Raw genomic sequence first — 57,671 nt, forward strand, 5'->3', positions numbered from 1 at the left:
GCCGCCGAGCTCGCACGCCTCGCCGCGCTCTCGTGAGCTGCTGGTGGCCCCCGGCGAGCGTCGACGGGTGACGACCACGCTCACGCCCTCCCGGCGTGGTGACGCGCGCTCCGCCGGAGTGACGGTGCGCAGCGTCGGCCCCTTGGGCGTGGCCGGGCGGCAGCGGACACTCCAGGCCCCCTGGACGGTGCGGACGCTCCCGCCCTTCCACAGCCGCAGGCACCTGCCGGGCAAACTGTCCCGGCTGCGCGAGCTGGAGGGCCGCCACACCGCGATGGTGCGGGGCCAGGGCAGCGAGTTCGACTCGTTGCGCGACTACGTGCCCGGCGACGACGTGCGTTCGATCGACTGGCGCGCCACCGCCCGGGACGACGGGGTGGTGGTGCGGACCTGGCGCCCCGAACGGGATCGGCGCGTCCTCATCGTGCTGGACACCGGCCGGACCTCGGCGGGGCGGGTCGGAGACACCCCGCGCCTGGACCACTCCATGGACGCCGCGCTGCTGCTGACCGCGCTGGCCGGCAAGGCGGGCGACCGGGTCGACTTCATGGCCTACGACCGTGCCGTCCGGGCCCGGGTGAAGGCCTCGGGCAAGGGCAGTCAGGTGCACCGTGTCGTGGAGGCCATGGCGCCGTTGGAGGCCGCCCTGGTGGAGTCCGATCCGGCCGGGATGGTCGGCTCCGTGATGACCCAGGGCCGCAGCCGTCGACTGGTGGTGCTGCTGACCGACCTCAACGCGGCCGCCTTGGAGGAGGGGCTGTTGCCGAGGCTTCCCCTGTTGTCCTCGCGCCACCTGCTCCTGGTGGCGGCGGTACGGGACCCGAAGGTGGCGGAGATGGCCGCCGAACGCGGGGACGCCGACGCCCTCTACCGGGCGGCCTCGGCCGAACGCACCCTGAGCGAGCGGCACCGGATCACCGCGGAGTTGCGCCGGGCGGGGGCCGAGGTGGTCGACGCCGACCCCGAGCGGATCGCTCCGGCGCTGGCCGACGCCTACATCGACCTCAAGGCCCAGGGCCGCCTGTAGGCGCTCTCCCGAGGGGCGCTCTTCCGACGGGGAGGGCGCCCCTCGTGCATCATGGGCGTATGGCCTCTCCCCCCGAAGCCCACAACACCGCGCACGGCGACCTGTACGGGGCGCTGGTCCAGGCACGTGACATCCACGGCGGGGTGACCGTGCACCTGCCTCGCGACACCTCGCCGATCGTGGACGTGTCCCTGGACCCGCCCCGCCTCGCGACCTCCGTCCGCGGACGCTCCGACCTGCTGTCGAGGCTCTGTCAGGCGATGGAACGGGGGTCCTCGATCCCGCACGTGCTGACCGGACCCGGCGGGTTCGGAAAGACCACCGTGGCCGCGGCCCTGGCCGAGCACGCCCGTGCGCGGGGGCGGGCCGTGTTCTGGGTACGCGCGGACGCGATCACGCCGAGCATGCTGGAGATCGCCGTGGAGTTGGCCGCCGCCCCCGAGGAGATCGACCGTCTCAAGGCGGCTCCGAAGGCGGCGACACGCTGGGTGTGGCGGCACCTCGACCGGTCCCCCACCCCTTGGCTGCTGGTGGTCGACGACGCCGACCGACCGGAGGAACCGGACCCCGACCATCGCCCGGGCGAGCGGCTCGGTTGGATGCGTTCGAGCCCGAAGGGGTTCGTCCTGGTCACCAGCAGGCTGGACGACGCCGGCCTGTGGGCGCCCGCCGAGATGCTCCGGGTCGGCCCGCTGACCGGCGAGGACGCGAGCGCCGCCCTGACCGAGCACGCGAGGGTCCCGGAGCTGTCGGGGGCCGACGCGCTGGCCGAGCGGCTCGGCGGGGTCCCACTGGCCCTCGCCCTCGCGGGGCGCGTCCTGGCCACCCACGGTGTGCTCTTCCCCGACGCTCGTTCCCTGCTGGAGCACCTGGACGAGAACATCGCCGGCATCGACGAACTGGCCGGGCCCCTCTCCCCCGGACCGGTCGACGAACGCCGGCTGCTCTCGGGTGTCTGGGAGCTGTCCCTGCGTCTGGTCGGCGAGCGCCACCCCCGGGCGGTCCCGCTCCTGCGCGCGTTGTCGTTGCTCGGGGCCCGGGGGCGGGCCGTGCCCCTGTGGCGGGTCCCGAGGTGCGGGATGTCCGACGCCTCCTTCGCCCGCGCCGTCGACGCGCTCGTGGTCCACGGGCTGGTCGGGGTCGAACGCACGGACGAGCGGACCTCACTGCTCCTGCACCCCCTGATCTCGGAGACGGTGCGCGCGGGCCTGGGCGAGAACGACGCCCCCTTGGTGTCGGAGGTGGAGCGGCTCTTGGAGGAGCAGGGCGAACGGGACCCGTGGTTCGAGCTGGACGCCCTCACCTCGCTGGCGTCCCTGGCCGGCCGAGCGCCGGCGCTCGGCTCCGGCTTCCGGGTCCGGGTGGGGCTGGGGGCCGCCCGCGCACGTCTGCGCCTAGGACGTTTCGAGGACGCCGAACGGACCGCGACGGCCGCTCTGCGCACCGCCGAGGGGGCGTTCGGCGCCGACCATCCGCTCACCCTCCATTCCCGGCACCTGCTCGCCGAGAGTCTGCTCTTCCAGGACCGTGTCGAGGAGGCCGAGCGGGGCTACCTGGCGCTGCTCGCGGACCGGGAGCGGGTGCTCGGCGCGGACCATCCGCGCACGCTGGACACGCGTCACCAGATCGCCCTGGTGGCGGGGGCGCGCGGGGAGTGGAGGAAGGCGCTCGCCCTGCACGAGAGGGTGTTGGAGGCGCGGCTGCGTGAGCAGGGGGCCGAGGCCGACGAGACCCTGGCCTCGATGGACGCCCTCGGGTACGCGGCGCTGCGGCTGGACGACCTGGACACGGCGGAGCGCCTGTTCGACCGGGTCCACGAGGTCCGTCTACGGCTTCTCGGGGACGAGGAGCTCCTCACCCTGAACGCGGACTACAAACGCGGCCTGGTGGCGTTGCGACGCGAGCACCGTCCTCGGGCGAGGGAGATCTTCCACCGGGTCATGGAGGGGCGGGCACGGATCCTGGGCCCCGACCATCCTCAGACCCGGCTGGCCCGCGACCGGATGAGCGAGTCCTTCGTCGACCCCGGAAGGGAGTTCCGCGGATCGGGGGCCTCCGGCTAGGCCACGGGGACGGCGGCGGGGGCGTCGGCGATGTCGCCGGTCTCACCCTCCTCGTAGGCCTTCCGACCGACGGTGAACACATAGAGGAAGAACAGCACCTCGGCGACCACGCCGATACCGATGGCGGCCCAGGTGTTGGTGATCCAGCCGGTCACCAGGCCCTCGATGAGCCCGGAGATGAACAGGACCACCACCAGGCCCAGGGCCACCGCGATCGCGGCCCGGGCCTCCTCGCCCAGGGCGCGCATACGGGTCCGATCCCCCGGGGAGATGATGGACCAGCCGATCCTCAACCCCACGCCTCCGGCCACGAACACCGCCGTGAGCTCCAGCAGACCGTGCGGGAGGATCAGCGCGAAGAACACGTCGCCGCGCCCCAGCGCGAACATCATGCCCCCGGCCGATCCGATGCCGATCGCGTTGACCAGCAGCACCCAGAGGGTCGGCAGGCCGAGGAACACCCCGAAGATGATCGCCTGCGCGGACACCCAGGCGTTGTTGGTCCACACCTGGGCGGCGAACGAAGCGGGCGGTGTCTCGACGTAGTAGTTGGCGAACTCGTACTCGACGTACCGGGCGATGTCCTCGGGGGTACCGAGCGCGGCGAGGGCCTCGGGGTCGTTCGCGATCCACACACCGACGGCGGTGGCGACCAGCACCGTGCCCGCGCTGACGCCCAGCCACCACCAGCGCAGACGGTAGAGGATGCCTGGGAAGACCCGGGTGAAGAAGGAGCCGACGTCGGCCCATCCGGAGGAGTGCGAACCGGTCACCGCCGAACGGGCACGGGCCACCGAAGAGGACAGTCGCCCGGCCAGTACCGGGTCCTGTCCCGAGCTGCGCACGACCGACAGGTGCGTGGAGACCCGCTGGTAGAGCTCGACGAGTTCGTCGATCTCCTCACCTGAGAGCGAACGGCGCCCGCGCACCAGTTCGTCCAGCCGTTGCCACTCTCGCGCGTGAGCCGCCGCGAACACGTCGATATCCACGTATCGGACACTACTGGATCGTCATCGGAGCTTCGCGGGCGATGCGAACACGGCCCGCCGACGCCGGGTAATGTCGGGGGGAACGTGACAGAACACCCGGCGAGGGAGTGTGTACTGGTGTCCTACCCCGGCGGCGGCGCGACCGGAGACGACGTGTACGGCACGACGCCGTTGGTCACCGGGGACGCGGTCGTCCTGGAGCTGCGTCCGGCCGGGTTCGTCACCCGTATCGCGGCCATGGCCATCGACGGCATCCTCCAGATCGTCATGATCATCATGGTGATGGTCGTGATGATGTGGGTCGGTACGTCCCTGGACACGGCGGCGACCGCCGCCCTCGGTCTGGCGCTGCCCGTCCTCATCATCGTCGGTTATCCGACCGCGTTCGAGACGATCTCGCGTGGCCGGACCCTGGGCAAGATGGCGTTGGGACTGCGTGTGGTCGGCACCGACGGTTCGCCCGTGCGCTTCCGGCAGGCCCTGGGCCGCGCCCTCTCCGCCTCCGTGGAGATCTGGGCGTCCTCCGGTCTGATCGCCCTGCTCACCTCGATGATCAACCCGAACGGCCGTCGGGTCGGCGACTTCGTGGCCGGGACGATGGTGGTGGAGGAGCGCACCGGAAGCCGCCGGGACGTGGAGATCCCCATGCCGCCGCAGATGGCGGCCTGGGCCGCGGCGGCGGAACTGTCGCGTCTGGCCCCGGAGACCGCCAACGCCGCCCGCCAGTACGTGATGCGCTATGGGGAGCTCGCCGAGCACACCCGCCACGAGATGGGTTCCCGGTTGGCCGACTCGGTCGCCTCTCAGGTGAGTCCGCCGCCGCCTCCCGGAACCACGCCTCCGGTCTTCCTGGCCGCCGTGCTGGCGGAGCGGCGTCGGCGCAGTCTGGAGTCGTTGCGCGGCGCCTCGGTCCCGCGTTCCCCGTGGGAGGGCGCCCCGCATGCCCCGGGCCCGTGGTCGGCGTACCAGGGCGGGCCTCAGGGCCCCGGCGGCCCCACCCCGCCCCCGCCGCCCTACGGCCGATGATCCCCCGAGGTCAGGGGCGCCAGGAGTTCAGGTAGGACTCCTGCTCCGGGGTGAGCGTGTCGATGCCGACCCCCAGAGCGGCCAGTTCCAGGCGGGCGACCTCGTGGTCGATCTCCTCGGGCACCTCGACGACGCCCGGTGAAAGGTCGGTGTGCGTCCGGGCCAGCCACTCGGTGGTCAAGGCCTGGACCGCGAAGGACAGGTCCATGACGGCGGCGGGGTGTCCCTCCGCGGCGCCCAGGTTGACCAGACGCCCTTCGGACAGCAGGAGGATGCGACGGCCGTCGGCGAACACGTACTCGTCGGCCTGTTCGCGCACCCCCCGGTCGACCGAGACCGCGAGGGAGTCGAGGGCGTTGAGGTCGATCTCCAGGTCGAAGTGGCCGGAGTTGGCGAGGATCGCCCCATCGCGCATCGACTCCAGGTGCTCTCGACGGACCACGTCGCGATTCCCGGTGGCGGTGACGAACACGTCGCCGAGGTGGGCCGCGACGTCCATGGTGGTGACCGTGTACCCCTGCATGACGGCGTCCAGGGCCTTGACCGGATCGACCTCGGTGACGAACACGTTCGCGCCCATGCCGCGGAAGCGTTCGGCCAGGCCTCGGCCGCAGTAGCCGTAACCGGCCACCACCACCGTGCGTCCGGCCAGCAGCGTGTTGGTGGCGCGCAGCACCCCGTCCACCGTGGACTGCCCTGTGCCGTAGCGGTTGTCGAACATCCGCTTGGTACGGGTGTCGTTGACCGCGACCATCGGAAGTCGCAGCTCCCCCTCGGCGCTCATCCGGCGCAGCCTGATCACACCGGTGGTGGTCTGTTCACAACCGCCCAGGACGCCCTCCAACAGGTCGGGCCGGTGGCTGTGCGCCGTGTTGACCAGATCGCAGCCGTCGTCCAGGAGCAGATGGGGGCGGGACTCCAGGACGGTGACCAGGTTGCGGTCATAGGCGGCGGTGTCCATACCGGCCCAGGCGTGCACCGCCACACCGTACTCGGCGACCAGGGCGGCCGCCGTGTCGTCCTGGGTGGACAACGGGTTGGAGGCGGCCAGCCAGACCTCGGCGCCCCCGGCGCGCAGGACGCGGAGCAGGTTCGCCGTCTCGGCGGTCACGTGCAGGCAGGCCGCCAGGCGCAGACCGGCCAGGGGGCGTTCGGCCGCGAAACGTTCACGGACGCTGCGCAGCGCCGGCATGGAGCGTTCGGCCCAGGCCACACGGCGGACCCCGGCCCCGCTGAGGCCGAGGTCCGCCACCTCGTGTGAGGGGAGTGTCATCTCCGGAGGAACTCGCCTCTCAGTAGCGGTAGTGGTCCGGCTTGTAGGGACCGCTCACGTCCACGCCGATGTAGGCGGCCTGCTCCTTGGTGAGGCGGGTCAGCTTGACGCCGAGCGCGTCCAGGTGCAGACGGGCGACCTTCTCGTCGAGGAGCTTGGGCAGCGTGTAGACGCCGGTCGGGTACGCGTCGGTCTTGGTGAACAGCTCGATCTGCGCGATGACCTGGTTGGTGAAGCTGTTGGACATCACGAAGCTCGGGTGACCGGTGGCGTTGCCCAGGTTGAGCAGACGGCCCTCGGAGAGCACCAGGACGGACTTGCCGTCCTCGAAGGTCCACTCGTGGACCTGCGGCTTGATCTCCTTCTTGGAGATACCGGGGATCTTCGCCAGGCCGGCCATGTCGATCTCGTTGTCGAAGTGACCGACGTTGCCGACGATCGCCTGGTGCTTCATGCGCGCGATCTGGTCGGCCATGATCACGTTGAAGTTGCCGGTGGTGGTGATGAAGATGTCACCGGTCTCCAGCACGTCCTCCAGGGTGGCGACCTGGAAGCCGTCCATGGCCGCCTGGAGGGCGTTGATCGGGTCGATCTCGGTGACGATGACGCGGGCGCCCTGGCCGCGCAGCGCCTCGGCCGAGCCCTTGCCGACGTCGCCGTAACCGCAGACCACGGCGACCTTGCCGCCGATGAGGACGTCGGTGGCGCGCATGATGCCGTCCGGCAGCGAGTGGCGGATGCCGTACTTGTTGTCGAACTTGCTCTTGGTGACGGAGTCGTTGACGTTGATCGCGGGGAAGGACAGGACGCCGTCACGCTGCATCTCGTACAGACGGAGCACACCGGTGGTGGTCTCCTCGGTGACGCCCATGATGCCCTCGGCGATGGTCGTCCACTTGCGGGCGTCCTTCTTCAGGCTCTCCTGGAGAAGCGTGAGGACGACCGAGAACTCCTCGCTGTCGGCGGTCGCGGGGTCCGGGACCACGCCGGCCTTCTCGTACTCGGCGCCCTTGTGGACGAGCATCGTGGCGTCGCCGCCGTCGTCCAGGATCATGTTGGGACCCTCGGCACCCGGCCAGGTCAGCGCCTGCTCGGTGCACCACCAGTACTCCTCCAGCGTCTCGCCCTTCCAGGCGAAGACCGGGACGCCCTTGGGGTCGTCCACGGTGCCGTCGGGGCCGACGACGACGGCGGCGGCCGCGTGGTCCTGGGTGGAGAAGATGTTGCAGCTCACCCAGCGGACCTCGGCGCCCAGGGCGACGAGGGTCTCGATGAGGACGGCGGTCTGCACGGTCATGTGCAGCGAGCCCATGATGCGGGCGCCCTTGAGGGGCTTGCTGTCCCCGTACTCGGCGCGGGTGGCCATGAGACCGGGCATCTCGTGCTCGGCGAGGCGGATCTCGTCGCGGCCGAACTCGGCCAGGGAGAGATCGGCGACCTTGAAGTCGAATGCCATGCGTTCCTCACTCGTCAAGTCGTGGTGGCGACCTTGATTCTAGGCCCGTGCCCCGGCGCCGGTCACAAACTTGACAACAGGGCGTCAGATTGATCCCGTGCGACCGTCCGGGTGGGTTACAGTCACACGCATGGCCGCCCGCGACGACGTCTTCACCGCTTCCGGCACCGAATCCGCCCCGGTGCCGATCTCGGCGGCCGCCGAACGGGTCGGCGGAACGGCCCGGATGCTCCGTTATCGGGAGGCTCTCGGTCTGCTCCCCCGTACCCAGGACCCGCCGACCGGGCGCGGCCATCGGCACCGCCGTTTCACCGAGGAGGATCTGCGGACCATAGAGGTCGGGCTGGAGCTGGAGCGCGAGTTCGACATCCCTCCGGCCGCCCTCTCCTTCGCTCTGCGCGTTCTGGCCGAACCCGAGGTGCTGGCACGGGTACGCGCGCACGGGGAACGTCTGGGCCGTCTCACCGCCGCTCCCACCCGGGCTCTGGACTTCGAGAAGGAGAAGGCGATGCGCCTCCTCCGCACCAGGCGTCCCGTACCGCCGAGCGCTTCGAACGTCCCGAAAACCCCATAGGTCACGTACGCATCAGCAGTCTCGAAAAACCCGTTGGCCCCCTGGGAATACCTCCTTCACAGAGGCCCCAGACCAACCGTTCGGCATGTTTTGGCAAACCGTCGACGGGCTACGTGAACACACGTGAACAGCCGACTCGTCGCCCCTGTCCCGGAGGCCCTCCCGGACCGCGTGCGCGCAGAACTCACGGACGTCGACCGCCTCAGGGAGATCTGGGCCAGACGTCTCCAGCGCAACCCCCTGACGGAGCGCACCGCCGCCAGACGCGCCCTCACCCACGACCGGGTCCAGGAATGGGGCGGCGGCCCCGAGCTCGCGGAACTGCTGCTGGCCGCCCCGGCGGGGGCCGAACCGCCTCTGACCGGCCCTTACGTGGCGACCCTGGCAGGACGGGCCGCGGGACTCCCGCCCTCTCCGCGCACGTCCGGCGCCCCCTTGACCAGCGAACACACCCTGGCCCTCGCCGAGGCCGCGGGGATCACCGCCCACCCGGTGGTCCGCGCCGCCCACGCCTACGCCGAATGTGTCCGGCTCATGAACGAACTCGACGGATCCGAGAGCGAGGGCGAGGCTCTCCACGCGCTGCCGTGGGCCCTGGCCTCCCGGGTCCTTCAGCGCGCCGACCACCCGCCCCTACTGCTGGATCCGCGCACTCCCCCACCGGTGTTCCGTAAAGGAGAGGATCCGGAGGAGCACTTCGCCGCGCTGGTCGCGCACTTCGCCCGTCTGGTGATCGAGGCACTGCGTCGGGAGATCGGTTGGAGCCCGGGGAACCTCCCCGTGACGGGTGGCCGCGTGCCGCCCTTGGCCGTCGCGACCCGCCGACGTGTCATGGAACACGTCCGTTCCCGGAGCGCCCCGGTCGAACTCCTCCTGCGCGCGCTGGACCCCGCCGCCCGGGCCGCCGTCTCCTCCGAGGACGGTGAGAAGGACACGGATCGCGACGCCGTCCCCCCGCCCCGCAGACCGCTCACCCACGGGGCCGCCCAGTGGTGGACCCGCATGGAACTGGTGACGGAAGGGGCGATCCTGAACCTCTACGTGATCGTGCAGGAGGTGGGGGACCCGCCCTCGGGTGTGCTGGCGGTGACCGCCGACACGCACCTGACCATGCCCGACGGTACCCGGCGGGCATGGGAGACCTCCGGCGGCGACAGTGTCACCGTGTTGCCGAGCGATTCCGCAGACGACAGGTGGCCCCGGATCCGCGAGTTGGTGGACGAGGCGATCTCCCGCGCGGTGGACGAGCTCACACGGGTCTGACCACCGGACGCGTGGACGCCCCGATCAGCCGCTGAGAGCCAGGATGAGCAGGAGCAGCATGAGGATGACGATGGTCATGAGCACGAGCGGGATCACCCAGCTCTGCTGGAGCACCGAGTCCTTCCCCCTCTGCTGCGGATAGCCGCCCTGGAAGGTCTGGTCGGGGCGCACGGCCCCGGTCGTCATCGGGTTCCCGCCGTGCTGCGGCATCTGCGGACGGTGTCGGTAGGCGGGCATCCCGGGGCGCGGATCGGACATGCCCGGGTGCCCCGCGTACCCGCCCTGACGGGGATCCGAGCTCATGGGGTGCCCCATCTGCCCGGGGCGCGGGTCCGACATGCCCGGGGCGCCCAGGCCCGGGGTCGGGTTGGAGATCGCGGGGTTCTGGCCCGCCCTCGGGTCGGAGACCCCCGGCGGATAGCCCATACCGGGGTGTCCACCGGTCTGCGGATACTGGACCTGCGGCAACCGCGCGCCGTTCAACAGACCGGTCTGGGCGACCTGTTCACCCTGCCGGAAGGCGTCCGCGGTGTCGGCGTCCTCGGAGTCGTGGCCGAGCAGCCGCATGAGCAGCCGCTGGGCGTTCGGACGCCGGGCCGGGTCCTTGTCCAGGCAGGACTCGACGATGGGGCGCAGGGCCTCGTCGATGCCCTCCAGGTCCGGCGGAGCGCTGACCACGCGGTGCACCACGGCCGGAACGGTGTCGGATCCGAACGGCGCCCGCCCCGTGGAGGCGAACGCGATCACACAGCCCCACGCGAAGATGTCGCACTTGTCGGTGATCCCACGCCCCTCGATCTGCTCGGGGGCCATGTAGGAGGGCGTACCGACGATCGAATTGGTCATGGTGGCGGTGCCGTCGTCGACCCGGGCGATACCGAAGTCGATGACCCGGGGCCCGTCCGGACCGAGCAGCACGTTGCCGGGCTTGAAGTCACGGTGGACGATGCCGGCCTTGTGGATCGCCACGAGCGCGGTCGCCGTGGACACGGCCAACCGCTGGAGCGCCGCCCCGCGCACCTGCTTGCCCTTGGCGACGGCCTCCTGTAGGTCCTTGCCCGGCACGAACTCGCTGACCACGTAGGGCGGATCACCGTCGAGCCGGGCGTCGATGATCGCCGCCGTGCAGAAGGAGGCGACCCGCTGGGCGGCCCGGACCTCCTTCTCGAACCTCTTGCGCAGATCGGAGTCCTGCGACCACTGGTCGTTGAGGACCTTGACCGCGTACTCCTCCCCATCGGCGTCCTCGGCGAGGTAGACGACGCCCTGGCCGCCCTTCCCCAGACGTCCGGTCACGCTGTATTCACCGAACGATGAGGGGTCGCTCGGCAGTAGCGATTCGGGACCGGGCATCGGTGTCCTCCTGGGAGGTCGTCACGGGCTGGGGGCAAGACCAGAGTACGGGCAGGCAACGTCGATCACGCCACGCGCGGGCGACCGGAGCCCACTGAGGGCTCCGCCCGCGCCGACGTACCCCCTATGACTGTCGGAACCGAAGGAACGTTCCATTCCGGACCCGACCTTTTCGGTCCCGACCCGTCGCCCTCTAGGAGATCTTGCGCGCCTCGTCGACGAGCAGGACCGGAATACCGTCCCGAATCGGGTAGGCCAGGCCGCTCTCGTCGCAGACCAGCTCGTCCGTCTCGGGGTCGTGACGCAGCGGGGCCTGGCTCTGCGGGCAGGCCAGGATCTCCAGCAGCCAGCCGTCGATCTTCGTGCTCATGGTTCTCGTTCCTCGTGTGATGGCCTCGTGTGAGGCGGGGTCAGGCGCGGACGATGTCCAGGACCTCGTCGCGAAGGCGCGCCACCTCGTCGTCGTCGGCGGCCTCCACGTTGAGCCTCAACAGCGGCTCGGTGTTGGAGGCTCGCAGGTTGAACCAGGCCCCGCCGGGCAGGGTGACGCTGAGGCCGTCGAGTTCGTCGACGGTGACACCGTCACGTTCGGCGAACGCCGAGCGTACCGCCGCCATACGGCCGGGGGCGTCGGCGACCTTGGAGTTGATCTCGCCCGAGGCCGCGTAGCGGGAGTACTCCTCCGTGATCCGCGAGAGCGGGCGGTCGCCCGCCCCCAGGACACGCAGGACGTGCATCGCCGCGAGCATACCCGTGTCGGCCCGCCAGAAGTCCCGGAAGTAGTAGTGGGCGGAGTGCTCACCACCGAAGATCGCACCGGTCTCGGCCATGGTCGCCTTGATGTAGGAGTGACCGACGCGAGTGCGGACGGGCCGGCCGCCGCGCTCGGCGACGATCTCGGGCACCGCCGCCGAGGTGATGAGGTTGTGGATGATGATGGAGCCCGGCTCGCGCTTCAGCTCCTCGGAGGCCACCAGAGCGGTGACCGCCGAGGGCGAGACCGGTTCGCCGCGCTCGTCGATGACGAAGCAGCGGTCGGCGTCCCCGTCGAAGGCCAGGCCGACGTCGGCACCGGTCTCGCGGACCTTCGCCTGGAGGTCGACCAGGTTGTCCGGGTCCAGGGGGTTGGCCGGGTGGTTGGGGAAGGTGCCGTCGAGTTCGAAGTAGAGGGGCACGATCTCCAGCGGCAGCCCCTGTTCCAGAACGGCCGGGACGGTGTACCCGCCCATGCCGTTACCGGCGTCCACCACGACCTTCAGCGGACGGGAACCGGACAGGTCGACCAGGCCGCGCAGGTAGTCGGCGTAGTCGGACAGCAGGTCCTTCTCCGTCACCGTGCCCCGGGGGCCGTCGTACTCGGGCACACCCTGCTCGGCGAGGCGGCGGATCTCGTCCAGACCGGTCTCCGCGCTGATCGGCGCCGCGCCGGCCCGGCACATCTTGATGCCGTTGTACTCGGCGGGGTTGTGGCTGGCGGTGAACATCGCGCCCGGAAGGTCGAGGGCGCCCGAGCCGTAGTAGAGCAGGTCGGTGGAGCCGAGCCCGGCGAACACCACGTCGACGCCCTGGGAGGTGACCCCGTCGGCGAAGGCGTGGGAGAGGTCGGGAGAGGAGGGTCGCATGTCGTGGGCGACCACCACGGCGGGGCCTTCGACCACGCGGGCGAAGGCCGCTCCGATCGCTCGCGCGATATTGACGTCGAGAGTGTCCGGAATCACACCTCGCACGTCGTATGCCTTGAAGATGCTTCCGAGGTCAGCCACGTCTGCTCCGGCCAGGTCGGTTCTGCCACGAGTTCGGTCCAGCACCCGAAGGTTCCGGGCGCCGTACAAAACTAGCAAGGGAAGACCGGCCGGCCCCACGGGCATCGCCCGGAGAGGTTCGTGCCGCGCGACGTTCGAGGCCGTGCCGCTCAGGGCAGGCGCGGATCGCGGTGATCGTCTCGTTCGGACCTGACCACACGCAGATGGCCGCGGCGCATGGTCTCCCGACCTTCTCCCACGGGCTCCCCCGGGGACGACTCCGGACGCGCCGGCGGCCGCGCCGCCTCACGTACGGCGTCGGCGAGGGCCTCCAGGTCATCGCTGCCGGGACCACCGCCCGACGTCTCGACCGGAAGCCGGACCACCTCCCAACCGCGCGGCGCGGTCAGCCGCTCGGCGTGCATGGCGCACAGATCGTAACAGTGCGGTTCCACATAGGCGGCGAGCGGGCCGAGAACGGCCGTGGAGTCGGCGTAGACGTACGTGAGCGTGAATACGGCGGGCTGCCTGCACGCGGTGCGGGAACAGCGTCGAACATGGCTCACAGCGTTCGACTGTATGCCTTTACCGAAGGACACGCCAGCATCGTCCCATGAGCCGTATGTTTTCGGATGCCCGTTCTTTACCCGGAAGTGGTCGAAGAGCCGTCCCGCGGCTTCGACACCGCCCGAGGTCCCTCCAATAACGGGGCTACGCGTCCGGCCTCCGATGGCTTAGTCTCGAAGTGTGCGACGAGTGCGCCTTTCCAGTGGCCAACCAGACCGAGTGCGGCGCCGGGACCGCCGCGGCCGAGGCATCCGCGGTCCTCTCGTGCCCTCTGACCTGCCGGTGTTCCGCAGCCGAGCCCAGGCCTTCGACGACCTTGTCCTGGACGCCGTCGAACGCCTGGAACGCCTGTGGGCACGCGAGCTGGCGAACGTGGACTTCCTCGTCGAGGACGTCCCCCCGTTGCCGCTCCATCGTGATCCCTCCGAAACGATCCCCTTCTCCCGTTTGGAGACCAACCCCACAGGGCGGGCGAGGATCGTCGTCTATCGACGCCCGGTGGAGATCCGCACCAAGGACCCCGACGAGATGGCCCTCCTCGTCCACGAGGCGGTGGTCGAGGAGGTGGCCAACCTGCTCGGAGTGGAACCGGAGTCCGTCGACCCCGAGTAGAGGTGGTGTTCGCTTCGGGCCTCCGCCGGCGCTTCGGGTGATGTCCGGGGTGAGATGAGAGATCACCTGCCGGTCACCACAGGGGGTCGAGGTAGGGAATCGCGTGACCGTCACGTTCCCGGGACCAGGCCGGTCATGCTGTCGCGGACGATGGGCAGCCGCACCTCGATGGGGGCGGGCGGGACGGGCATGACGCTGACGCCGGGGTCGGATCGCAGGACACGGGCCGCGTACACCGGACCGGAACCCTCCAGGAGCTCCAGCCGGATCGTGTAGCCGTCGTCGGGGTCGATGCCCGTGGGCGGGCCCCAGCCCTCGGTCTCGGTGTCGAAGACGTGGGTGGTCCCGGCCGTCACCTCGGCGCGTACGGCGTCGCCCATGCTGCCGTCGGCTGCGATGGGGGTGGCCACGATCCGGGCGTCGCTCTCGGGGGCGCCCAACATCAGTTCCACGTCGAGACCCTCGGGCATCTCGGGGATCACGGCCGTGACGTCGAGCGGCCACGAGAGCGGTTCGACCGCGGACGTGTAGGCGGTGTCCACGACGTCCTTGTCGTCGCCGTCCACCTCGGTCTCCTCCACGATCACACCGGCGACGATCGGAGCGTCGGCCTCCAGCACGACCGTCCCCGGGAGTCCTCCCAGGGCGCTCTCCAGACTGGCCCAGGCGGAGGCGGCGGGCGGGACGTTCAGGACGATCGGCTCCTCTTCGGAGGCCCCGTCCCCCTCTTCCTCGTCCCCGATATCGGGGATCACGCGCGCACGGACCTCGACGGGTGCGTCTCCGGGGGCGGCGACGATGAGCCGACGGGTCCCGTCCCCACCGGGGACTCCCGGGACGACGTGCTCGGTGTCGGGCGCCCGGGTGGGCGGAACCCAGTCGGTGTGGCCTTCGGCGTGCTCGGCGAGCAGGGAGGCGGCGACCCGTCCGGTACTGGTCCGCACGTGGACACCGACGGAACCGGTGCTCTGGACCAACTCGGTGACGTCGAGGGTGGTCGACTCCCCCGCGCCCAGGTCGATCCCCCGGCTCTCCGGCGAGTACGAGGGCCCCTCCGCGGTGTAGAGGTCGACGCTGACGGTGGCCCTGAACTCCTCGGGATTGGTCAGGTGCACGGTGAGGGTGTCGAGTTCGACCTCGTCGATCCCACCGGCCCCGGGCACGGCGAACCAGGTGCCGATGGCCGGTTCGACGCAGCGGACCTCGGTGACGGCGTCGTCGGTGAGGGTGATCTGGGCGGCGTCGAGGCCGGAGGCGAGCGCCCCCTCGGCACGCAGGGCGGTGGGCAGGACCGCGTCGCCGACGTCGGCCCGCCAGATCCTCCCGGGTTCGGTGAGCTCGTCGGCGAGGAGGTCCCTGCGTTCCTCGGAACCGCCGTCGTCGGTCTCGTCCTCCCGGTCGGAGCCGCTCGCGTCCTCGTCGTCCTCGTCCCGTTCGGGGGCCCGGTTGACGGGGACGGCCCACAGTTCCCCCTCGTCGTCGCGGCCGACCCTGGGGGCGAAGGCCGCCACCGAGCTCTCCGCGTCGCCCGAGGTCTCGTGGGGCGCGGGACACACGCGTGAGGCCAGTTCGGGGCGCAGGGTGCCCGCCTCCCTCACCCCCAGCGAGGGGGTGAGGGGCCGCAGCCCGAACGCGAGCCCGAACAGGGCCAGCAACGCCAACGCGACCAGCCCGAACAGGGCGAATCGGTTCTCGACGATGAGCCGCACGGCCTACCCCTCCCTCGTGTCGTCGTTCTCCGGCCGCTCCGGTTCGCGCGGGGAACCGGCGCGGCGTCGGCCCGTCGCCCTGCGCCTACCGGCCTTCCGGCCCCCTCGTTCGGCGCGACGTCGGCCGCGTACCGCGGGGATGGAACCGGTGGTGGTCGGCTCGTCCGCCGACCGTTCCGCGGCGGGTCGGGCGCTCCCTTCGTCCGCTCCACGGTCCTTCGTCCCGGTGTCCTCGTCCCCCGGTACGGAGTCGTTCTCCGGCACGGGCTCCTCCGGCGCCGCGACGCCGCCCGTGGAGGGGGCCTCGGTCGAGGACCGTGCGCCTCCGCCACGCCCCCGACGTCCTCGGCGCTGTGCGGGCCCCGCCCTGCGAGGGCGGCGGGGGCGGGGCATCGGTGTGGCCTCGATGAGCCGGCGTTCCTCCTCGGTGCGCACTCCCGGAGCGGCGAGCACGGACACGACGAGGAGAAGGAGACCCTGGGTGATCACCCAGGCGGTGTGCACCGGATCGGAGTGCCTGATCAACAGCTCTCCGCCGTCGACCGGCAGCTCCCAGGCCTGGGTGCCGTTACCGGTGTCGACCGGGGACAGCGCGACCCCGTCGAGGGTGGCCCGCCAATCGGCTCCGGCGGGTTCGGCCAGGGCCAGGAGCCGACCGGTGTGCCCCGGCTCCAGCGTGGCGGTGAACTCGTCGGCGCTCCCGTCGACCACGAGGGCCTCGGCCGTGGTCCCGTCCTCGGAGACCACGCGCAGTTCCCCGGTGGGCTCCGCGATCCGCCAGAGGCCGTAGTGGTCCGACAGCGACTGTCGTCCCAGACCGGGGGTCCCATCGAGGGTGTCGACCATGGTGGCGTCGGAGGGCGCACCCAGTTCGGGGCGGGGGTAGAGCACGTACTGGACGCCGTGGTCGAGAAGGGTCACCAGCGGGTCCCCGCCCCGACCGGCGGCCAGTTCGGAGACGGCCCGGTCCATGGCGACGCGGGTATCGGGCGGCGGCATGACGCGCTCCTCGCCCAGACGCGGCTCGCGTCCGCGCACCACCACGTAGTCGACGCTCCCGTCCTCTCGCGGGGTGACGACGAGCGTGCGCGGACGTGTCCCGTCGGAGCTGACGCTCTCCAGAGCGCCCGGGACGGTGGGCGCGGCGTTCGCGGTGAGCGGGCCGTCGACGCCCTCCCACATCCACATTCCGGCGGCGGAGAGGGGCGTGGCCAGGGCCAAGGTCGCCACGCCCACGGCGAAGCAACGTTCGAGCCCCCGCCTCCACCGCCCTCCGGTGGTCGTCTCGCGCGCGCTCCCCCACTTGATCATGTCGCCGAAGGCGCGGGCCGCCGTGGCGGCGGTCAGGAGTACGGCGGTGGCGGAGAAGGCCAGCGCGACCCCGGGCCAGACCTGGGCGGGCGGTCCCCCGTAGTAGGGCTCGATCACGATCCGGCTGGTCACGATGGCGATGAGCAGCCCGAACAGGGCCAGAGACCATCCCGCCGCGACGAGCATCCGGTTGCGGAGCAGCAGCAGGGAGCACAGGGCGGCGGCGATGAAGCCGGACGTCACCCAGAAGGGCGGGGTGCCGGGACCGCCCGGGGAGAGCAGGAGCAGTTCGCCCGGGGTGGCCCCCGGATCGGACAGTTCGGGCCGGTGCAGCCCGGCCTCCAACAGCCATAGTCCGGGGTGCAGCAGCAGTTCCAGGGTCCACGGCATGAGCAGCACGATCGGCACGGCCAGGGCGATCGCGATACTGACGTAGACGCGACGTCCCAGGTGGCCGAAGGCGGCCGCGACCAGAACCCCGGTGACCAGGCACAACAGCCACACGAGCGGCACGAAGGCGGTGGCCACCGTCAGGACCAGCCCCAGCCCCCAGGCGGCTCTTCGCGAACTCTTGGGCGGCATCGACAACAGCCGGACCAGGAGCAGGCCGAGCACCGGCAGCAGGGCGTGGACGAGCGCGGTGCCCAGGCGTCCCTGGGCGACGGCCCCGGTGGCCATGGGCATCAGCGCGTAGGCGCCGGCCATCCACAGTCGGGCCGGGCGATAGCGCAGGACCTCGCGGGCGAGCAGGTAGGCGGTCGACCCGGCCAGGGGGACACAGCCCAGCAGGATCACCATCACCGCGAGCCACGGTTGGCCCAGGGTCAGGGTGGACAGCAGAGCGATCAGACCCACGTAGGGCGGCACCGGACCATCGGCTCCCACCCCGCTGTCGGGATGGGCGGACAGGTACAGGTGCCACAGGTCGAACGCGTTGCCCGCGACCGGTGGAAGCGCGCCCCCGGCGAGCAGGGTGCCGAAGAACAGAGAGCGCTCGGCGATGATCGTGACCACGGTCAGACCGATGACCAGCAGCACCCCGGGGCGGAGGATCACGCGCCGGAAGAACGAGGTGGAGTCGTCGACCACTCCGTCGTCCTCGCTCGGGGCCACGGTGACCGCCTGGTGTCGGCCGGCGGTGTCTCCGACGGGCTCCCCGGTGAGCAGCCCCGTGACGGCGTCGGCGAACTGCCGCATGGCCACGCCCCGGGCCAGGAAGGGGCGGATCGCGCTGTAGGTGCGTCTGCGGTCGCGGCGACGCCGGAACCGGGCCCGGGCCAACCGGAAGGGCCTCCCGTAGACCAGGGTGATCGCGGCCGCCTCGTCCAGGGCGTTGGCCGGCTGCTTGATCAGCAGGTACATGATCACGCGCAGCAGGGACCCCACCGAGTTGCGCAACAGGGCGAACACCATGCCGCCCACCGGCAGGTTGGCGAGCAGGACGAACACCGCGTGCCGGCGGTCCACCCGACGCGGGTGGTTACGGGTGGCGGTGATCCTGCGCCGACGGCGGGCCGAGGCCTCCGCGTGGTAGGCGACGGCCTCGGTGACCAGGCGGACCCGGAGACCGGCACCGCCCACGCGCCAGCAGAAGTCGATGTCGTCGCGGAAGAGGGGCAGCGCCGGGTCGAACCCCCCGAGGCGTTCCCACACGTCGCGACGGATCAGCATGCCCGCGCTGGAGACGGCCAGCACCTGGCGGGTGCCGTCGTGCTGACCATGGTCGAACTCACGCTGTTCCAGACCGGTCTCGCGGCGACCGGCCCCGTCGATGGTGACGCCGGCCTCCACCAGGAGACGACGGTCGAACCAGTCGCGGAGCTTGGGCCCCAGCACGGCGGAGCGCGGGTCCTGGTCGGCCGCTTCCAGCAGCCGTTCGAGGGTGTCCTGTTCCGGGGTCAGGTCGTCGTGGATCAGCCAGATCCACTCGGTGGCGTCGTCGTCGAAGCCCCGAACCTCGGTGCTGGAGCGGGGGAGTTCGAGGGCCGCGCGGATCGCGTCGCCGTAGCCGGTATCGGCGGGCAGGTCGATGATCGCGTCGGCGGGCAGGTACTCCGCCAAGAGGTCGGGGCTGCCATCGGCGCTTCCGGTGTCCGCGGCCACGACGCGTTGGACGGGGTGGGACTGGGAGCGCAGCGCGGACAGGGTCTCCGGCAGCCAACGTGCGCCGTCGTGGGACACGATGACCGCGGTGACGACGTGGCGGGCGGAATCCAGGTCAAGCACGGCGGTGGCGGGTTCTCTCCGGGAGAAGGGGCCGGCCCTCGTCTACGGGGCCGGGGTGCGGCGCGGCCGGGGGGAACGACCGGTGAGAGCGTATGCGCGCCGGACACGGTTCGCGAGCGCGAACGCGGGACCTCACGATACGCCACCCGCGCCATTGCGGGGCTATTCGGGCCGGGGGGACCGAGCCGACCATATCGGAGCATTCACCGCTCCGGGGGTGGAGTGACCAATCCCTCCGAAGTCACGTGATCGCCGCCGAACATGAAAAAGCGCGCCCGGGCTCATCACCCGGACGCGCATCGCGACACTCGCCCCTAGAGCATGTCCGCCAGGAAATCGAAATCTCCCCCGGCGGCTTTCTTCAGCCTTCGGCGCTCGCGTTCGGAGAGTCCCCCCCAGATACCGAAGCGTTCGTCATGCTCCAGCGCGTATTCCAGGCACTCCGCCCGTACCTCGCACGACTGACAGACCTTCTTGGCCTCCCGGGTCGAGCCGCCCTTCTCGGGGAAGAACGCCTCCGGGTCCGTCTGCGCGCACAGGGCACGTTCCTGCCAGCCCAGATCTTCATCCGAGCCGTGCGCCAGCGGGATGACCTCGCTCATGCGCACCTCCTGTAGCCCCCCAATAGATGTCCCCGACCCTTTTCATCCCCCAGGTCAGGTGGAAATCCCACATTGGAATTACACGCGGGCGCATCACCAAGAGTCAAGCGCCCTACGTGGTAATCCACTGAATATCATGTAACGAACCGCCAACGGCAGGCCCGCGATGTCCGTTCTGTGGATTACCACGCAATTCACGTACCTTCCAAGGCGCGCGAGTGCGGGGCGAACCGAGGCGGGTCAGCGTCGGCCGTCGTTGCCGTACCAGTTCTGCTGATTGTCGGACCCGCCCTGTCCCTGCTGGTCAGAGCCGTAGCCGGCGCCGGAACCGTACTGGCTTCCGTACGTCCCACCACTCTGGTCCGACGTCTGCCCACCAGTGTTCTCATTGGAGTTAAAGAATGGTTCAACTCCTGGGGCGGCGGGGTTCTCCTGACCGGCCTGCTGCTGCGACTGGTCCTGGTACCACCCGTTCTGGATGGCTTCCTGCGCCTGCTGGTCCGCGCCGCCCTGAGCGTCGTAGGGCTGCTGCGGGGCGTACTGGGAGGGGTCGTAGGCCTGACCGTACTCGTTCTGCTGAGCGGCCCCCTGGCCGTACTGCTGACCATAGGCCTGCTGGGAGGCATCGGCCGTGTACTGCTGACCGTAGGCGTCGGCGCCGTAGGCCTGCTGCTGAGCGGAGTCCTGACCGTAGGCGGCCTGCTGGGCACCGGTGCCGTACTGCTGACCATAGGCCTGCTGAGCCCCGGTACCGTACGCCTGCTGCTGAGCCGCGGCGTCCTGACCATAGGCCTGCTGAGCGCCCGTACCGTACTGCTGCTGAGCGGCCTCCTGGCCGTACTGCTGACCGTAGCCCTGCTGGGCGTCGGTACCGTACGCCTGCTGGGCGCCGCTTCCGTAGCTCTGCTGGGCTCCGGTGCCGTAGGCCTGCTGCTGAGCCGCGGCGTCCTGACCATAGGCCTGCTGAGCGCCCGTACCGTACTGCTGCTGAGCGGCCTCCTGGCCGTACTGCTGACCGTAGCCCTGCTGGGCGTCGGTACCGTACGCCTGCTGCTGAGCCGCGGCGTCCTGACCGTAGGCCGCCTCCTGGCCGTAGGCCTGCTGCTGGGCGTCGGTCCCGTACGCCTGCTGAGCGGCGTCCTGGCCATAGGCCTGCTGCTGAGCGGCGGCGTCCTGGCCGTACACGGACTCCTGGCCGTAGACGGCCTGCTGGGCGTCCTGTCCGTACTGCTGACCGTAGACCTGCTGGGAGGCGTCTGCCTGGGCCGGGTAGCCGGGCTGGGCGAACGGCTGCTGCGTGCCCGTCGGGGACGGGAACTGCTGCCCGTACTGCGCCTGCTGCGGCTGCGCCCGCGGAACCACGGTCGGGTCGTTGAAGATCTTGATCAGGTAGAACCCGAAGAAGCCGAGCACCGCGCCCTGAGCCGCCCTGGACAGGAAGCCGGCGAAGGCGAGACCGCCGTTGTCGACCTCGATGAACCCGCTGATCAGCCCGATCAGGCAGAAGAGCAGACCGACACCGGCCAGGATCATCGTGGTCAGGACCACGGGGAAGGCGGACTGACGGGCCCGCTCACTGGTGAAGACCAGGACCACCGCGGCTACCAGAAGCAGCGTGACCGTGAGACCATAGAAGGAGTCTCCGGCCCAGTTCATGGACCGGGCGAAGCTTCCGCCGATCTCGCTCGCCTCGATGATGAGCCTGATGAGGCCCGAGAGCATCGTGACGCCCGCCGCTCCCAGCAGGACCCAGGCCCCGGGGAGGCGTAGGCGTTCCAGTGTTTCGTTGTTCAAGAGAGGTTCCCCTCTGCTGCTTCGCCGTCGCGTCGGAGGAAGCTTGGCATATCGTCGGACTGTCGGGTGAATCGGCTCGGCCGGGCACGGGCGGACACTGGGGACACCGAACGCGGAGCCGATGGGGTGGGATGGCGGCCGAGGCCCGAAGGTTCACCGACCTTCGGTACCGGATCGGACACGAAGGATCGCGCCCACCACGGGGCAGACGACCCATACACGACACCAGCCTGCCAGACTTGGGCGCATGCGGATAGTCGTACCGGCCGGCGGTATCGGCGGCGCGCGTTTCCTCCGCGGCCTCAAGGCCGCACTCGGAACGGACGCGTCGACCGGCCCCGGCCAGGCCACAGACCACCAGATCACCGTCATCGGCAACACCGGTGACGACATCACCCTCTTCGGTCTCCGGATCTGCCCCGACCTGGACACCGTGATGTACACCCTGGGGGGTGGGATCAACGAGGAGCAGGGCTGGGGCAGGGCCGACGAGACCTTCACGGTCAAGGAGGAGCTCGCCGCCTACGGGATGAAACCCACCTGGTTCGGTCTGGGCGATCGGGACACCGCCACGCATATCGTACGTGCCCAGATGATCGCCGCGGGCTACCCCCTCTCCGCGATCACCGAGGCGCTGTGCGACCGCTGGCGCCCCGGCGTGCGCCTCCTCCCGATGACCGACGACCAGGTCGAGACGCACGTGGTCATCGAGGACGAGCGGGGACGACGGGCCGTCCACTTCCAGGAATGGTGGATCGAGCACCGCGCCGCTCTGCCCGCCGAGCGGATCATCAGCGTGGGCGCGGAGGACTCCCGCCCCGCCCCCGGCGTGATCAAGGCCGTGAAGGAGGCCGACCTCGTCCTCCTCCCCCCGTCCAACCCGGTGGTGAGCGTGGGCTCCATCCTCAACGTTCCCGGGATCCGCGACGCCCTGGTCGACAAGACCGTGGTGGGCGTCTCTCCCATCATCGGCGGCGCGCCCGTCCGCGGGATGGCCGACGCCTGCCTGACCGCGATCGGTGTGGAGACCTCCGCGGGCGCCGTCGCCGCACACCTGGGCTCGGATCTACTGGACGGTTGGCTGGTCGACGAGGCGGACGCCGGCACCGAGGTCGAGGGCATCGAGGTCCGTTCCCGTCCGCTGTACATGAGCGACCCCGAATCCACCGAGGCGATCGCCCGTGCCGCTCTGGACCTGGCGCTGGAGCTGCGCGGGGACGGGGGCCGATGAGCGTCGAACTGCGGATACGCGGTCTTCTCGGCATCCCGGAGGTCCGTTCGGGCGACGATCTCGCGGAACTGGTGGCCGAGGCCGTGGCCGGTTCCGGCCGGCCCCTCGTCGACGGGGACGTGCTCGTCGTCACCTCCAAGATCGTCTCCAAGGCCGAGGGACGTTCGGTCCGGATGGACCGCGAGGAGGCCATCGACGCCGAGACCGAGCGGGTCGTCGCCCGCATGGGGCGCACACGGATCGTGCAGACCCGGCAGGGGTTGGTGATGGCGGCGGCGGGAGTGGACGCCTCCAACGTCGAGCCGGGCACCGTTCTGCTGTTGCCCGAGGACTCCGACGTCTCCGCGCGGACCCTGCGGGCCGGAATCCTCGACCGTCTGGGCGTGCGCGTGGGCGTGGTGATCTCCGACACCTTCGGACGCCCCTGGCGAGAGGGGCAGACGGACGTGGCCATCGGGGCGGCCGGGCTGCGCGCGCTCCAGGACCTGCGCGGCACGACCGACGCCCACGGCAACCTCATGGAGGCGACGATCAACGCGATCGCCGACGAGGTGGCGGGCGCCGGTGAGCTGGTCAAGGGCAAGACCTCCGCGATACCGGTGGCCGTGATATCCGGCCTGGGCGATCTGGTGACCGAGGAGGACGGCCCCGGGGCGGCCGAGCTCGTGCGGCCCGCCGACGAGGACATGTTCCGTTACGGGTCGCGTGACGTGGTCCCGGCCCGACGGACCGTGCGCTCCTTCTCCGACCGTCCGGTCGACCCGGCCCTGGTACGTCGCGCGGTCGCCTCGGCGATCACCGCGCCGGCCCCGCATCACACCACTCCGTGGCGGTTCGTCCTGGTGGAGTCGCCCGAGACCCGCGAACGTCTGTTGGACGCGATGCTCCGGGCCTGGGTGGAGGACCTGCGCGGGGACGGTTTCACCGAGGAACAGATCGCACGACGGACCCGGAGGGGCGACGTCCTGCGTCGGGCCCCCTATCTGGTGGTGCCCTTCCTGGTCGCCGACGGGGCCCACCCGTATCCGGACGAGCGTCGTGCCGACGCCGAGCGGTCCATGTTCCTGGTCGCCATGGGCGCCGGGGTACAGAACCTGCTGGTGGGCCTGGCCATGGAGGGTCTCGGGTCGGCCTGGATCTCCTCCACGATGTTCTGCGCGGACGTGGTCCGCGAGGTGCTGGAGGTCCCGGAGGAGTGGCGTCCGATGGGGGCCGTGGCCGTGGGGTACGCGGCCGAACCGCCCAAGGACCGTCCGCCCCGTGATCCGGAGGACTTCGTCGTGGTGCGCTGAGGCTCCCACCCCGTGTGAACACGGACGACGCGCCGTACCGGCCCACCGGGCACGGGCGGCGCGTCCTCACGTCGAGTGGTCCCGCCGAGCGGCATGCTGGTGCGGTCGACCGACGGGAGGGGCCGGGTGAACGTCGAGGAGTATGTGATCGCCGCGCTGGTCGTGGTGATCGCGGTCATCGTGGGGCAGTTGATCTCCGGACGTATCCGCGTGCCCGGATCGGTGGTCCTGGTGATGGTGGGGATGCTCCTCGGAGTGATCCCGTGGATGCACTCCCTGTCGGTCAGCCCGGAGATCATCCTTCTGGTCTTCCTGCCCCCGCTGATCTACAACGCGGCGTTCTTCTCCTCTCCCAAGGACATGCGCGACCTGATGCGCCCCATCATCGTGATGTCGGTGGGGGTCACCCTGCTCACCGCCCTGGGGCTGGCGTCCGTCATCCACCTGTTGCTCCCCGACGCCGGGTGGCCGGCCGCCATCGCCCTGGGCGCGGCCATCGCCCCGACCGACGCCGTCGCCGCCTCGGCGATCCTCAAACGCGCCGGCACCCCGCGCCGCGTGCTCACCATCCTGGAGGGCGAGTCCCTCATCAACGACGGCGTGGCCCTGACCCTGTTCAGCCTGGCCTTGACCGCGATGGCCCATCCGCTCACCCCGGGAGACGCCCTTCTGGAACTGGGCAAGGTCGTGGTGGGCGGGCTGGCCTATGGGGCCCTGATCGCCGTGCTGGTCGCCTGGGCCCGTGTCCGGATGCGCGACGCCTCCCTCCAGCTGATGACGGTACTGGTCACCCCGTTCGTGGCCTACATCCCCGCGGAGATGGCCGGGTTCTCCGGGGTTCTGGCGGCGGTCGTGGCCGGCTTCTATCTGGGCACGCACGGCGAGGGGCTGCTGCCTCCCCGGGTCCGGTTGAACGGTCGGACCATCTGGACCGCCCTGGTCGGCCTTTTGGAGGCCACCCTGTTCGTCCTCTTGGGCCTGCAACTGGACGCGGTGGTGCTCGCCGTCCGCGAGAGCTTCGGCTTCGTGCAGCTGTTCCTGGTGGCCTTGGTGGTGACCGCCACGGCGATGGCGCTGCGCATGACGCTGATGCTGTTCGTCGTCCCGATCCAGAGATTCGTCCCGAAGATGCCGCTGGGGGTGTCGACCTTCCGAGAACGCGTCGCGATCGGGTGGAGCGGTATGCGCGGCGCGATCTCGCTCGCGATCGCCCTGTCGCTCCCGACGACGTTGGACGGACAGGCCTTCCCCGAGCGGGGCGCGCTCATCTTCATCGCCGGGGTGGTGGTGATGGGCACCCTGGTCGGCCAGGGTACGACCCTGCCGTGGGTGCTGCGCAGACTGGGCCTGACCGACGAGGGGACCCGGCAGAGGGAGTACCTGCGGGCCGAGTACGAGATGGGCTGCGCCGCGGTCCGCAAGGTCGACGAACTGTTCACCGAGGGCGACGTCGACGGTAGGACCGCCGACGCCATGCGCGAGCGTTACTCCATCCGGATCGGACAGGTGAAGAGCCTGTTGGAGGCGGAGGAGGAGAAGTCGGAGCTGGAACTGCACAAGGCCAAGAAGGGCCTCGAGAACCGTCGCGCGATCCACGAGCAGATCATCCAGTCGCGGCGGGACGCCCTGATGGACCTCTACCGTTCCGGCACGATCGACTACGACGTGTTCACGAGGCTGAACCAGGACATGGACATCCGTGACGGCGGAAGCGGCCAGTACGGGCTTTGACCAGCGGGGAAGGCGTTCCTGGTACCGGGTGCCCAAGAAAACCGCAAACTTTCCTTACCGTTTCCGTTGACGCACCCCGTCGTCAACTTTAAAGTTTCCTAACAATTACCGGCTCACGGAGCTAGGACCCTTCGTCCCCCCGCTCGACGAAAGGAGCACCCCCCGATGCTCACCTTCCGGAAGACCCGGCTCGCCCTCCTCGGCGGCCTCGCCGCGGTCGCCACCGCGCTCGTCTCCACCGGTGCCGCGGCCGCAGAGCCCGCCCAGGTCGAGAACACGCCCGACTCCGCGCAGACCCAACAGACCGAACAGTGGCTCACCGGCTACTGGCACAACTTCGACAACGGCTCCACCGTGATGCCGCTGTCCGAGATCCCCTCCGAGTACAACCTGGTGGCGATCGCCTTCGCCGACAATCACCCCCGGCTCGACGGCGGTATCACCTTCAACCTCGCCGAGTCGGAGCTCGCCGGTTACACCGACGCCCAATTCCGCGAGGACATCGCCGCCATCCAGGCCGAGGGCCGCAAGGTGATCATCTCCGTGGGCGGCGAGCTCGGTCACGTGAACGTCACCAACCCCACCCAGGCGCAGAACTTCGCCGACACCACCTACGAGCTCATGCAGGACTACGGGTTCGACGGCGTCGACATCGACCTGGAGCACGGCATCAACGCCGAGCACATGTCGAACGCGCTGCACGACCTCAGCGGCAAGGCCGGCTCCGACCTGATCGTCACGATGGCCCCGCAGACCATCGACTTCCAGAGCCCCACCGCCGAGTACTACAAACTGGCGGAGAACATCTCCGACATCCTCACCATCATCAACATGCAGTACTACAACTCCGGCTCCATGCTGGGTTGTGACGGCAACGTCTACCAGCAGGGCACACCCGACTTCGTCGCCGCCCTCGCGTGCATTCAGCTGGAGATGAACCTGACCCCCGACCAGGTCGGCCTGGGTCTGCCCGCCGTCTCCTCCGCCGCGGGCGGCGGATACATGGCGCCGAGCGGCGTCGTCTCCGCCCTGGACTGCCTCCAGACCGGCAACGGCTGCGGCTCCTTCTCCCCCGAGACCCCCTACGGTCAGATCGGCGGCGTGATGACCTGGTCCATCAACTGGGACGCCACCAGCGACTACGCCTTCGCCCGGACGGTCTCGGCCGCCCTGCGATAACCGACGAGAACACCCGCGGGACCCACACTCCCACCCGCGGTCCCACGCGGCCCCCTCCTCCCATCCCGGGGCCGCCTCCCCAGAGGGGCGGGACGCCATCCCCCGGCGTCCCGCCCCTTCTTCGCGCCTCCTCGGTCAGACCAGGGGGAGACGGGGGCGCAGGATGCCGGGGGCGACACCGTCGCTGGCCTCCGCCGCGCGCAGACGCTCCTCGGAGACCGGACCATACGTGGTGGTCCGCTGACGCAGCGGCCGGCCGGTCGGCTCCACCAGCGCCTTGATGTCACTGATCGTCTTGTACGAGCCCTGACCGGAGCCCGCCATACGGCTGATGGTCTCCTCCATGAGGGTGCCGCCCGCGTCGTTGACCCCGCCCTCGAGCAGCCGTCGGAACGTATCCTCGGCCAACTTGACCCACGAGCCCTGGATGTTGTCGATCCGACCGTGCAGGAGCAGCCGGGCCAGGGCGTGGACCGCCCGGTTCTCCCGGACCGTCGGGCCGGTGCGGGCCAGGCCGGCCAGGTAGATCGGCGCGCTGGTGTGCACGAACGGCAACAGGACGAACTCGGTGAAGCCGGGGCGCCCGTTGTGTTCGAGGGAGCGTTCCTGAAGGGAGCGCAGCAGCTTGAGGTGGGCGACCCAGTGGTGGGGGGAGTCCACGTGGCCGTACATCATCGTGGAGGTGGTGGGGATCCCCAGGTCGTGGGCGGTGGTGATCACCTCGATCCACTCGCGCGCGGGCAGCTTGCCCTTGGTGAGGATCCAGCGGACCTCGTCGTCGAGGATCTCCGCCGCCGTGCCGGGGATGGAATCGAGCCCGGCCTCCCGTGCCCGGGTCAGCCACTCGCGGATCGGCAGGTCGGTGCGGGCAGCGCCGTTGACCACCTCCATCGGGCTGAAGGCGTGGATGTGCATGTCCGGCACGCGTTCGCGCACGGCGGCCGCGATGTCGAAGTAGGCGGTACCGGGCAGGTCCGGGTGGATGCCGCCCTGCATGCACACCTCGGTGGCGCCGGCCTTCCACGCCTCCTCGGCACGGTCGGCGACCTGGTCGAGCGAGAGCGTGTAGGCGTCGGCGTCGGTGCGCCGCTGCGCGAAGGCGCAGAAACGGCAGCCGGTGTAACAGACGTTGGTGAAGTTGATGTTCCTGGTGACGACATAGGTGACGTCGTCGCCGACGGTGTCGCGGCGCACCCGATCGGCCAGGCCGGTGAGGGCTTCCAGGGCGTCGTCGTCGGCGTGCAGCAGGGCGAGCGCCTCGTCGTCGGAGAGCCCCGCCGGATCGCGTTCGGCGCTGCGCAGGGCCGCGGCGATCTCCGGGTCCGCGCGTCGGGGCACCGCTCCGCGGCGGTCGACCCCGGGGGCGAGCTCGTCCCAGTCCCCGTAGACCGCGTCGAAGTCGCCGCGCCGATCCTCGGTACGTCCCTCGGAGTCGATGCCGGTGTGCAGGTCGGTGCGGCCGGTGGAGACCAGGACCGCCTCCGGCTCCTGCCAGGGGCGGCCCACCGGTACGGCGTCCTCGCGGGCCAGACCGGTGGCCGGATCCACCAGGGCGTCGATGTGTCCGCGCAGACGCGGGTCGACCCAGGGCTCGCCGGCCCGAATGTACTCGGGGTAGACGGTGAGGCGCTCACGCAGTGTGAAGCCCTGGGCGGCGGTGCGTTCGGCCAGATCGTCGATCTGCGGCCAGGGACGTTCGGGGTTGACGTGATCCGCGGTGAGCGGCGAGACGCCGCCCCAGTCGTCGATGCCCGCCCGGATCATGAGCGCGTACTCGTCCACTCCGCCGTTCTCGGCGCCGATGAGGTTGGGCGGGGCCTGGATGTGCGCCTTGGGGCCCATGACCAGACGGGTGACGGCGATGGTGGCGGCCATCTCCTCCCGTTCTGCGTCGGGACGGTGCATCATCGCGGTGTCCGGTTTGGCGCGGAAGTTCTGCACGATGATCTCCTGAACGCCGCCGTAGCGGCGGGAGACCCCGCGCATCGCGAAGATCGACTCGGCCCGGTCGGCGAGCGTCTCGCCGATGCCCAGTAGGAGGCCGGTGGTGAAGGGCACGCTGGAACGGCCGGCGTCCTCCAGGGCGCGCAGCCGGACGGCCGGATCCTTGTCGGGGCTGCCGTAGTGGGCCTGGCCCTTCTCTCTGAAGAGTCGGCGCGAGGTGGTCTCCAGCATCATGCCCATGGAGGGGGAGACCGACTTCAGGCGCTGGAGGTCGGACCAGGTGAGCACACCCGGGTTGAGGTGTGGGAGCAGCCCCGTCTCCTCCAGCACCATGATCGCCATGGCCCGAACGTAGGACAGGGTGTCGTCGTAGCCGCGGGAGTCGAGCCACTCCGCCGCCTGCCTCCACCGGTCCTCGGGGCGGTCCCCCAGGGTGATGAGGACCTCCTTGCAGCCCATCTCCGCGCCTTTTCGGGCGATCTCCAGAACCTCGTCCGGGGACATGTAGGGGGCTTCGAGACGGCCGGGGACCGTGGCGAAGGTGCAGTAGTGGCAACGATCGCGGCACAGGCGGGTGAGGGGGACGAACACCTTGCGGCTATAGGTGATCACGGCGCCTCGGCCGGAGGCCTCCAGGCCCGCGTCGCGGACCCGTCCGGCGTATTCGAGGAGGCGGTCGAGTTCCTCTCCTCGCGCGTGCAGGAGGGTCTCCACCTCGGTGGCGTCCAGGGTCTTGCCGTCTCGGGCACGGGCCAACGCCCTGCGTATGGACGATGCCGTGGGGGTGGGGATGGGGACGGGATCCGGCTCGTTCGCACCACTCATAGGTGCACCCTACGTTCCCGCCCCACCACGGAGACAGCCGCACCCGCCGTCGGATCGAGGGCGGATCCCGGGGCCGTCGAGGCCGGACGGATCCGCCCTGTGGACGAACGGAAAGGGAGGGGTCGCGCCGGTTAGGCTTGCGGGGTGCTGACTCGGCTGCGACACAACGTGTGGATCCGCCTTCTCCTCCTCGTGCTGGTGTGCGCCTGCGCGGGGCTGGCGTTGCACACCAACTGGACCCAGGCGCGCGGGGCCGTGACCGACCTCCCGCTCTGGGTGCCGCCCACCGCCGTCCTGGCCGGCATGGCCGGGTTGGCCGCTCAGATGCTCGCCTGGCGGTCGCTGCTGTCCGGGCTGGGCTCCCCTCTGCCACGTGCCGCCGCCGCGCGGGTGATGTTCGTCGGTCAGCTCGGCAAGTACCTTCCCGGGTCGGTATGGGCCTTCGTCGCCCAGGTGGAGCTGGCCCGGGACTGGAACGTGCCCCGCTCCCGCGGAGCCACGGCGACCCTGGTGGCGATCGCGGTGACGGTGTCGGTGAGTCTCGCGGTGGCGGCGGTGGCGCTTCCGCTGTCCTCCGTCGAGGCGGCCCGCCGCTGGTGGTGGGCGCTGGCCGCCGCCCCCGTCCTGCTCGCCTGCCTGCACCCTCGGATCCTGGGGCTGGGGCTTCGTGTCGCGGCCCGCCCCTTCGCCCGGTTCCGCGAGGTCGCCGAGGCCGGCCCCCTACGGATCGGCGGGGGCGCGGTGGCGGCCTCGGTCGGTTGGACCCTCGTCGCCTGGATCCCGCTGGGCCTGCACGTGTGGTTGTTGACCTGGGCCGTGGGCGGCGACGCCCTGCGTTCGCTCGGACCCGCGGTGGGCGCGTACGCGCTCGCCTGGACCCTGGGGCTGCTCGTGGTGTTCGCCCCGGCCGGGCTGGGCGTGCGCGAGGTGGTCCTGGTGGTGGCGTTGGCCCCGGTGGTGGACGCCGGAGCCGCGCTGGTGGTGGCGGTGCTCTCCCGTCTGGTGATGACCGTCGCCGACGTGGGGTGGGCCGGACTGTCCCTGGCCCTGTCCAGAGCCCCGGCCGCCCCCGAGCCCGAGCCCGAACGCGCCTGACGCCTCACGACGGCCGGCCCCGTTCAGGCCTCCAGGAGGCGTTCGATGTAGGCCTTCCAGTACGGTTCGGCGTCCACCGGACGCACCCCGGCGCGCAGGCGCTCGGGGACACCCGGTCGGTAGAACTCCGCCAACACGCGCGCCAGGTCGGCGACGTCGTCGGGGGCGCACAACAGGCCGTCCACCCCTTCCCGGACGTGGTCGGCGAGCGCGCCCGCCCGGGTCGCGACGACCGGGAGCCCGTGTTCGTGGGCCAGCCACACGTTCTGGCTCGCGGTGGCGGCCCGGTAGGGCAGGACCATCGCGTCGGCCTCGGCGAACAGCTTCGGAAGTTCCTCGGCGGGGACGTACCCCTCGCGCAGATGGACCCGATCGACCAGGCCCAGTCTCCGGATCAGGGCGACCGTCTCCTCGGAACCGCCCCAGAACTCGCCCGCCACCGTGAGGGTCACGTCGCCGGGGACGCCCTCGGCCATGGCCCGCAGCAGCACGTCCACCCCCTTGTAAGGGCGGACGATCCCGAGGAACAGCAGGTGGCGTCGCTCGCCGGCCTCTCCCCCCGGATGCGCCCGCTCCCCACCGGTCTCGGGCAGGTGCGGCGGCATCGACGCGACCAGAGGACGGCGCCGCCCGAAGCCCAGCAGCCCCTCGGCGAGGTGGGCCTGCTCGTCGGTGTGGGTCAGGACCCCGTCGACCCGGCGCAGCAGAGCGCGGACGAGTGAGACGTCCACGGCTCGACGTTCGTGCGGCAGGACGTTGTGGCACAACACCACCACCCGGGCCCGTCGACCGCGGACCGAGCGCAGCCCGGCGAGGACGCCCAGGTAGGCGGGGACCTGGACCGGCGAGAACAGGGTGAGCACCACCAGGTCCTCCGAACGTGCCAGACGGCGGCCGGTGGCCCACCAGCCGTCCGGCCGGTACCAGGCCAGCGCGTGGCGGGTGTCGGCGAACGGCTCTCCCTCGGGGGCGGTGATGGTCTGCTCGCCCGGGTAGAGCGCCGAGGGGTACTGGGCCGCCCACGACTCGATCCGGGTCCGGTGTCCCGCTCCGGCCAGATGATGGGCCAGCTCGGTGGTGTGCCGTGCCCCGCCGCCCTTGTAGGGATGGGCCGGGCCTACAAGGGTGATCCGCGGGTTCACGGGTGCTCCCTGGAACGCACGATGAGGTCGGCCAACAAGGCGATCGCCGCGAAGATCAACCCGGTCATGAGGATCATGACGGTGTTGTTGGGGATGTAGAGCGGCTGTTGTACCTGGTCGTAGACGAACTTGACGGTCCCCAGCCCCAGGAGCCACAGCGCGGGCGGCATGAGCACCTTGAGCGGGTTGAAGTACATGACCATGCGCAGCACCTGGAGGATGTACCGGTAGGCGTCGCGCACGAAGTGGAACTTGGAGGTGCCCGCGCGCTTGGCGTACTCGATGGGCACGTACTCGACCCGATGCTGGTTGGACAGGAACGCCAGGGTGATCGTGGTGACGCAGGAGAAGCCGGGCGGCAGCAGTCGCAGGTAGGGGCGGGCCACGTCCCTACGGAACACCCGCAGGCCGGAGTTGAGGTCGGGGATCCTGGTGTTGGTGAGGCGTTCGGCGATCTTGCGGATCATCCACTTGGCCGGGACCCGCAACAGCTTGTGCGTCCCCATCTCCTGGGTGCGCGCCCCGACCACCTGGTCGATCTCCGGTGAGGCGTCGAGCCTGGCCACCAGTTCGGGGATGCGCTCGTTGGGGTAGCTCATGTCCGCGTCGGTCCACACGACGTACTCGCCGCGCGCCCGTTGGCTGCCGATGCGTCGAACGGTCCCCGCTCCCCCGTTGTGCCCGAAGGCCACCACCCGCATGTGCGGGAAGAGGTGTTCGACGTCGCGCAGCCGGGCCAGGGTGCCGTCGTTGGAGGCGTCGTCCACCGCGAGCAGTTCGTATCCGTATCCGGAGGCGTCCATGGCCGAGCAGATCCGCTTGACCTCGTCGACGACGTGCTCTTCCTCGTTGTAGCAGGGCAGGACGATAGTGACCCGTACGGAAGGGTCGTCGGTGTGCTCTTCGCTGTGGCTCATACGGTTCTTCTCGACGGGGCGGTCGGTGGCGGGTCCCCGGCACGGCGGTCGCCGTCGGGAACGGGAACGCGGTTCACTCCGGAGCCGGTGGGACGACGGTCCACACACTGCCCTGGAAGTCCCAGGAGCCGGTCGGGGGTGTCATGAGCGTACTCGGGTCCATGTCCGCGATCACGTGGAAGTGCCGCTCGGCGTCGGCCCCGTTCCCGGTGAGCTCGTCGAGCGTCGCCCACTCCGGTGCGGCGAGCACGGGGACGCGGCCACGTTCGTACACGGCGGCGGTCACCCGTTCGACGGCCTCGGGGCTGTGGTCGTTCAGGGCGGCGGTGGGGGCGCCGCAGACGTTGCGGATGAGCGGCATGTAACCACCCGCCATGCCGGAGTCGACCACGAGCACCGACGCCTTCGGCGGGAGCGAGGCGCACAGGCGTTCCGTCTCGGCGACCGTCCCCACGTCCTGGCGGTAGCCCATGATCCCCGCGGCCGAGGTGGCGGCGGTGGGGACCAGCAGGGAGGCGACGGCCCCGGCGACCACGACCGGGGGCAGCGACCGCATGAGGGACCGCTGTCCGGTGTTGCGGGCGACCGCCTCGCAGTAGCGGGTCAGCCTGGCCAGGAACCACAGGGCGAAGAGGATGAACGCCGGGATGACCAGCACGATCAGCCGTCGACTGGCCCAGGGGTGGTCGGGGGTGATGGCCGGACGCAGGAGCGTGGTGGTCACCGTCCACACCAACAGCATGGCGGGCAACATCCACCAGAGGTCGCGGCGCAGGGCGAGCCGCCTCAGGACGAGGGCCACGCCGAGGGAGGCGAACAGCACGGCGCCCAGCCCCACGTACCAGCCCACCCAGTACAGGCTCATGTCGTAGTAGGTGCGGCTGCCCTCGATCGGCAGCCCCTCGAAGCCTTGGACCGCCGCCACCCACTGGTCGGTGAAGTCGCTGCCGTGCCCGTAGTCCGGCCACAGCAGGGGTCGGACGGCGAAACCGACCATCACCAGGACGGTGACCCCCGCGACCGCGTCGGGCAGCCATCGGACGCGTTCGGTGTGCGGTGGTCCGTGGCGCCACAGGGCCGCGGTGAGTACGACCGTGGCGAAGACGACCCCTCCGCTGATGAGGAGCAGCGGGACCATGGAGTCCGACAGGTATTCCAGGTACGGGAGTGAATAGCCGTAGCCCGCGACGAGCCCGTACGCCACGCCGACGACGAGCCCTCCGAGCAGCGGGAGGGCCTGCCCCCTTCGCGCGACGAGCAGCAGACCGATGAAACCGATGACCGGGAGCAGATCGCGGATGGCGTCGATCCGCACCAGGACGCCGAGTCCGAACACCACGCCCGCGGTGGCCGCGAGGGTGTGGACCGCACTCCAACGATCCGTGAGGGCGCTGCGCCGGGACAGGGCGTCGAACGCGATCACCAGCCCGCCGAGCAGGAGGATCTGGGCGAGGGGCTCACTGTAGGTGAACCTGCTGACCCACTGTTGAGGCAGGCAGATCGCCAGTACCAGGGCGGCCAGGGGCGCCCAGCGCGCTCCGACCAGACGCGCGGTGAGCCCCGCGAAGGTGAGGACCCCGAGGGCTCCCAGGATCGGGGTGGTGACGAGCATGCCGTCGAGACCGCCGAGCCAGTAGCCGATCGAGAGCACCAGGGGCGCTCCGGCCATGAACTGGGGCCAGATGACGTCGTCGCGCTCGTAATGCGCCAGGCTCTGGTAGCTCAACGCGGGATCGTCCCCCGCGATCAGCTCCCGCTGCTGTGGGATGGGCAGGTGCCCGTATTCGGCGATCCACGTCGTGTACATGGCGTAGGACGCGGGATCCCTACGGATGACCAGGGCCTCGGCGTGGTAGGCGATCTGGACCGCGGCGAAGGCCACGGTGATCAGCAGGACCGCCACCACCGGCCACCAGGGGACGTCGTCCAGGTCGGGGACCAGTCGGGGCAGGAGGGCACCGGCGGCCACCACGGCGGGCAACCCCAGCACGAGGCCGATCATCGGGGTGAACCAACCGCCGACCAGAAGCGGAAAGGCGACGAGAAGCCAGGCGGAGAGGGCGATCGCGGGAAGCGCGGTCACGCGGGCGAGGAGCCGTCCGGGAAGCAGACGCATGGGGCAACTCTGACAGCTTCCGGCATCGTACGCACACCGATCGGCCTTCTCGGAGCGGCCATGACAAACACCCACACCCCCGGTCACCTCGGCCTTGTGGGTCGGGTCCGGGCGCCGGGAAAGTAGCATGAGCCCATGTCCGATTCTCCCGCGCCCCTGTGGCGTGCCCTCGTCGCCTCCGAGCCCTCCCGCCCGTTCGTGACCTCCTACGACGATCTCGGCGATCGGGTGGAGCTGTCGCGGGCGACCCTCGACAACTGGGTCTCCAAGACCTCGAACATGCTGGTGGACGGGTTCGGTACCCAGCCGGGCGACCGGATCGCGGTGGCGCTGCCCGTGCACTGGCAGTCGTTGGCGTGGGCGCTGTCCGCCTGGTCGGTGGGGGCCGCCGTGGTGCTGGAGGGTGACGGGGTCGCTCCGGGCACGGAGGTCGCGGTGACCGACGAAGGTCGGTTGGACGCGGCTCTGGACGGGGGCGCCGAGGAGGTCGTGGGCACCTCGCTCGATTCCCTCGGGATGCCGATGCGCGAGGTCCCGCCGATGGTCACGGACTACACCGTGGAGGTGCGCGGGCACGGGGACCACTTCCCGGCCTATCGGGTCTCCGCCGAGGAGCCCGCTCTGGAATCGAACGGTCGGACGTTCACCGGGGCCGAACTGGTGGCCGCCGGACGTGAACGCGCCCGCGCGTGGGAACTGGGAGAGGACGACCGGTTGGCGGTCGTGGTCCCCTCGGACGCTCCATTGAGCGCCCTGGGCGAGGATCTCTCGGTGCTCCTGGCGGCGGTGGTGTCCGGTGCCCCCTTGGTCGTGACGCCCGCCCCGGCCGAGGGCGAGCGGGAGCGTTTCCTCAAGAGGCTGAGCGCCGAGCGGGTGACCGTCCTGTTCGGTGAGGGCCTCGACGAGGATCTCCCCTTCCGGCGAGTGAGCTGACCGGCACCTCGAAAAGGGGCGATGGCCGGTTACGGACCTTTCCACCCATAGGTCCGCTCTGTTAGAACGACCCGGTGGACAACACGACCCTCATACCTCTCCTCATCATCCTCGTATGCGCCGGTTCCTTCCTCTATAAGGGGATACGCGGCTTCTTGGCCGCCTCCAAGGAGAACCGACGTGTACGAGAGCTGGACCGATCCGGTGTTCGCGCTCGCGGAGTGATCGCCGTCGTGCATCCGCTGGAACGCTCTCCCCACGGCCACCGGGTGACCGTGACCGTGGAGGGGGGCGACGGCCGCCGTTGGGAGGCCGTCGACGCATCGGGGCTGAACGGCTACCTGGTACGCGAGGGCACCCCGGTCGAGCTGACGTACGCCGCCGGAGACCCCCTGAACATCCGGGTGGAGCGCGCGGCGTTCCCCCTACCGCCCCAGGGCCTCTATCCCCTGTATCCGCACGGGCTCCCGAAGCCGCCCTCGCCGGTGTGGCCCCTGCTGTACGCGGTGGGCGGCGCGGCCCTCGTCCTGGGTGTCGGCGTCCTAGTTCTGAACGGGGGCGAGGCCGCGGGGAGGTTCGTCCCGCTCCTGTTCGCCGTCCTCGGACCGGTATTCCTCGTTCTCGCCGTCCGCGGCCTGATCCGTCGTGGTACCGGAGAGCGGAGACTCACCGCGGAGGCGACCGGGGTGGTCACCGACGCCTGGACCGAAGTGCGTCGGCGAAAAGGGAACAACGAGCGACACCGCACCTATCGAGTCCACCCGTTCACCCTCCACTTCCGGGCGGCCGACGGACGCGAGGTCCACCACCGTCATCCGGTCGCGAGCGGCTCCTTCGAACCGGTGGTCGACCAGCTCCTCCAGGTCCGCTACGACCCGGAACACCCCGCCGACCACGCTCTCGTCGGCCACATGAACGCGGCTCTGGGCAAGAGTGTCGCGCTGTTCTTCATCGGACTGGTGTCCACCGTCCTCGGGGTGGCGTTGACCTTCGTGTTCTGGTCGACGCCCCCGGTCTGATCCGCCCTCCCGACCGAACCCGGCCACCGGGTCGCGGTGTCACCGCCTCCTCCTCTTCTCACGTTCCTTCTCCCGCTCCGTCCTCCTCGCCTCCCGTGCCATCCGCTCCTCCCGGGCGAGACGTTCCATCTCGACCCGGTACAGGTCGGCCGCCTGAGCGCTGAGATCGTGGTGCATGGGCCCTCCTCGGTCCGTCACACCGGGAAACCTCTTCCCGATGTCTCCAGACTTCCGATAAGGACCCCCGCGGCACATCGGGAGAGTTCCTCGAACGACGACGCCGCGACCCTCCTTAGAGGAGGCGTCGCGGCGTCGGGGGGTCCTTAGACACCCCTCACGGAGCGAGGCGGGCCCGAGGTCCGAACGACCGGTGGAGCGCTACGGGCCGTCGGGTTCGCGCGGGTCAGGCCTCCCTGTAGTAGGGGTCGGCCGCCTTGCCCTCGCGTCGTTCCTCGTCGTAGGTGTACACCTCACGGCCGCCGACGAACACCCGCAGAGCGCGGCTCATGATGTCGAGCGGGTCGCCCGACCAGACCACCACGTCGGCGTCCAGACCCGGCTTCAACGAGCCCACGCGGTCGTCCAGGCCCATGATCTCGGCGGGGTTGACGGTGAGCGCGCGGATCGCGGAGTCGCGGTCCATGCCCTCCTTGACGCACAGGATCGCCTGGTAGACGAGGTATTCGATGGGGATGACCGGGGCGTCGGTGGTCAGGGCGACCTTGACGCCCGCCCGGTCCAGGATCCCGGGACCGGCCAGCGTACGGTTGCCGACCTCGACCTTGGAGCGGCTGGTCATCAACGGTCCGGTGATGACCGGGATCTCGCGTGCGGCGATCTCGTCGGCCAGCAGGTGGCCCTCGGTGCAGTGGTTGATGATGAGCCGGTAGCCGAACTCGTCGGCCAGCCGCATCGCGGTGTGCATGTCGTCGGCGCGGTGCACGTGCTGGCACCAGGGGACATCGCCGTCGAGTACCTGGACGAGGGTCTCCAGCGTGTTGTCCCGGTCGAAGGGGGTCCCCTCGCTCCGGGCGTGGTCGCGCTTGGCCTTGTAGTCCTGCGCCTTGGTGAAGGCGTCGCGGATGACCGCGGCCACGCCCTGGCGGGTGGAGGGGAGGGTGTTCTTGTCACCGTAGACGCGTTTGGGGTTCTCGCCCAGGGCGCTCTTGACGCTGGCCGGCTCCTTGAGCAGGCGATCCTCCATGCTGCGGCCCCACATCTTGATGGCGACGGTCCGGCCGCCGATGGGGTTGCCCGAACCGGGCTTGATCACGGAGCTGGTGACACCACCCGAGAGAGCGTCGACGAAACCCTGGTCGGCGGGGTTGATCGCGTCGATCGCCCGCATACGGGCACCGTTGGGGTCGGTCATCTCATTGGTGTCGTCACCGGCCCAACCGATGGTCTCCTCGTGGATTCCGACGTGGCCGTGGGCCTCGATGAAGCCGGGCAGGACCCACTTGCCGGCGGCGTCGACGACCTCGACGCCCTCGGGCACGGTGACCTCGTCGGCGGCGCCCACCGCGGTGATCCGCCCGTCCGAGATGAGGACCGTCCCGCCCTCGATGGGGTCTCCCACGACGGGCACGACGTATCCGGAGGTGATAGCGATATCCATGGCGGGCAACCTAACCCATCCCCGGACACACCCCCAAGACCTTTCCGGCACCGATCGGTCAACGACCCGTGCCCGGTGTCACTCGGCGGAGGGATGCCCGCAGAGGAGCTCGGACTCGGGGGTGAGGTCGACACAGGCCTCCTCGATGGCGTCGCGCACCATCCGGCAGTGGCCGACGTCCTCGCTGTCCCCGGTGAGCTCGCCTCCTTGAGCGGCGAAGGCGTAGACCATGCTGGGCCGGTCGGCGAACTCCATCATCCGGAAGGCCCCGCCCAATCCCGGGTGCGAGGGCGTCTCCTCGGGGATGATCGCGAGGCTGACGATGCCCGCCTTGATCAGATCGGCGAGGAAGGCGCGCTGCTCGTTGAGGACCTGGGGACCGCCCTGGGGGCGTTGGAGCACCGACTCGTTGAGGACCACCCGCAGTTCCGGACCGTCCGGGCCGGTCATCGCCGCCCTGTCGGCCATCTCGTCGTCCACGAGGGCCTCGATCTCCTCCGGGCCCACATGGGAGTAGAGCGGTTCCAGGATCGCCCGCGAGTACTCCCGGGTCCGCAGGAAGGCCGGGACCGTCATCGGCTGGTGCTCCCACAGGCGTGTGGCGTGCGTACCGAGTTCGCACATGTCCCCGAACTCGTTCGGGAAGGCCTCGGCCTGGAGCGTGATCGCCCAGGCGTCGACCAGGCGGTGTTCGGCGCCCAGGGCCGTGTCGACTCGTTCGACCAGGGAGCGGGCGGGTCGGCAGTGCGCGTCCTCGACCTCGCGGAGCTTGTCGTCGGTGACCCCGACGCTCTCGGCCAGTTCGGCGCGAGAGAGCCCCCGGTCGGAGCGGGCACGCAACATCCGCGCCCCGAAGGGGAGCCACATCGCCGAAGGCAACGCGGAGTTCATACCCATAACCTCTCCCGTTCTCGCCGACGCCTCGAGGGGCGTGGCGTGACATACCCTCGGTGCGACACCCCGGCCCCTTGGAGACGACCTTCTCTTGGCTCGGGGTGAATGGTCAAGCGACGAGGCGGGTGCGGCCATCCTTGACAAGTCAGGACAAAGTCGGCGATGTCGCCCTAGCCTGTCGAGTGTTTCCCCCGATTGGAAGGTCCGTTGGTCTACCTCGCCCTCTTCCTCACACTGATGTCGCTGGCGTTCTGGGTGTACGTGCTCTTCGACGTCATCGGGTCCGACGCGGAACGGATCCGGCTCCTCCCCAAACCCGCCTGGGCCGTGATCGTCCTGCTCCTCCCCAAGATCGGCGCCATAGCGTGGTTCCTGCTCGGCCGTCCGCCCCGTGAGCCCGCCGTGAACGGACCGGTGGGGCCGCCCTCCCCCTTCCCCGAATACGAGCACCCCGGGCGGGCCCGGGCCGCCACCCCGGAGGAGGACGAGGAGTTCCTGCGTCGCTGCCGTGAACGCGCGGAGGAGCAGCGCCGTCGGGCCCGCGAGTTCCAGGAGCGTGAGGAGCGCGAGCGTCGTGAGCGCGAGCGACGTGAACAGGGATCGGACCGTCGTGAACGGGACGGTGACGAGGACCCGACCGGACCCTCCGTATGAGAGATGTCCGGGTTTCGGCCCTACCCCCGAAGCTCTCGCCTCTACCGATTCGCAGTAATCTGTGTGCCACCCCCGCCGCGCATCCGACCTCGGAAGTGAACCGATGAACCGCTTGACCCTGCCGGTCTCGATCCTCGCCTGTACCGCTCTGTTCGCCACCGCCGCCTGCGGCTCGTCGGAGAACGACTCCGACACCGCTCCGGACGCGGAGACCCCCACCGCCCCCGAGGAGTCGCCGCTCCCCGCCGAAGTGGACATCGACGGCGTCGAGGGCGCCGTGCTGCACACCAGCGCGGGCGACATCGAGGTGGAGCTGTACCCCGAAGAGGCCCCCATCACCGTGGCCAACTTCGTGGGTCTGGCCGAGGGCGATCTGGCGACCAACCCCGAGACCGGAGCGGACGAGTTCTACGACGGCACGATCTTCCACCGGGTCATCCAGGACTTCATGGTCCAGGGCGGAGACCCGCAGGGCAGCGGTCGGGGTGGTCCCGGCTACCAGTTCCAGGACGAGTTCGAGTCCGGTCTGACCTTCGACGACCCCGGGATCCTCGCCATGGCCAACTCCGGCCCGGGCACGAACGGCTCCCAGTTCTTCATCACGGTCGCCCCCACCCCGCACCTGAACAACATGCACACCATCTTCGGCAAGGTCGCGGACGAGGAGTCGCTGGAGATCGTGAACGAGATCTCCACCGTCGAGACCGACGGCAACGATCGCCCCACCGACGACATCGTCCTGGAGTCGATCACCGTCCAGCGCGCCGGCTAGCCGAGGCCCCGACCGAGACCAGGGCCGGCACCCCCTGGAGTGGGGCCGGTCCGCGGTCTCCTACCTTCAGCGTCGGCGTTTGGCCATGGCCGCGCGGGCGCGTTCGACGGCGGGTCCGATCTCCTCGACGAGCCGGTCGATGTCCTCTCGGGTGGAGGTCCGTCCGAGGGACAGGCGCAGGCTGCTGAGCGCGGTCTCGGGGGCGGCGCCCGTGGCCAGCAGCACGTGGCTGGGCTGGGCCACCCCGGCCGAGCAGGCCGAGCCGGTCGAGCAGGAGACGCCGCGGGCGTCGAGGAGCATGAGCAGGGCGTCGCCCTCGCATCCGGGGAAGGACAGGTGGGAGATCCCCGGCAGCCGGCGGTCGAGGTCGCCGTTGACGACCACGTCGGGCACGACTCGGCGTACCCGGTCCTCCAGTTCGTCGCGGAGCTCTTTCAGGTGCGCGACGTGTTTCTCGCGGCCCTCGGCGGCGAGGCGTACGGCGGTGGCCAGGCCTCGGGTGAGGGGCGCGGAGAGGGTGCCGGAGCGGATGTCGCGTTCCTGGCCTCCCCCGTGCAGGACGGGGGTCGGGGCGAGGCCTCGGGCCACCACGAGGGCTCCGGTCCCCACCGGGCCGCCGAGTTTGTGGCCGCTCAAGGTCAGCGCGCCGACCCCGGACGCGGCGAAGTCGACCTCTTCGACGCCGATCGCCTGGACCGCGTCGGTGTGGAAGGGCACCCCGTACTCGGCGGCGACGGCGGCCAGTTCTCGGACCGGTTGCAGGGTGCCGATCTCGTTGTTGGCCCACATCACCGACACCAGGGCGACGGACGCGGGGTCGCGTTCGATGGCGGCGCGCAGCACGTCGGGTTCCACCCGGCCCCGGGCGTCCACGGGGAGCTCTTCGCAGAGGGCCCCTTGGTGGTCGGCCATCCAGCGGGCGGGGTCGAGGGCGGCGTGGTGTTCCACGGCGCCGATGAGGATCCGGGTCCTGGCGGGGTCCTCGGCGTGCCGGGCCCAGTAGAGGCCCTTGATCGCGATGTTGTTCGACTCGGTCCCGCCGGCGGTGAAGACGACCTCGTGCGGGGTGGCGCCCACCGCGTCGGCGATGTGTTCTCGGGACTCCTCGACGACACGGCGGGCGGACCGACCGTGCGCGTGGAGTGAGGAGGGATTGCCGAGGGCACCGAGCTGCGCCGCCACATCGGCGATCACCTCGGGGCGGACCTCGGTCGTGGCTGCGTGATCCAGATACACCATGGCGCATTCCAGGATACGTCCGGCGCCCGGGGGCTTCGGGCCCCGGCCCCCGGGCCCGGGCTTTTCCACAGGTCGGTCTCCGTTCCGGCACCGGCCGCCCCGGCCCGATAACCTTGTGTCATGCCTGACTCCGTGCCCACGCCTCCCCGACCGACCGACGTCCCCGCCGGGGAGCACTGGCCCGCGCCTCGCGCGGACAGCCCGGTACGGGCCCGTGTCCGCCTGCCCGGTTCCAAGTCCGTGACCAACCGGGCCCTGATCATCGCCGCGCTCGCGGAAGGGCCCTGCGCGGTACGCCGCCCCCTGGTGAGCCGGGACAGCGAGCTGATGGTGGGCGCCCTGCGCGCGCTCGGCACGCGGGTCGAGGAGGTCCCCTCCGACGATCCGGACACCCCCGACCTCGTCGTCACCCCGGCCCCGCTGCGCGGACCGGCCTCGATCGACGTGGGCAACGCCGGAACCGTCATGCGCTTCGTCCCACCGGTGGCCGCCCTGGCCGACGGTCGGGTGGACTTCGACGGCGATCCGCGCGCGCGGGAACGGCCGGTGGACGAGCTCCTCCGCGCGCTGCGCGCCCTGGGCGCACGTATCGACGACGAGGATCGCGGTGCCCTGCCGCTGACCATCCACGGCACGGGGTCGGTGCGCGGCGGCGAGGTCACGTTGGACGCCTCCGGTTCCTCCCAGTTCGTCTCGGCCCTGCTGCTCGCGGGGGCCCGGTTCGACGAGGGGGTGCACGTACGCCACGAAGGGCCGCCCGTGCCCTCCCAGCCGCATCTGGACATGACGGTGGAGATGCTGCGGGCCGCCGGGGCCGCGGTCACCACCGGTGAGAACTCCTGGAGGGTGGAGCCCGGCCCGCTCCGGGTCTCGGAGATCGCCGTGGAGCCGGATCTGTCCAACGCGGCGCCCTTCCTGGCGGCGGCCCTCGTGAGCAAGGGCGAGGTCACCGTCGAGGGCTGGCCGGAGCACACCACCCAGCCCGGTGACGTGCTGCGCGAGCTGTTCACCCGTATGGGCGGCGAGGTCTCCCGTTCGGGCGATCGGGGCGAGAACCTGACCCTGCGCGGTACCGGGGCGATCCACGGCATCACCGCCGACCTGCGCGACGTCGGGGAGCTCACCCCGACCATCGCCGCCGTGGCGGCCCTGGCCGATTCCCCCTCCCGACTGACCGGCATCGCGCACCTGCGCCGGCACGAGACCGACCGGATCGCCGCCCTGGCCACCGAGATCAACCGCCTGGGCGGGGACGTCGAAGAGCTGCCCGACGGCCTGGTGATCCGTCCTCGACCGTTGCACGGCGGGGTCTTCCACTCCTACGACGACCACCGGATGGCCACCTCCGGAGCGGTGATCGGGCTCGCGGTGCCCGGGGTGGAGGTGGAGAACATCGCCACCACGCGCAAGACGATGCCCGACTTCCCCGGCCTGTGGACGGAGGTCCTGTCATGAGCCGCACCCGGGGCGGTGGGCGTCACCTGGACGAGGACGACATCAGGGTGCGGGCCCGGGGCGGTTCCCGCCCACGCACCCGTAAACGGCCCAAGCACGAGGACGCCCGTGAGGGCCTGGTCACCGCGGTCGACCGTGGGCGCTACCGCTGTCTGGTGGACGGCGTCCCCGTCGTGGCGATGAAGGCCCGTGAGCTCGGCCGCGGCTCCATCGTGGTCGGCGACCGTGTGGACGTGGTCGGCGACCTGTCCGGCCGACCCGACACCCTGGCCCGGGTGGTCCGGGTGCGCGAACGCGCCTCCGTCCTACGAAGGACCGCCGACGACACCGACCCGGTGGAACGGGTGATCGTCGCCAATGCCGACCAGCTCGCCATCGTCTGCGCCCTGGCCGACCCGGCCCCGCAACCGCGTTTCGTGGACCGTTGCCTGGTGGCCGCCTACGCCGCCGGGCTGGAGCCGCTGCTCTGTCTGACCAAGGCCGATCTGGCCTCCCCCGATGAGATGTTGGCCATCTACCGGCCGTTGGGGCTGCCCTACGAGGTCCTGGAACCGGACGAGGGGTTGGAGGAGCTGCGTTCGCGTCTGGCCGGGAGGACCACGGTGTTCGTGGGTTCCTCCGGTGTGGGCAAGTCGACCCTGGTCAACCGGCTGGTGCCGGGCACCGACCGGGCCGTCGGGCATGTCAACGCCGTCACCGGTCGAGGCCGGCACACCTCCACCTCGGCACTGGCGCTGGAGTTCGAGGGCGGCTGGTTGATCGACACCCCGGGGGTGCGCAGCTTCGGTCTGGCGCACATCGGACCCGAGGAGATCGTGCGGGGCTTCCACGACCTGGACGAGTTCGCCGCCGACTGTCCCCCCGACTGCACCCACCAGGCCGACGCCCCCGATTGCGCCATAGGCGCGGCTTTGGATCGGGGTGAGGCCGACCCGGACCGGGTGGCCTCGCTGAGACGTCTGCTCTCCAGTCGTGAGGGCGAGGACGACTCCGAGCCCGCTCCGCAGAGCCCGACGCCCTGAGACCGCCGGGGTGGCCGCGTCGAGCGGCCCCGGCCCCGGAGCCGTGCGAGCGCCGTTCTCCGGAGCGCTGGTCTCCCGGCCGATACCGCCCGGAACAGACCCCTCACCATCACCAGAGGTAGGTGGAGGTCCGGGTCTCAAGGGCGCCGGCCCGTCGCCGTGCCCGTGGTCAGCGGTCGACCGGGAGCAGTATCCCGTGCACGACCATCTCGACCCTCCGCGCGGCCAGGTCCGGGTCGATCGGCTGAAGCGAGTACGAGACGAGCAGACGAAGGGTGACGTCGGCGACCGTCTCGGCGACCCCGGGATCGGCGTTCGGACAGTGTTCGCGCAGGGTGCGGTGGATCCGTTCGCCCAGGGCGTCCAGGAGCGGTTCGGAGCGGGTGGTGAGCACGGGGAGGAGTTCGTCGTCTCCGGTGACCACGGCCCGCAGCAACGGGTTGTCCCGGGCGCCGAGCAGCACCATGCGGATGGTGCGACCGACGGCGTGCGCTGGATCGTGACCGTCGGCCTCCAGGACACGTTCGACGGTGTCCATGAGCGCGTTGACCTCGCGTACCACCACGGCCTGGAGCAGCCCCTCCTTGCTCCCGAACACGTTGTAGAGGGTCTGCCTGGACACCCGGGCCGCGCGGGCGATGTCGACCATCCTGCGGCCGCCCCAGTGGCCCGCCAGCACCTCGGTGTAGGCGGCGTCCAGCAGCCGTTCCCGGGCGCCGACACCCGCTCCCGCGCGTCCGTCTCCGCTCACGGTCCCCATGGCCTCATCCTCACATCCGCTCCGCCGCCCTCGGGTGGGCGCGGGGCGGGAACACGTGTTCCGTTTCGGGCGCCGTTCCCCGGATTCGACGCACACAGGGCAGGGTAGGCGTTCGCGGCACAGGTCATCACACTCCGGTCACGCGCCGGCCCCGCTTTGGGCATGAGCCTTCCCGGGACGGTAGCGTTACCCGCCATGGGGTCCTTTGACGATGATCTGCGGCTGGCACACGTGCTCGCCGACGCTGCCGACGACATCGCGCTGAAGCGTTTCCGCTCGCTCGACCTGGTCGTGGACACCAAACCCGACCTGACCCCGGTCACCGAGGCCGACCGTATGGTCGAGGAGACCCTGCGAGGGGTGCTCTCGCGTGCCCGTCCCCGTGACGCGGTGGTCGGCGAGGAGTTCGGCAAGAGCGGCAACAGCAACCGGGTATGGGTCATCGATCCCATCGACGGCACCAAGAACTACGTGCGGGGTGTCCCGGTGTGGGCGACCCTCATCGCCCTGCTCGAGGGCGATCGGCCCGTGGTCGGCCTCGTGTCCGCTCCGGCTCTGCACCGGCGCTGGTGGGCCTCACAGGGCGGGGGCACGTGGGCCGGACGGAACCTCTCCAAGGCCACTCGCTGCCAGGTCTCCCAGGTCACCGAACTCTCGGACGCGTCGCTGAGCTTCTCCTCACTGACCGGCTGGGAGGAGCAGGGGCGGTTGGAGTCGTTCCTGGGACTCACCCGCTCGGTCTGGCGGACCCGCGCCTACGGCGACTTCTGGTCGCACGTGATGGTCGCGGAGGGTGTGGTGGACATCGCCGCCGAGCCCGAGCTGTCGTTGTGGGACGCCGCGCCGCTGCCGATCATCCTGGAGGAGGCCGGTGGCCGCGCCAGTGCTCTGCGAGGGCAGGGTTTCGAGGACGGCGGCCCTCTGGTGTGCACCAACGGGACCCTGCACGAGCAGACCCTGACCTGGCTCAACGGCGGCCCCACACCGCTGCGTCGCCCCTGAATCGACACCGTCGAGCACGTTCGGCACTCGAAAGAACACGTCGAGTAGTAATGTGCGCTGTGTGCTGACCACGACAACCCGTCTCCCACGTACGGTCGTGCTCTGCGGAGCGGCCCTCCTCCTGGCCACCACCGCCTGCGCGGAGGGCCACGGCAAGAGCCCCATGGAACTCAGCGAGATGATCGCCGAGTCCGTACGCGACTCCGCCGACACACGGATGCCGGGCCTCGGGGTGGCCGAGGCCCACTTCGAACCGGACGGTTTCTCCTGCGATCCGGCCGTCGACCCCGAGGTCCCCGGTCTCTGGCGCAGCCACGCTCCCCGGGAGACCGTCGTGGACGAGGCCTCGGTCGAACTGGGGCTGATCGACGCCGACCACGAGCGTTCCGGCACGGTCTTCGCCACCGTCACCGACCCGGAGGGCGGAACCGCGACCGCCGAGGCCGAGCTCGCCTCCGACGAGTGGACCGGACTGGTCTACCCCGACGACTTCGACGCCGACCCGCTCCGGAGCGGCGTGTACACGGTGATCTGGTCCGACGCGGCAGAGGGGGCCCGTATCACCTGCGACGGTTTCGAGGTCGACTGAGCACCGTTCCCGCCCTCACCCCTTCGGATACGTGCGTGGCGTAAGGGACTTTCGAACGGTCCTGTAGAAAAATCCTCCCAGAGTGAACCGAAACCCCTCGGTCCCGCGATGGGTCTGTTGTCAGCCCGCCTTCGTGGGCCACCCCGGCGCCGCCGAAGCCGCGCCGGGTCCTACAGACACACACGGGAAGGGGCCCAATGCTGCGTTCCCTCACCGCCGGGATCCTGCTGGCCTTCGCCGGTTCCCGGGCCAACGTGGCCCGGACCATCCTGTCCTGCGCGGGGATCGTCGTCGGTGTCGGCGCTCTGATCATCGTGGTCACCGCCGGCGACCTCGGGCAGCGCTACGCCACCGCCGAGAGCGAGGCCAACGCGGGGCGAGCCGCCACCATGCAGGTGACGTCCTTCTCGGCGGTCACCGACATGGCCGCCTACGAGGAGGACATCGCGCGCGCCGGGGCCGAGAAGGTCTCGCTCTCCCAGATGCCCGCGCAGAGCGCCGTCTTCCGGAACGGCGACGAGACCCTCGACTACGTCGACCTCACGGCCGTGGACGTGTCCATGGCCGAGATCCGCCGGATCAACATCCTCCAGGGGCGTTGGTTCACCGAGGCCGACCTGGGCTCCCAGGCTCCGGTCCTGGTCGTGAACCAGGCGCTCGGGGACATCATCGGCGACAGCACCGAGATCCAGATGGGCACCGACCGCTGGATCGACGTGCGTGTGGTCGGCGTCTCTCAAGGGTCGGCCTTCGACGGGGACTGGTACAGCGCCTACCTGCTGCGTTCCCCGATCACCGAGGAGATGATCTTCGGCCCCACCTGGGACGCCGAGGCCGGCGGCATGTCACCGGGCGAGAGCGAGCTGGGGGTCACCCACGTCGCCCTCCTCGACCCCGCCGACAGCGCCGCCGAGGACATGGACAACGGTGAGGAGTTCACCGAGCGTCTGTCGTCGGCGAAGTGGCGGTGGAGCGCCGACGGCCGCCCCGACCTCATGATCTATCGGGCCGACTACGCGGAGCAGACCCAGGAGCTCATCGACATCATGTCGTGGGGTCTGATCGGTATCGCCGCCATCACCCTCACCACCGGCCTGCTCGGCGTCCTCAACGTCGGGCTGGTCACCGTCCGGGAACGACGGCGCGAACTGGCGACCTACCGCGCCTTGGGCGCGAGCCGGTTCACCCTGTTCGTGGCGGTGGTCATGGAGGCCGTCGTGGTGGCCGTGGTGGCCGGGCTCATCGCCCTGCTCCTGTCGTTCGCCCTGGTGGCCGTCGCGGGGGCCGTCATCGGGAACTTCGTCGCGCTGCCCCCCGATATCGCCATGGTGGTGCCGCCGTCGGCCGTACTGGTCGGTCTGGGCAGCGCCGCCTTCGTCGGGCTCTTGGCCGGGATCATCCCCGCGATCCGGGCGCTGCGCGCGTCCGTCGTCGCAGGGCTGCGGGAATAGGAGAACAAGTGAAGAAGTGGATCATCGTCGGCGCCGTCACCGTCCTCTTGCTGGGACTGGTCGGCTCGGGCTACCTCCTGCTGTCGCGGTCCGGAGCCGACCCCTCGGACGAGGACTTCATCGGGACCGCCTCCGACGTGAGCGGAGAGCCGGTCGAGGTCGAGTTGGGGACGGTCAGCTCCGTACTGGTGCTGGACGCCATCGTCCGCGCCGAATCCGGGGAGAAGGTCCGGGCCCGTCAGGGCGGGACCGTCACCCATCTGTGGTTGAACGACGGCGCGAGCGTGGACAAGGGCGCTCCGGTCGTCAACGTCTCCCTGCCCGCCGAGGGCGGGGCCGTCGAGGGTGAAGACGGGGAGGAGGACGCCCCGGCCACTCGTGAGGTGACGTTGTACGCGCCCGCGAGCGGCACCCTGTCCGGTCTGGACGACGTCCTGGTCGGTGACGTGCTGGAGCCCGGGGCCACGGTAGCCACGGTCTCCAGCGGGAAGTTCCAGGCGGTGGCCCAGGTCCCGGCCAACGACCTCTACCGGTTCTACGACGACCCGGGCGAGATCATGCTCAAGATCGACAAGGGTCCGCCCGCCGCGGAATGCGAGTTCATCGGGCTCGGTGCCGGGAACGACTCCTCCTCCGAGGGGGACGACGAGACCGGCGGCGGCGAGGGCGGCGGCTCCGAGCTGTCCTGCCGGGTCCCCTCCGACCTGACCGTCTTCGACGGTGTGCAGGGCAAGCTGTCGGTGAGCACCGGCGAGGCCGAGAACGTCATCGTGATCCCGGTGACCGCCGTGCGCGGCAACTCCGAGTCGGGCGAGGTCATCGTGATCGGCGACGACGGCTCCGAGGAGGTCCGTGAGATCTCCCTGGGTCTGTCCGATGGGAACTTCCTGGAGGTCACCGAAGGTCTGAGCGTGGGCGAGAAGGTCATGGACCCGATCCCGCTCGACCCGCGTTTCGACATCCCCGAGGAGCCCATGGACGAGTTCGACGAGGAGTTCGATGAGGACTTCGAGGACCCGGAAATCGCGGAGGAGAGCTAGATGTCGTTCGAGGCTCCCCACCTGCTCCCCACCCCGGTGCGTTCACCCGCCTCTCCGCTGCTCCGGGTGGAGGGGCTGACCCGGCACTTCATGGTGTCGGGCGAACGCATCGACGTGCTGCACGACTGCACCTTCGACGTCGCCCGCGGCGAGGTCGTCGCGATCATCGGGCAGTCCGGGTCGGGCAAGTCCACGCTGCTGAACGTGCTGGGTCTGCTCGACCGGCCCAGCGGCGGGTCCTACGTCTTCGACGGGGTGGACACCACCGGCCTGCGCGAGGGATCGAGGTCGCGGTTGCGCGGTGACGGGATCGGCTTCGTCTTCCAGCAGTTCCATCTGTTGGAGCGGCGGACCGCGCTGTCCAACGTGGGGGTGCCGATGGTGCTCTCCGGGGTGCCGCTACTGCGTCGTCGGGCCCGCGCCAAGGAGCTGCTGGAGTCGGTGGGGCTGGGTCACCGGCTGCACTCTCAGCCGCACCAGCTCTCCGGCGGTGAGCAGCAGCGTGTGGCCTTGGCGCGCGCGTTGAGTCGTGACCCCGCCCTGATCCTCGCCGACGAGCCCACGGGTGCTCTGGACGCCGCCAGCAGCACCATGATCATGGACCAGCTGATCGAGCAGGCGCGGGACCACGACGCCGCCGTGGTCGTGGTGACCCACGACCCGAAGGTGGCCGAGCGGGCCGACCGTATCGTCGAACTGGTGGAGGGCCGCACCCGCTGAGCGTGATCCCGTGCGACCCGACCCTCCGGGCCGCACGGGATCCGCGGTCCCCCTCGGATTCGAGGTATCCGCGCACGAGAAAGCGCCGGTCGGATTTCTCCGACCGGCGCTTTTCCTGGTAGCGGGGACAGGATTTGAACCTGCGACCTCTGGGTTATGAGCCCAGCGAGCTACCGAACTGCTCCACCCCGCGTCGTTGTGTTCTCCACTTTAGGGCATTCACTCTCGGGTGGCAAATCCGTTCCGACTTCCGCCGAACCGATGGAGAACCCACCCGACCTCGATCGATCACTCGATCTCGACCCTCATCCCACCGTGTGGAAAACCCCGGAAGGACATTTCCGATTTTCACCGGGGTGAAAAGTCGGGAAAAGTACCGTACCCGGGATTTCTCCCGGGCCCGAACCTGGTAGCGGGGACAGGATTTGAACCTGCGACCTCTGGGTTATGAGCCCAGCGAGCTACCGAACTGCTCCACCCCGCGTCGTTGTGTTCACTACGTTAGCGTGCCCACGGGGTGAACGCCAAATCGACGGTCGGAGACGCCGGACACCCCGGACACGAGAGCGGGGCGGGACCCGTCCGGATCCCGCCCCGCGTCACGACCTCACCCCGAAGGGGCGAGGACTAGTTCTCGCCCGCGGCCTCCTCGAGGGCCTCCAGAGCGTCGCGCAGACGCTCGTTGGCCTCCTCGTTGGCGTTCTGGGCCTCCTCCCAGGCCTCGACGGCCTCGTTGAGGGCGTCGGTGAGGTCCGAGGGTTCGGAGCCCGCCTCGGAGGTCTCGTCGTCCCCGGTGGACTCCTCGGAGCCCTCGTCCGGGTCCGGAAGCGGACCCTCGCCGCCCTCGAACAGGTTGTTCAGGGCGTCCTGGAGGTTGCTGCCGATCGCGACCTCCTCACCGAAGCCGACCATGACCTGCTGGAGCAGCGGGAAGGACGCGGCTCCGCCGCCACCGGCCTGAACGTAGAGGGGCTCCACGTAGAGCAGACCGCCGGCGAACGGCAGGGTCAGCAGGTTGCCTCGTGTCACCTCGGCGTTGGACTGCTCCAGCGGGAGCAGCACCTCGCGCACGTCGGCGTCGGAGTCGAAGGCGTTCTGCACCTGGCCGGGACCGAAGATCACCGTGCTTCGAGGCAGTTCCAGCAGTTTGAGCTTGCCGTACTCGTCCGACTCGGGGTTGCTGTCCACCGCCATGAACGCGGCCAGGTTCTCACGGTTACGCGGCACGAACGTGGTGGTCAGCGAGAAGCTCGGCTCCTCGGCGCCCGGGAAGTTGATGGTCTGGCGGTAGGGCGGCTCGGAGACCTCCCCCTCCTGGGTCGGGTCGTTGGGGACCGTCCAGAAGTCCTGACCACCGTAGTAGGACGCGGCGTCGGTGACGTGGTACTCGCGCATGATCTCGCGCTGCACCTTGAACAGGTCGTCCGGGTAGCGCAGGTGCTGGACGAGCTCGTCGCTCATCTCGTCCCGGTCGACGATCGTGCCCGGGAAGGCGCCCTGCCAGGTCTGGAGGACCGGGTCGTTCTCGTCCCACCCGTACAGGGTGACGGTGCCGTCGTAGGCGTCGACGGTCGCCTTCACCGAGTTGCGGATGTAGTTGACCTCGTTGCCGGGCAGCGCGCCGACCTGCTGGGCCGAACCGTCCGTGAAGGTGTCGGTCACCGCCTGGGTGAAGTCGATGCGGTTCGCGTACGGGTAGCCGTCGGAGGTGGTGTAACCGTCGACGATCCACACGACACGACCCTCGACCACCGCCGGGTAGGGGCGGCTGTCGACGGTGAGGAACGGGGCGACCTTCTCGACACGGTCCAGCGGGTCGCGCTCGTAGAGGATGCGCGAGTCGCTCGTGATCGCGCTGTTGAGCAGGATGCTCGTTTCCTGGTACTTGATCGCGAACAGGATGCGGTCGAAGAAGTTGTTCAGCGGCACGCCGCCGTCACCGTCGTAACGGTTGTAGGCCTGGGAGCCACTGGCGGTGTCACCGTCCTCGCCCTCCTCGGTGGCCTCGGCGTCCGCGTCCTGGGACTCGTCGGCGCCGTCGGCCGGGGCGCGGGCCTCGTCCGAGTCCGGGCTCGGGCTGGATTCCACGGCGTCCTCGAGCGTGGGGACGTCGGGCTCCTCGGCCTCGGGGTCGAGGGGGTGGTCGTACTCCTCCTCGGCCTGGACGATGACGTAGTCGGCGCCCTCGCGACCATAGTAGATACGCGGCTCGTACTCGCCCACGACGTCGCTGAGCTCACCACGCGGCGGGATGTTGTACTCGGTGAAGACCGGGCGGCCCTCGTTGTCGATCAGGTTGCCCGCGGCGGCGACCATGCCGTAGCCGTGGGTGTAGATCAGGTGCCGGTTGAGCCAGTTGTCCTGGTCGGCGGGCGGACCGTCGAGTTCGCGGACGGCGACGATCGTGTCGATCAGGTTGCCGTCGGCGTCCGGATAGCGGTCGACCTCCAGCACGTCCGGGAACTGGTAGAAGCCTCGGACCTGCTGCATCTGCTGGAAGGTCTGCGAGACCACGGCCGGGTCGGCCAGACGCACGCTGGGGATGGTGTCGGCCTCGGCCGCCAGCTCCTGAGGGGTGAGCTCGGTGGTGGCGTCGTAGTCGATCACCTCGGTGTCGGCGATCCCGTACGCCTCGCGCGTGCTCTCGATGTTGCGCTCGATGTAGGGGCTCTCCAGGCGCTGCTCGTTCGGGTTGACCTGGAAGCGCTGGACGATCTCGGGGTAGGCCACGCCGACGACCACCGCGGACAGCACCAGCAGACCGAGAGAGGCCACCGGGATCATCGTGTTCTTGAAGACGATGTTGGCGAAGAACAGGAGCGCGCAGATCACCGAGATGACGGTGAGGATGGTCAGCGCGGTCTTGACGGCGTTGACGTCGGTGTAGGAGGCGCCGAAGGTGTAGCCGCGGTTGGAGAAGACCAGTCCGTAGCGGTCGAGCCAGTAGGAACCGGCGCGCAGCAGCACGAAGAGGCCCAGCAGCACCGACAGGTGCACTCGGGCCGCGGGGGTGGCGCGCTGGCCGCTGTCGTTCTGGAGACGCACACCGCCGTACAGGTAGTGGACGATGACCGCGGCGATGAACGCCAGGATGACCGCCGCGTACATGTAGCCGAGCAGGATCCGCAGGAACGGATAGGTGAACGCGAAGAAGGCGATGTCGATGCCGAACTCGGGGTCGTTGACGCCGAAGTCCACGCTGTTCACGAACTGGAGGTAGACGCGCCAGTCACCGCTCGCGGCGGCTCCGGACAGGAGCGCCAGGGCGCCCACCGCGATCCAGAAGAAGAGCTTGCGGTGCGGGTCGATGGACTGGCGGTAGCGGTCCAGCCCCTGCTGTTCCAGGCTCATCGGCCGGATACCGGGCCGGGCCCTGTAGGCGAAGAAGATGCTCGCGCCGACGATGACCGCCATCACCAGTGCGGCGACGGCGAACAGCAGGACACGGGTCCACAGCTCGGTCAGGAAGACCGAGGTGTAGCCGATGGCGTTGAACCACTTGTAGTCGGTCCAAAAGTTCGCGGCGAGCATCAATCCCGCGATGATGACGACCACGGTCGCCGCGACTGGCGCGAGCAACCTTGATCGGCGAGGCATACGCGCAGGTGGTGCGCCGGGCGATCGGAAGCTCACGCCTCCCCCTCGTTCTGGCTAGGTGCGTTCTGGTGCGCGTGTGGCGCCTTATTGGTGAAAACTTATGCGGTGGCCCCCGGGTTCCCGAAATCCCCCATAGGCAGGTGACAAGGCTGCATCGTTGGGGTATCGGAGTCGCAAACGGACGGCCCCCACGCGACCCTACTGCCGGCGAACGGGCGCGGCGAGGTTCCCACATCGGCCACCATGGAAACGTGTCGAACATTCGCGAAGCCGTCATGGACCTGGAACGCCACGCCGCCGAACAGGGGTGGGACCGACCGTTGGGGCTGTACGCCCTGGTACCGACCTCGGAGCTGCTGACAGCGGAGCCCGCTCTGGCCGGTCTGCTGGGGATCGACTCCCCCGCCGACCCGGACGAGCTGACCCCGGTGGAGCAGGAGGAGCTGCCCGGAGACGTCCCGTTGGAGGAGGCCCTGGGTCGCATCCTGTGGCCCGAAGGGGTGGCCGGCTGCGCGCTGGTCATGGAGCGCCTGGTGGTGAAGGGCTCGGACGAGACCCTGGCCGCCGGCGAGGACCCCGCGCTCTCAGGAAAGGAGACCGAGGAGATCCGGATGGTCGCCGGCGTGCTGCGCGACGGCTCCCGCCACTGCGCGATGCGGATGCGCAGTCACGACAGCGAGTCCGAGGTGCTCAACGGCCCGGACCTGATCCCGGCCCTGACCTCCGCCCTCGCCCTCACCCTCGACCTGGAGGAGTAGTACACGCGGTCTCCCACAGCAACCCCCTGAGGTCAGGGCACGCGATCTCCTACCCCGGCCACGGGGGGTTGCCCGTTCGGGCGCCGGCGGGGTTCTGGAGGTGCCGCAGGTGGGGTCGCGAGGTACGAGTGGCCACACCGTAGGTGCCGAAGGTTCCCGCCTCCCTTGGCGCCCGAACACGCGCCGAAGCGAAGCGGAGGCGCAAAGCAAACACTTTCGGGCCTTGACCACGGCAGGGTGTAACGGCCACACGCCCTCCTACCTCAGACACGGGGGGGGGGTGCGACCGGTACGTGTTCTCCTACATCAACTCCAAGGGGTGCCCGAAGCGCCGGCTGACCCCCGAAGCGAACACCGCTATTCGCAGCGGGGGAGGTCGTCGCCGCCGTCACGGATGGTCTCCAGGGCGTTCACGGCGTCGGTGAGGGTCTCCACCCGCACCACCTCCAGCTCGCCGTAGGCGGCGGACTGGGCGACCTGGGAGCAGCTGTCGGCGGCCACGAGGAAGTATTCGGCGCCGTCGCGCTTGGCGCTGACCATCTTCTGCGGGATGCCGCTGATCCCGCCGACGGTGCCGTCGGAGGTGATGGTGCCGGAGCCGGCGACGTGGGCGCCGCCGGTGAGGCCCTCCTCGCTGAGGCGGTCGATGATCCCGAGCGCGAACATCATCCCGGCGCTGGGGCCGCCGATCTCGCCGACGGAGATGTCGATGTCGACGGGGAAGTCCATGTCGTCGGCGATGAGGATGCCGACGGCGGCGGTGTCGCCGTCACCCTCGACCGTGTCGAGCTCGACCTCGAGCTCGTCGCCGTCGCGGTCCAGCAGGAGGGAGACCGGATCGCCGGGCTCGCGGGCCCCCACGTGTTCGACGACGTAGGCGCTGCCGACGAGCTCTTCCGGGTCACCGCCGCTGGTACTGGTGGGGACGGTCTCGCCGTCCACCTCCAGGATGCGGTCCCCGGGCTCGACGACGCCCTCGGCCGGCATCCCCTCGACGGCGTCGGCGACGAGGGGGATCGCCTCGTAGTCGATGTCGAGCTGGTTGAGGGCGGCGGCGGTCGCGTCGGTCTGGGAGTCGTTCATCTGGACGGTCTGCCTCTGGCTGACCTCCTCCGGGGAACGCCCGGCGGGGAACAGCAGCTCCTCGGGCAGGACCGCCTGACTCGGCGAGATCCAGGCCGAGACGAGGGTGAAGAGGTTGAGCCGGTGGTCGGGTCCGCCGGCATACTGGACGGTCACCATGGACAGTGAGCCGTCGTGCTCGTAGCTCTCGGCGCCGTCGACGCCGATGATCGGCTCTCCGTCGTCCTGTTCTCCCAGGGTGTCGAGGGTGACGCCCGGAGCCGCGACCAGGTAGGGCATGGGCAGCAGGAGACTGCCGTACCCGAGCCCGACGAGCAGGGCGAGTGCGGCGACCAGGGTCATGACGCGACGAAGCATGTGCACACCTTAGAGCCCCCGCCGGACCGTCGGTGATCGGCCACCCCCGACTCGGGGGCGTCGGTGCAGGGGCTCGGAACGTCCCGGATCAGGGAGATCCGACCCATTCGGTCGCGCCGTCCTCGAAGGCCTGGTTCTTCCAGATGGGCACCTGGGCCTTGAGGTCGTCGATGAGTCCACGGCAGGCCGCGAAGGCCTCCTCGCGGTGCTCGGCGGCGGCCGCGACGACCACGGCGAGGTCGCCGATCCGCAGGTCGCCGACCCGGTGCGCGGCGGCCATCCGGACGACGGGGCGGCCGGCCACGGAGGTGTCGCTCAGCACCTTCTCCATGACCTCGCGCAGGCGGGCCTCGACGGTCGGGTGCGCGGAGTAGGACAGGGCGGAGACGTCCCGTCCGTGGTCATGGTCGCGCACGGTCCCGATGAAGACCGCCGTGCCGCCGGCCCGGGGGTGGGCCACCGCGGCCAGGACCTCGTCGACGGACAGAGGGGTGTCGCGTACTACCGCGAGAGTGATCTCTTCCACAGGTGAACCGTATCAATCGGTCGGTCGCGTGCGCGGCCGCCGGTACGACGTCACGCGCGTTCCGAGCTCTCGCTCTCGCGGGGCGGTGACTCAGGATCTTCCGCGTTTGCGCAGGTGGCGGATGGCGGCGGCGGTACCGATCGCGGCGGCCGCGGCTCCGGCGGCCCCCGCGGCGGTGATGGTGACCTCCTTGCGTCCCAGGGTGCGTCCGGCGATCGCGTGCTTGCCGTCGCGGGATTCCAGCAGGACCCCGAGCGCCGACTCGTTGTCGTGCTCGGGTTTCCATCCGGCCTCGCGCAGGGAGGCGCAGTCCACCACACACGGGTAGACGAGGAACTTGATCTCGCCGGCGGCGGCCGGGGTGATACGGGCCTGGTGCAGGCGTCGGACCGCTCCGAAGGCGAGGTTGGCGGCGACCTCGAAGTGCTTCATCCCGGCGATCTCCTCGACCTCGCTCTGGCTCAAGGAGCCTTCGGAGGCCACGGCGACCACGCCGTCGCTTCCGGTCACCCCGTGCAGGGCGCAGAAGGCCAGGGCGGAGGTCAGGTCGTCCTGGTGGCAGAACTGCCAGTGCTGTTCGTGCCCCTTGACGGTGAGCAGCCGGGGCGCGGAGAAGTGGCGGCTCAGGAGGGTGTCGAGGTCCGGGCCGACGAGGGGCGCGGGGCGCACCACGGTCACCGTCAGGCCGGGGTGGGCGCGGCGCGCGCGTTCGGCCAGCTCCTCGACCTCGGCGAAGTCGCCCATGAGGCCCTCCCCGTTGTCCGAGACCCGGGTGGAGTTCTCGGGCAGCGGCACCGGGTTGTCCGGTGCGGCCCCGTAGACCATCGTGCTGGTGACCAGGACCACACGGGGGACCCCGGCGGCGGCAGCGGCGGTCAGGACGGTCTGCGCGGCCAGGATGTTGTGGCGTCTGCGACGCGCGGGGCGGGTCTCCAGGGAGCGGTCGTCGGCGGTGTGCACGAGGACATCGATCCCGTCGAGTCGCCAGACCAGGGCGGGGTCGCAGACGTCGGCGATGCGCCAGGTGACGTCGCGCAGGTCGGCGAACTCCCCGTCGATCGCGATCACTTCACGGGCCCGGATGGAACCTTCCGGCGTGGCCAGGCGTTGCACGAGGAGCCGG

Annotated in this window: 47 protein-coding genes and 2 tRNA genes (2 of these 49 cut by a window edge); 23 read left to right on the plus strand and 26 right to left on the minus strand. The window is 70.2% G+C overall.

The features are described 5' to 3' along the window. Positions 1–1,027: the 3' portion of a DUF58 domain-containing protein gene (locus TR33_RS11380; protein ID WP_042283059.1), read on the plus strand. 272 nt of this gene lie to the left of the window's left edge; only the last 1,027 of its 1,299 coding nucleotides appear in the window; the start codon falls outside the window, past its left edge; the stop codon is at positions 1,025–1,027. A gap of 59 nt (positions 1,028–1,086) precedes the next feature. Beyond that, a complete protein-coding gene (locus TR33_RS11385) occupies positions 1,087–3,090 on the plus strand; it encodes a tetratricopeptide repeat protein (protein ID WP_042283061.1) in 2,004 nt (667 codons plus the stop codon). On the opposite strand, the gene TR33_RS11390 is transcribed toward TR33_RS11385, so the two are convergent. After that, positions 3,087–4,079, minus strand: coding sequence for a stage II sporulation protein M (locus tag TR33_RS11390; RefSeq protein WP_014911288.1), 993 nt, complete (start codon positions 4,077–4,079; stop codon positions 3,087–3,089). The two genes, TR33_RS11385 and TR33_RS11390, sit on opposite strands and share 4 nt — an antisense overlap. 117 nt (positions 4,080–4,196) lie before the next feature. On the opposite strand from TR33_RS11390, the gene TR33_RS11395 reads away from it, so the two are divergent. Next, the gene (locus TR33_RS11395; RefSeq protein ID WP_042283065.1) at positions 4,197–5,105 is read left to right on the plus strand and encodes an RDD family protein; all 909 of its coding nucleotides are present in this window, start codon (positions 4,197–4,199) and stop codon (positions 5,103–5,105) included. A gap of 10 nt (positions 5,106–5,115) precedes the next feature. Here TR33_RS11395 and ahcY (TR33_RS11400) read toward each other — a convergent pair whose 3' ends face one another. Next, the gene (gene ahcY / locus TR33_RS11400; protein ID WP_014908260.1) at positions 5,116–6,378 is read right to left on the minus strand and encodes an adenosylhomocysteinase; all 1,263 of its coding nucleotides are present in this window, start codon (positions 6,376–6,378) and stop codon (positions 5,116–5,118) included. 19 nt (positions 6,379–6,397) lie between these two features. Next, a complete protein-coding gene (gene ahcY, locus TR33_RS11405) occupies positions 6,398–7,834 on the minus strand; it encodes an adenosylhomocysteinase (protein ID WP_014911909.1) in 1,437 nt (478 codons plus the stop codon). Between the two features lie 130 nt (positions 7,835–7,964). Here ahcY (TR33_RS11405) and TR33_RS11410 point away from each other — a divergent pair, with 130 nt between their 5' ends. Both TR33_RS11410 and TR33_RS11415 read left to right on the plus strand, forming a co-directional pair. Beyond that, the gene (locus tag TR33_RS11410; RefSeq protein ID WP_014912113.1) at positions 7,965–8,408 is read left to right on the plus strand and encodes a helix-turn-helix domain-containing protein; all 444 of its coding nucleotides are present in this window, start codon (positions 7,965–7,967) and stop codon (positions 8,406–8,408) included. Positions 8,409–8,579: 171 nt separating this feature from the next. Continuing rightward, positions 8,580–9,671 (plus strand): hypothetical protein, encoded by a 1,092-nt coding sequence (locus TR33_RS11415; RefSeq protein ID WP_234305827.1) that lies wholly within the window; start codon positions 8,580–8,582, stop codon positions 9,669–9,671. A gap of 24 nt (positions 9,672–9,695) precedes the next feature. Here the strand turns inward: TR33_RS11415 and TR33_RS11420 are convergent, their stop codons facing one another. The 4 genes from TR33_RS11420 to TR33_RS11430 all read right to left on the minus strand — a co-directional run bounded on the left by TR33_RS11420 (position 9,696) and on the right by TR33_RS11430 (position 13,332). Beyond that, a complete protein-coding gene (locus TR33_RS11420) occupies positions 9,696–11,024 on the minus strand; it encodes a protein kinase domain-containing protein (RefSeq protein ID WP_014910894.1) in 1,329 nt (442 codons plus the stop codon). A 193-nt stretch (positions 11,025–11,217) separates the two neighbouring features. Next, positions 11,218–11,394, minus strand: a complete 177-nt coding sequence (locus tag TR33_RS26005; protein WP_014911237.1) for a Trm112 family protein — start codon at positions 11,392–11,394, stop codon at positions 11,218–11,220. Between the two features lie 40 nt (positions 11,395–11,434). Then, positions 11,435–12,787: a phosphomannomutase/phosphoglucomutase gene (locus TR33_RS11425; RefSeq protein ID WP_042283069.1), complete on the minus strand. Its 1,353-nt coding sequence runs from the start codon at positions 12,785–12,787 to the stop codon at positions 11,435–11,437. A gap of 149 nt (positions 12,788–12,936) precedes the next feature. Next, entirely contained in the window at positions 12,937–13,332 is a 396-nt protein-coding gene (locus tag TR33_RS11430; protein ID WP_014908818.1) for a DUF3499 domain-containing protein, read from the minus strand. Positions 13,333–13,552: 220 nt separating this feature from the next. Here TR33_RS11430 and TR33_RS11435 point away from each other — a divergent pair, with 220 nt between their 5' ends. Beyond that, a complete protein-coding gene (locus tag TR33_RS11435) occupies positions 13,553–13,945 on the plus strand; it encodes a metallopeptidase family protein (protein ID WP_017533510.1) in 393 nt (130 codons plus the stop codon). Between the two features lie 110 nt (positions 13,946–14,055). Here TR33_RS11435 and TR33_RS11440 read toward each other — a convergent pair whose 3' ends face one another. The 4 genes from TR33_RS11440 to TR33_RS11455 form a co-directional block, all read right to left on the minus strand. Then, positions 14,056–15,654, minus strand: a complete 1,599-nt coding sequence (locus TR33_RS11440; protein ID WP_042283072.1) for a DUF5719 family protein — start codon at positions 15,652–15,654, stop codon at positions 14,056–14,058. A 3-nt stretch (positions 15,655–15,657) separates the two neighbouring features. After that, on the minus strand, positions 15,658–19,191 hold the full coding sequence (locus TR33_RS11445) for a glycosyltransferase family 2 protein (RefSeq protein ID WP_042283074.1): 3,534 nt from the start codon (positions 19,189–19,191) through the stop codon (positions 15,658–15,660). Between the two features lie 314 nt (positions 19,192–19,505). Then, positions 19,506–19,793, minus strand: coding sequence for a WhiB family transcriptional regulator (locus tag TR33_RS11450; RefSeq protein ID WP_014908913.1), 288 nt, complete (start codon positions 19,791–19,793; stop codon positions 19,506–19,508). A gap of 240 nt (positions 19,794–20,033) precedes the next feature. Then, positions 20,034–21,587 carry a hypothetical protein gene (locus TR33_RS11455; protein WP_042283077.1) on the minus strand — a complete coding sequence of 518 codons (1,554 nt, stop codon included), beginning with the start codon at positions 21,585–21,587 and terminating at the stop codon, positions 20,034–20,036. Positions 21,588–21,834: 247 nt separating this feature from the next. On the opposite strand from TR33_RS11455, the gene cofD reads away from it, so the two are divergent. From cofD to TR33_RS11475, 4 genes are all read left to right on the plus strand, one after another. Further along, positions 21,835–22,818 carry a 2-phospho-L-lactate transferase gene (gene cofD, locus TR33_RS11460; protein WP_042283078.1) on the plus strand — a complete coding sequence of 328 codons (984 nt, stop codon included), beginning with the start codon at positions 21,835–21,837 and terminating at the stop codon, positions 22,816–22,818. After that, positions 22,815–24,110 (plus strand): coenzyme F420-0:L-glutamate ligase, encoded by a 1,296-nt coding sequence (locus tag TR33_RS11465; protein WP_042283081.1) that lies wholly within the window; start codon positions 22,815–22,817, stop codon positions 24,108–24,110. Before cofD ends, TR33_RS11465 begins: the two co-directional genes overlap by 4 nt. A gap of 126 nt (positions 24,111–24,236) precedes the next feature. Further along, on the plus strand, positions 24,237–25,841 hold the full coding sequence (locus tag TR33_RS11470) for a Na+/H+ antiporter (RefSeq protein WP_017533506.1): 1,605 nt from the start codon (positions 24,237–24,239) through the stop codon (positions 25,839–25,841). Between the two features lie 165 nt (positions 25,842–26,006). After that, entirely contained in the window at positions 26,007–27,020 is a 1,014-nt protein-coding gene (locus TR33_RS11475) for a chitinase (protein ID WP_017533505.1), read from the plus strand. A gap of 135 nt (positions 27,021–27,155) precedes the next feature. On the opposite strand, the gene TR33_RS11480 is transcribed toward TR33_RS11475, so the two are convergent. Continuing rightward, positions 27,156–29,789: a bifunctional FO biosynthesis protein CofGH gene (locus TR33_RS11480; RefSeq protein WP_017533504.1), complete on the minus strand. Its 2,634-nt coding sequence runs from the start codon at positions 29,787–29,789 to the stop codon at positions 27,156–27,158. 144 nt (positions 29,790–29,933) lie between these two features. Here TR33_RS11480 and TR33_RS11485 point away from each other — a divergent pair, with 144 nt between their 5' ends. Then, positions 29,934–30,884, plus strand: coding sequence for a lysylphosphatidylglycerol synthase domain-containing protein (locus tag TR33_RS11485; RefSeq protein WP_042283083.1), 951 nt, complete (start codon positions 29,934–29,936; stop codon positions 30,882–30,884). A 23-nt stretch (positions 30,885–30,907) separates the two neighbouring features. Here TR33_RS11485 and TR33_RS11490 read toward each other — a convergent pair whose 3' ends face one another. The 3 genes from TR33_RS11490 to TR33_RS11500 form a co-directional block, all read right to left on the minus strand. Then, positions 30,908–32,026 carry a glycosyltransferase family 4 protein gene (locus TR33_RS11490; RefSeq protein WP_017533502.1) on the minus strand — a complete coding sequence of 373 codons (1,119 nt, stop codon included), beginning with the start codon at positions 32,024–32,026 and terminating at the stop codon, positions 30,908–30,910. Continuing rightward, complete coding sequence (locus TR33_RS11495; protein ID WP_014913525.1) at positions 32,023–32,943, minus strand: glycosyltransferase family 2 protein; 921 nt, start codon at positions 32,941–32,943, stop codon at positions 32,023–32,025. The genes TR33_RS11490 and TR33_RS11495 overlap by 4 nt, the downstream gene beginning before the upstream one ends. Positions 32,944–33,016: 73 nt before the next feature. Next, complete coding sequence (locus TR33_RS11500; RefSeq protein ID WP_017533501.1) at positions 33,017–35,059, minus strand: hypothetical protein; 2,043 nt, start codon at positions 35,057–35,059, stop codon at positions 33,017–33,019. 135 nt (positions 35,060–35,194) lie between these two features. Here TR33_RS11500 and TR33_RS11505 point away from each other — a divergent pair, with 135 nt between their 5' ends. Then, positions 35,195–35,992: a TIGR03089 family protein gene (locus tag TR33_RS11505; RefSeq protein ID WP_017533500.1), complete on the plus strand. Its 798-nt coding sequence runs from the start codon at positions 35,195–35,197 to the stop codon at positions 35,990–35,992. A gap of 74 nt (positions 35,993–36,066) precedes the next feature. Beyond that, complete coding sequence (locus tag TR33_RS11510) at positions 36,067–37,011, plus strand: DUF3592 domain-containing protein (protein ID WP_042283085.1); 945 nt, start codon at positions 36,067–36,069, stop codon at positions 37,009–37,011. A 39-nt stretch (positions 37,012–37,050) separates the two neighbouring features. On the opposite strand, the gene TR33_RS26875 is transcribed toward TR33_RS11510, so the two are convergent. From TR33_RS26875 to TR33_RS11520, 3 genes are all read right to left on the minus strand, one after another. Continuing rightward, positions 37,051–37,188, minus strand: coding sequence for a hypothetical protein (locus tag TR33_RS26875; RefSeq protein WP_014908672.1), 138 nt, complete (start codon positions 37,186–37,188; stop codon positions 37,051–37,053). 226 nt (positions 37,189–37,414) lie between these two features. Then, entirely contained in the window at positions 37,415–38,629 is a 1,215-nt protein-coding gene (locus tag TR33_RS11515) for an amidohydrolase (RefSeq protein ID WP_042283086.1), read from the minus strand. A 78-nt stretch (positions 38,630–38,707) separates the two neighbouring features. Beyond that, complete coding sequence (locus TR33_RS11520) at positions 38,708–39,526, minus strand: helix-turn-helix domain-containing protein (protein ID WP_014911076.1); 819 nt, start codon at positions 39,524–39,526, stop codon at positions 38,708–38,710. 204 nt (positions 39,527–39,730) lie between these two features. Here TR33_RS11520 and TR33_RS11525 point away from each other — a divergent pair, with 204 nt between their 5' ends. Both TR33_RS11525 and TR33_RS11530 read left to right on the plus strand, forming a co-directional pair. Then, the gene (locus tag TR33_RS11525; RefSeq protein WP_014912790.1) at positions 39,731–40,177 is read left to right on the plus strand and encodes a PLD nuclease N-terminal domain-containing protein; all 447 of its coding nucleotides are present in this window, start codon (positions 39,731–39,733) and stop codon (positions 40,175–40,177) included. A 103-nt stretch (positions 40,178–40,280) separates the two neighbouring features. After that, the gene (locus tag TR33_RS11530; RefSeq protein ID WP_017533497.1) at positions 40,281–40,949 is read left to right on the plus strand and encodes a peptidylprolyl isomerase; all 669 of its coding nucleotides are present in this window, start codon (positions 40,281–40,283) and stop codon (positions 40,947–40,949) included. A 66-nt stretch (positions 40,950–41,015) separates the two neighbouring features. Here TR33_RS11530 and TR33_RS11535 read toward each other — a convergent pair whose 3' ends face one another. Then, a complete protein-coding gene (locus tag TR33_RS11535) occupies positions 41,016–42,188 on the minus strand; it encodes a cysteine desulfurase family protein (protein WP_042283088.1) in 1,173 nt (390 codons plus the stop codon). Positions 42,189–42,308: 120 nt separating this feature from the next. On the opposite strand from TR33_RS11535, the gene aroA reads away from it, so the two are divergent. Then, positions 42,309–43,643, plus strand: a complete 1,335-nt coding sequence (aroA, locus tag TR33_RS11540) for a 3-phosphoshikimate 1-carboxyvinyltransferase (RefSeq protein WP_042283089.1) — start codon at positions 42,309–42,311, stop codon at positions 43,641–43,643. Next, positions 43,640–44,665, plus strand: coding sequence for a ribosome small subunit-dependent GTPase A (rsgA, locus tag TR33_RS11545; RefSeq protein WP_014910152.1), 1,026 nt, complete (start codon positions 43,640–43,642; stop codon positions 44,663–44,665). Before aroA ends, rsgA begins: the two co-directional genes overlap by 4 nt. A gap of 169 nt (positions 44,666–44,834) precedes the next feature. On the opposite strand, the gene TR33_RS11550 is transcribed toward rsgA, so the two are convergent. Continuing rightward, positions 44,835–45,425, minus strand: coding sequence for a TetR/AcrR family transcriptional regulator (locus tag TR33_RS11550; protein ID WP_014913474.1), 591 nt, complete (start codon positions 45,423–45,425; stop codon positions 44,835–44,837). A gap of 195 nt (positions 45,426–45,620) precedes the next feature. On the opposite strand from TR33_RS11550, the gene hisN reads away from it, so the two are divergent. The 5 genes from hisN to TR33_RS11575 all read left to right on the plus strand — a co-directional run bounded on the left by hisN (position 45,621) and on the right by TR33_RS11575 (position 50,227). Further along, the gene (gene hisN / locus TR33_RS11555; RefSeq protein ID WP_042283091.1) at positions 45,621–46,427 is read left to right on the plus strand and encodes a histidinol-phosphatase; all 807 of its coding nucleotides are present in this window, start codon (positions 45,621–45,623) and stop codon (positions 46,425–46,427) included. A 61-nt stretch (positions 46,428–46,488) separates the two neighbouring features. Continuing rightward, on the plus strand, positions 46,489–47,016 hold the full coding sequence (locus TR33_RS11560; RefSeq protein ID WP_042283093.1) for a hypothetical protein: 528 nt from the start codon (positions 46,489–46,491) through the stop codon (positions 47,014–47,016). 197 nt (positions 47,017–47,213) lie between these two features. After that, positions 47,214–48,467 (plus strand): ABC transporter permease, encoded by a 1,254-nt coding sequence (locus TR33_RS11565; protein ID WP_014913569.1) that lies wholly within the window; start codon positions 47,214–47,216, stop codon positions 48,465–48,467. An 8-nt stretch (positions 48,468–48,475) separates the two neighbouring features. Next, positions 48,476–49,507: a permuted SH3 domain-containing protein gene (locus tag TR33_RS11570; RefSeq protein ID WP_014912586.1), complete on the plus strand. Its 1,032-nt coding sequence runs from the start codon at positions 48,476–48,478 to the stop codon at positions 49,505–49,507. Further along, positions 49,508–50,227, plus strand: coding sequence for an ABC transporter ATP-binding protein (locus TR33_RS11575; RefSeq protein ID WP_014912314.1), 720 nt, complete (start codon positions 49,508–49,510; stop codon positions 50,225–50,227). It begins immediately after the preceding gene. Between the two features lie 116 nt (positions 50,228–50,343). On the opposite strand, the gene TR33_RS11580 is transcribed toward TR33_RS11575, so the two are convergent. From TR33_RS11580 to TR33_RS11590, 3 genes are all read right to left on the minus strand, one after another. Continuing rightward, positions 50,344–50,420, minus strand: a tRNA-Met gene (locus TR33_RS11580). Between the two features lie 214 nt (positions 50,421–50,634). Beyond that, positions 50,635–50,711, minus strand: a tRNA-Met gene (locus TR33_RS11585). Between the two features lie 143 nt (positions 50,712–50,854). Beyond that, on the minus strand, positions 50,855–53,782 hold the full coding sequence (locus TR33_RS11590) for a UPF0182 family membrane protein (RefSeq protein WP_017533490.1): 2,928 nt from the start codon (positions 53,780–53,782) through the stop codon (positions 50,855–50,857). Between the two features lie 293 nt (positions 53,783–54,075). Between TR33_RS11590 and TR33_RS11595 the strand changes: the two genes are divergently transcribed. Next, the gene (locus TR33_RS11595; protein ID WP_234305828.1) at positions 54,076–54,582 is read left to right on the plus strand and encodes a PPA1309 family protein; all 507 of its coding nucleotides are present in this window, start codon (positions 54,076–54,078) and stop codon (positions 54,580–54,582) included. A gap of 357 nt (positions 54,583–54,939) precedes the next feature. Here the strand turns inward: TR33_RS11595 and TR33_RS11600 are convergent, their stop codons facing one another. The 3 genes from TR33_RS11600 to TR33_RS11610 all read right to left on the minus strand — a co-directional run. Beyond that, the gene (locus tag TR33_RS11600) at positions 54,940–56,007 is read right to left on the minus strand and encodes a YlbL family protein (RefSeq protein WP_026124809.1); all 1,068 of its coding nucleotides are present in this window, start codon (positions 56,005–56,007) and stop codon (positions 54,940–54,942) included. A gap of 103 nt (positions 56,008–56,110) precedes the next feature. Then, positions 56,111–56,548: a molybdenum cofactor biosynthesis protein MoaE gene (locus TR33_RS11605; protein ID WP_042283095.1), complete on the minus strand. Its 438-nt coding sequence runs from the start codon at positions 56,546–56,548 to the stop codon at positions 56,111–56,113. 90 nt (positions 56,549–56,638) lie between these two features. Then, positions 56,639–57,671 carry the 3' portion of an NAD-dependent epimerase/dehydratase family protein gene (locus TR33_RS11610; RefSeq protein ID WP_017533489.1) on the minus strand. The gene runs 35 nt beyond the window's last position, so 1,033 of the gene's 1,068 nt are visible here — the last part of the coding sequence; its start codon lies beyond the right edge, outside the window; the stop codon is at positions 56,639–56,641.

The organism is Nocardiopsis alba (assembly GCF_000710955.1).
Taxonomy (GTDB): domain Bacteria; phylum Actinomycetota; class Actinomycetes; order Streptosporangiales; family Streptosporangiaceae; genus Nocardiopsis; species Nocardiopsis alba.

Bases quoted from the DNA above. Each gene is read 5' to 3' on its own strand.
- TR33_RS11385 (WP_042283061.1), top strand. From the start codon at position 1,087: ATGGCCTCTCCCCCCGAAGCCCACAACACCGCGCACGGCGACCTGTAC.
- ahcY (WP_014908260.1), bottom strand. From the start codon at position 6,378: ATGACACTCCCCTCACACGAGGTGGCGGACCTCGGCCTCAGCGGGGCC.
- ahcY (WP_014911909.1), bottom strand. From the start codon at position 7,834: ATGGCATTCGACTTCAAGGTCGCCGATCTCTCCCTGGCCGAGTTCGGC.
- TR33_RS11410 (WP_014912113.1), top strand. From the start codon at position 7,965: ATGGCCGCCCGCGACGACGTCTTCACCGCTTCCGGCACCGAATCCGCC.
- TR33_RS11420 (WP_014910894.1), bottom strand. From the start codon at position 11,024: ATGCCCGGTCCCGAATCGCTACTGCCGAGCGACCCCTCATCGTTCGGT.
- TR33_RS26005 (WP_014911237.1), bottom strand. From the start codon at position 11,394: ATGAGCACGAAGATCGACGGCTGGCTGCTGGAGATCCTGGCCTGCCCG.
- TR33_RS11450 (WP_014908913.1), bottom strand. From the start codon at position 19,793: ATGAGCGAGGTCATCCCGCTGGCGCACGGCTCGGATGAAGATCTGGGC.
- cofD (WP_042283078.1), top strand. From the start codon at position 21,835: ATGCGGATAGTCGTACCGGCCGGCGGTATCGGCGGCGCGCGTTTCCTC.
- TR33_RS11465 (WP_042283081.1), top strand. From the start codon at position 22,815: ATGAGCGTCGAACTGCGGATACGCGGTCTTCTCGGCATCCCGGAGGTC.
- TR33_RS11475 (WP_017533505.1), top strand. From the start codon at position 26,007: ATGCTCACCTTCCGGAAGACCCGGCTCGCCCTCCTCGGCGGCCTCGCC.
- TR33_RS11480 (WP_017533504.1), bottom strand. From the start codon at position 29,789: ATGAGTGGTGCGAACGAGCCGGATCCCGTCCCCATCCCCACCCCCACG.
- TR33_RS11495 (WP_014913525.1), bottom strand. From the start codon at position 32,943: ATGAGCCACAGCGAAGAGCACACCGACGACCCTTCCGTACGGGTCACT.
- TR33_RS11500 (WP_017533501.1), bottom strand. From the start codon at position 35,059: ATGCGTCTGCTTCCCGGACGGCTCCTCGCCCGCGTGACCGCGCTTCCC.
- TR33_RS11505 (WP_017533500.1), top strand. From the start codon at position 35,195: ATGTCCGATTCTCCCGCGCCCCTGTGGCGTGCCCTCGTCGCCTCCGAG.
- TR33_RS26875 (WP_014908672.1), bottom strand. From the start codon at position 37,188: ATGCACCACGATCTCAGCGCTCAGGCGGCCGACCTGTACCGGGTCGAG.
- TR33_RS11515 (WP_042283086.1), bottom strand. From the start codon at position 38,629: ATGGATATCGCTATCACCTCCGGATACGTCGTGCCCGTCGTGGGAGAC.
- TR33_RS11520 (WP_014911076.1), bottom strand. From the start codon at position 39,526: ATGGGTATGAACTCCGCGTTGCCTTCGGCGATGTGGCTCCCCTTCGGG.
- TR33_RS11530 (WP_017533497.1), top strand. From the start codon at position 40,281: ATGAACCGCTTGACCCTGCCGGTCTCGATCCTCGCCTGTACCGCTCTG.
- TR33_RS11535 (WP_042283088.1), bottom strand. From the start codon at position 42,188: ATGGTGTATCTGGATCACGCAGCCACGACCGAGGTCCGCCCCGAGGTG.
- aroA (WP_042283089.1), top strand. From the start codon at position 42,309: ATGCCTGACTCCGTGCCCACGCCTCCCCGACCGACCGACGTCCCCGCC.
- rsgA (WP_014910152.1), top strand. From the start codon at position 43,640: ATGAGCCGCACCCGGGGCGGTGGGCGTCACCTGGACGAGGACGACATC.
- TR33_RS11550 (WP_014913474.1), bottom strand. From the start codon at position 45,425: ATGGGGACCGTGAGCGGAGACGGACGCGCGGGAGCGGGTGTCGGCGCC.
- hisN (WP_042283091.1), top strand. From the start codon at position 45,621: ATGGGGTCCTTTGACGATGATCTGCGGCTGGCACACGTGCTCGCCGAC.
- TR33_RS11565 (WP_014913569.1), top strand. From the start codon at position 47,214: ATGCTGCGTTCCCTCACCGCCGGGATCCTGCTGGCCTTCGCCGGTTCC.
- TR33_RS11575 (WP_014912314.1), top strand. From the start codon at position 49,508: ATGTCGTTCGAGGCTCCCCACCTGCTCCCCACCCCGGTGCGTTCACCC.
- TR33_RS11600 (WP_026124809.1), bottom strand. From the start codon at position 56,007: ATGACCCTGGTCGCCGCACTCGCCCTGCTCGTCGGGCTCGGGTACGGC.